Origin of the sequence: Micrococcus sp. CH7, from assembly GCF_001595485.1 — a bacterium.
Lineage (GTDB): Bacteria > Actinomycetota > Actinomycetes > Actinomycetales > Micrococcaceae > Micrococcus > Micrococcus luteus.
In genome coordinates this window covers 168,228-223,502 of the sequence record NZ_LOSQ01000008.1, presented here as the reverse complement: position 1 = coordinate 223,502, position 55,275 = coordinate 168,228, and the positions used below count along the sequence as shown (strand labels likewise).

Here is a 55,275-nt window from a genome sequence, read left to right as displayed (position 1 = left end):
GCGACCAGGTCGCCGGCCCGCGTGCCGCCGTCGAGCGCCTTGACGGCCACGGCCGTGCCGTCCGGCGCGGCCATGACGAGGACGCCGTCCGCGCCCACCTTGGCGAGCAGGCCGAGCTCGCGCATCACCACGGTGTTGGAGCTCGTCTCCCCGTGGACGGCCCACGGGTGCTCGAGCATCGCCGTGGCGACGGCGGCCGCGTGCGGATCCGCGTCGGCGCGGCCGGGCGCCGCGGCGACCCGCCCGATGCCGCGGGCCAGGCCCGCCAGCGTGATGACGGCGGCCGGGGCGCCACAGCCGTCCACACCGGTGTGGGCCACCGGCTCGCCGCAGTACTCGGCGATCACCGCGTCCACCTCGCGCTGCAGCGGGTGCGCCGGGTCGAGGTACGTGGCGACGTCGTGCCCGGACGCCGCGCAGGCCGCGAGGAAGCCGGCGTGCTTGCCGGAGCAGTTGAAGGCCAGCGGGGTGGCGGCGGCGGCCTCGCCGTCGCGGCGGACCTGGGCGACCACCTCGGAGGTGTCCGCGGGCCAGGCCGGCGGGCACTGCAGGGCGGACGCGTCGAGGCCGGCGTCCGCGAGCATGCGCTCGGCCAGCGCCTGGTGCCGGAGCGTGCCCCGGTGCGAGCCGCACGCGATGGACAGGGCCTCGCCCTCCAGCGCCGCCCCGTGGCGCAGCGACGCGATGGCCTGGAACGGCTTCAGCGTGGAGCGCGGGTAGATCAGCGCGTCTGCGGGGCCGAGGGCGGCCAGCACCCGCCCGTCGGGGCCGGTCACGACGGCGGCGCCCGCCGTGCGGGACTCGACGAAGCCGTTGCGGACGGTCTCCACGAGCTCGACGGCGTCGGACAGGGCGAAGGTCTCGCCCGTGGGGGCGACGGTGGCGTGGGTCATGCGGTCCAGGGTAGCGAGGACCCCGGACGCGCCGGGCGTCCGGGGCCGGTGGGCCGGGTCAGGTCCGGCGGCATCACCGGCTCACTCCGCGGAGAGCCGCCCGTCCACCATGGTCAGGGTGCGGTCCGTGGCCGAGAGGAATTCGTGGTCGTGCGTGACCATGAGCGTCGCCACCTGCTCCTCGCGGGTCAGCGTGCCCAGCAGGTCCACGACGGCGGCCGAGCGCTCGCGGTCCAGCGCGGAGGTGGGCTCGTCCACGAGCAGCAGCGTCGGCGAGGCCATCAGCGCGCGCACGATGTTCACGCGCTGCCGCTGACCGCCCGAGAGCTGGTGCGGGCGCTTGCCGGCCTGGTCGGCCAGGTCCACACGCTCGAGCAGCTCCAGGGCCCGCGCCTTGGCGGCCCTGCGGTCGGCGCGGGTGGCGTCACGGTCCAGGTGCACGGTCAGCTCCAGCTGCTCGGCCGCCGTGAGGGACGGGATGAGGTTGGGCTGCTGGAAGATCATGCCGATCTCCTGGCCGCGCAGCGCGGTGCGCTCCTTCCGGGACAGCCCGGCCATCTCGCGGCCGGCCACGGACACGCAGCCGGAGGTGGGCGTCACCAGGCCCGCGGCCACCGCCAGCAGGGAGGACTTGCCCGAGCCGGACGGGCCGACCATCGCGGTGAACGTGCCGGGGAGCAGGTCCAGGCTCACCTCGTCCAGGGCGCGCAGCACGCCGCGCTCGCCGTCCGGGTACTCCAGCACGAGGTCGCGCACGGACAGCGCGGGGGTGGCGTCGGCCGCGGCGGCGGGGCGCTCGCCGGCGACGCGGTGGGCGGCCGCGGCGGCCGGGGTGCGGAGGGCGTCGAGGTCGGCCTGCGGGGCGGTGAGGGTGGTCATGGGGAGGTCCTTTCTCCAGGCGGGGGCGAGGCGGAGCCGAGGGGGACGACGGCGCCGGGCGGCGCCGTCGTCGGAGGCGGTCAGTTGCCGCCGAGGGCGACCAGCGGGTCGATCCGGGTGACGCGGTAGACCGCGACGACGGCGGCGAGCATGCCGAGCACGAGGACCCCGGCGGCGGGCACCGCGGTGGTGGCCCACGAGAGCTCGAACGGGACGGCCCGCCCCGCGAACGCGCCGACCACGGCGGCCAGCCCGGTGCCCACGGCCACGCCCCCGACGAGCACGAACGCGGCCTGCGCGAGCGAGTCCTTCAGCACCCAGCCGTTCGAGCCGCCGAGGGCCTTGAGCACCGCGATGTCGCGGGTGCGCTGCACCGTCCAGATGGACAGGAACGCGATCACCACGAGCGCCGAGATGCCGTACAGGAAGCCCTGCATGGTCATCAGGGAGCCGTTCTCGGACCGGTAGCTGGGCAGGGCGGCGTAGGAGCCCTTCACGGTCTCGGCGACGGTGCCCGCGGCGTCGTCACCGGCGGCGGCCACGGCGTCGACGTCGGCGCCGGCGTCGAAGCGCACCAGGCCGGCGGTGCCGAGCACCGCGTCGTCGGCGGTGTGCGAGATGGCGTTCCAGTCCTCGAGCGCCAGCCACGTCACGGGGGAGTGGGAGTAGTACTCGGTCGGCACGACGTCGGCCACGGTGTAGACGAAGCCGGAGACCGCGACGGCGTCACCCTCCTGCGCGTGGAGGGAGTCGGCCACGTCCTGGCTGAGCACGATCTGCCCGGGCTCGACGCCGGCCGGCGCGTCGGAGCCGCCCGGGGTGAGACCGATGAACGCGGTGGTGGCCACGCCGGTGGTGGGCTCGCCGGACACGTCCGCGCGGCCCTGCGGGTCCGTGTCCACGGGGTGCTCGAGGCCGATGGCCCGGCCCTGGCTCACACCGAGCGGCTCGACGGAGGCCACGCCGTGAGTGGCCGCCCACGCGTCGCGCTGGGCCACGGTGAACTCGGACTGGGTGAACGACGCGGTGGGCTCCTGGCCCGCCGCGCCGCCGAAGACCAGACGCTGCACGCCCTGCTCGCCGAGGCGGTCGATCGCGGCGGTGTTCTGCCCGCCCAGGCCGGCCGTGAGGCCGGAGAGCATGACGAGCAGCAGGCTGATGAGGGCCACCACGGAGCCCATGAGGGCGAACCGTCCGGTGGCGAAGCGGAGGTCGCGGAGTGCGAGGAACACGGGGCGCGTCCTTTCCTGGGAGAGGTCTGTCCTGAGATTGCCTCCACGGTCTCGCGCGGGGAGGGGTCGGCACATCGCCCGCGGCGGCTGGACCCGGTCAACCGAATGGTTGATCCCGGCGGCTCAGCGGCGCAGCCCCGGGGCCGCGGGCCGCTGTCGCGTCCGGGGCGCGCCCTAGGGTGGAGCCATGTCCGTCGCACCCCGCGCCGCCGTGCCCCCCGCGGCCGCCGAGACCGGCACCACCGCCGTGCTCGCCGGCCTGCGCGTGGCCCTGCACGTCACGTTCGCCGCGCTGCTCACCGTGGGGCTGGCGCGCGCGCTCGCGGACCGGTCCCCGGAGGCGTCCTCCGGTCCGTTCCCGGCCACCACCCTGGTGCTGCTGACCGCCGCGCTGGCGGGCGTCTACCTGGCCGGGACCGTGCTGGAGCGGCGCCGGTGGGCCCGGGGCGACGACGTCGGCCGCGGTCCGGCGGTCGCCTGGCTGGCCCTGGTGCTGCTGCTGTGGGGCCTGCTCGTGGCCCACCACGGCGACTTCGCGTGGGTCGCCTTCCCCCTCTTCTTCGTCGTCCTGCACGTGGTCGACCGGGTGGCCCGGCAGGCCTGGGTGCGCCACGTGGTCGGGCCCGCGCTGGTGGTGGCGATGGCCGTCGTCGTGGTGGCCGGGATGGCGGCGGGCGCCGGCGGCGTGCGGGTGCCGGCCGTCATTGGTCCGCTGGTGGGCGCCGCCGTGGCCGTGGTGCTCTCCGGGGCGTACCGCGCCCTGCACGCCGAGTCCGAGCGCCAGCGTGCCGTGGCCGAGCAGCTGCGCGCCGCGCAGGCCGAGCTCGCGCGCACCGAGCACCGGGCGGGGGTGAGCGCCGAGCGGGAGCGGCTCGCCCGCGAGATCCACGACACCCTCACCCAGGGGCTGGCCTCGATCGTGCTGGTCTCGCGCGCGGCCCAGGACGCGCTCGACGCCGCCGACCCCGCCCTCGCCCGGCAGCGCATGGAGACCGTGCGCGCCACGGCCGCCGAGAACCTCGCCGAGTCCCGCCGCTTCGTCCGCGACCTGCGCGGCACCGGGGCACCGTCCCTCATCGAGGCGCTCGAACGAGCGGTCGCCGGGTTCGCCGACCGGCAGGCCGCCGCCGGGACGCCCGTGGCTGCGGACGTCGAGGTCGTGGGGGAGCCGGTCGCGGTCGCCGAGGCCGTGGAGACCGCGGTGCTGCGAGCCGTGCAGGCCTCCCTGGCGAACGTGGGCGCGCACGCGGGCGCTCGGCGCGCCCGGGTCACGCTGGGCTACCTCGGTGATGAGCTGACGGTGGACGTGGCCGACGACGGCGCGGGGTTCGACCCGGCCGTCGTCGCGGCCCGCCCCCGGGCCGGAGCCGCCGGTGCCGACCCGGGGGCGGGGACCGGCGTGGGGCTGGCGAGCGTGCGCGAGCGTCTCGCTGCGGTGGGCGGCGAGGCCACCGTCGAGTCGGCCCCCGGCGAGGGCACCGTGGTGGCGCTGCGGGTGCCGCTGGCCGCCGCCGGGGCCGGCCGGAGCGCTGATCCCGAGCAGACCGAGAGCGAGGAGACCGCATGAGCGTGCGGGTGATGCTGGTGGACGACCACCCCGTGGTCCGGGCGGGGGTGCGGGCCGTCGTCGAGGCGCACCCGGACCTGAGCGTGGTGGCCGAGGCCGCCGACGGGGCGGAGGCGATCGGCGTCCTGGAGGCGGGCGAGCCCGCGGTGGACGTCGTGCTGATGGACCTGCAGATGGGCGCGGGGATGGACGGCGTGACCGCCACCCGCGCGGTGCGGGAGCGGTGGCCGGGGGTGCAGGTGCTGATCCTGACGACCTTCGACACGGAGGCGGACATCCTCGCGGCCGTGAACGCGGGCGCTGCCGGCTACCTGCTCAAGGACGCCCCGAGCGAGGAGATCGCCTCGGCGGTGCGGCAGGCGGCGGCGGGGCGCAAGGCGCTGGCCCCGCAGGTCGCGGCCACGCTGATGGGGCGCATGTCCGGCGGCTCCGAGGTGCTGTCCGAGCGGGAGATCCAGCTGCTCGAGCTGATCGCGCGGGGCGCCACGAACAAGGTGGCCGCGAAGGAGCTGTTCATCTCCGAGGCCACCGTGAAGACGCACCTGGTGCACATCTTCCAGAAGCTCGGGGTGGACAACCGCACGCGCGCCGTCGACGAGGCCCGGCGACGGCGCATCATCCGCTGACGGGCAGGCCGAGGCGGCCGGCCCTGGAGGGCCCGGCCCTGCTCAGCGGCGCCGCACGTACCGGGTGATCACCGCCGCGGCGACGGCGGCCAGCGCCAGCACGCCGAGCGCGGCGGGCAGGCTGAGGTCGCCGCGCTGGACGCCGAACCCCCGCAGCGTCCAGAAGACGATCAGGGCGCACGTGAACATCACGCCGACGAACATCCAGACCGACCGGAGCCCGGGTCCCAGCCCCGCACCGGGCCGGTGGCGGGGGTCACGGGGGTCACCGTCGTCGCCGGGCTGACCGTGGTGGAGGGGAGGCATCGTCATGCGCTCCACCGTAGGGGCCACGGGCCGGGCCGGGCCAGGGCCACCGCGTAGGCTTCAGGCTCGTGAAGACCCTTGTGCTCGGCAACGGCGGCCGCGAACACGCGCTGCTCACCGCCCTCTCCCGTGATCCGCAGGTCAGCGCCCTCCACGCGGCGCCCGGCAACGCCGGCATGGCCGACCTCGCCACCCTCCACGCCGTCGAGGCCACCGACCCGGCCGCCGTCGTGGCGCTCGCGCGCGAGCTGGGGGCCGACCTCGTCGTCGTCGGACCCGAGGCCCCGCTGGCCGCCGGCGTCTCCGACGCCCTGCGCGAGGCCGGGTTCGCCGTGTTCGGCCCCTCGCAGGCCGCCGCGCAGCTCGAGGCGTCCAAGGCCTTCGCCAAGGAGGTCATGGCCGCCGCGGGCGTGCCCACCGCCGGCTCCCGCGTGTGCACCACCGCCGCGGAGGCCGCCGCCGCCCTCGACGAGTTCGGCGCCCCGCACGTCGTCAAGGACGACGGTCTGGCCGCGGGCAAGGGCGTCGTGGTCACCTCCGACCGCGCCGAGGCCCTCGCCCACGCCGAGGCCTGCTTCGCCGCCGGCGGCACCGTGGTGATCGAGGACTTCCTGGACGGCCCCGAGGTCTCCCTCTTCGTGATCTGCGACGGCGAGGCCGCCGTCGCCCTCACCCCCGCCCAGGACTTCAAGCGCATCCACGACGGCGACGCCGGCCCCAACACCGGCGGCATGGGCGCGTACACGCCGCTGCCGTGGCTGCCCGAGGGCTTCACGGACGAGGTCATGGACCGCGTGGCCCGCCCCGTGCTCGCCGAGATGGCCCGCCGCGGCACCCCGTTCACGGGCGTGCTGTTCTGCGGCCTGGCCGTGACCGCCGAGGGCGTGGAGGTCATCGAGTTCAACGTGCGCTTCGGCGACCCCGAGACCCAGGCCGTGCTCGCCCGCCTCGAGACGCCCCTGGGCGGGCTGCTCGCCGACGCCGCGGCCGGCCGGCTCGGCGCGGACCGTCGACTCGAGTGGAGCGACGACGTCGCCGTGGACGTGGTCATGGCCTCGGCCGGCTACCCGGCCTCCTCCTCGAAGGGCGACGTGATCACCGGGCTGGCCGACGCGGCCGGCCTCGAGGGCGTGCACGTGATCCACGCGGGCACCGCGGTGTCCGGTGAGGACGTGGTGACGGCGGGCGGCCGGGTGCTGGCCGTCGTCGGGCGCGGGGCGGACCTGGCCCAAGCGCGCGAGCGCGCCTACGCGGGCGTCGAGCGCATCCGGTTCGACGGCGCCCAGTGGCGCACGGACATCGGACTCAAGGCCGAGCGCGGCGAGATCACCGTGCCGGGGACGGAGGGAGCGAAGTGAGCGGGGAGCGCGTGGGGTTCACGGGGGCCGAGGCCCTCGAGCTGCCGGGCTGGCGGCACGTCTACTCGGGCAAGGTGCGGGACCTGTACGAGCCCGCTGACGCCGAGCCGGGGCGGTCCGCGACGCTGCTCGTGGTGGCCTCCGACCGGATCAGCGCCTACGACCACGTGCTGGAGCCGCCGATCCCGGACAAGGGCGCCATCCTCACCCGGTTGACCCTGTGGTGGTTCGAGAAGCTGGCCGAGGGCTACAACGGGGCCCACGCCGAGCCGGTCGAGCACCACGTGGTGAGCGCGGACGTGCCCGCGGCCGTGGCCGGGCGGGCGATGATCGTCAAGCGCCTGGACATGTTCCCCGTGGAGTGCATCGCCCGCGGCTACCTGACCGGCTCCGGCCTGGCCGAGTACCGCGCGTCGGGCACGGTGGCCGGCCTGCCGCTGCCCGCCGGGCTCGTGGACGGCTCGCGGGTCGACCCGCCGATCTTCACGCCGTCCGCGAAGGCCGAGGTCGGCGAGCACGACGAGAACATCACGTTCGAGCAGATGGTCGAGCGCGTGGGCACCGAGGCCGCCGAGCGCCTGCGGTTCCTCACCCTGGACCTGTACGCCCGCGCCGAGGCGATCGCCCGCGAGGCCGGCATCATCCTGGCGGACACGAAGGTCGAGTTCGGTGTGGACCCGGCCACCGGCCAGGTGGTGCTGGGCGACGAGGTCCTCACCCCGGACTCCTCCCGGTTCTGGGACGCCGAGGACTACGAGCCCGGCCGCCCCCAGGCGAGCTTCGACAAGCAGTTCGTCCGCGACTGGCTCACGGGCCCCGACTCCGGTTGGGACAAGACCAGCGGGGAGGCCCCGCCGGCGCTGCCCGCCGACGTCGTGGCCAAGACCCGCGACCGCTACGTGGAGGCGTACGAGCGCCTGACGGGCCGCCCCTTCGACGCCTGACCCGCACTTTCGAACGTGAGATATGTCCTCTGTCACGTTCGAAAGCGCGTCGGGCGCGCCACCCGTCAGGCGAGCGAGTCCTCCCAGGCCCGGTGCAGCGCCGCGAACCGCCCGTCGGCCGCCACCAGCTCGGCGGGGCTGCCGTCCTCGACGATCCGGCCGTCGTGCATCACGAGCACCCGGTCGGCGGTCTCGACGGTGCTGAGCCGGTGGGCGATGATCAGTGCCGTCCGGTTCCCCAACAGCCGCTCCAGCCCGGCCTGCACGAGTCGCTCGCTCGGCAGGTCCAGCGACGACGTCGCCTCGTCCAGGATCAGCACGGCGGGGTCCGCGAGGAACGCCCGCGCGAACGACACGAGCTGCCGCTGTCCCGCGCTCAGCCGCCCGCCGCGCTTGGCGACGTCGGTCGCGTAGCCCTCGGGCAGCCCCAGGATGAAGTCGTGCGCCCCCACCGCCCGGGCGGCCGCCTGGATCTCGGCCTCGGTGGCGTCGGGCCGGCCGAGGGCGATGTTCTCCGCGATCGACCCGGAGAACAGGAACGCCTCCTGGGTCACCATCACCACGTTGCGCCGCAGATCCGCCTGGCTGAGCTCGCGCAGCTCCACCCCGTCCAGCGTCAGCGAGCCGGTGGAGACGTCGTAGAACCGGGCGATGAGCTTGGCCAGCGTCGACTTGCCCGCACCCGTCTGGCCCACCACGGCCACGGTCTGCCCGGCCGGGATCACGAGGTCGAACTCCGGCAGCACCACCCGGTCCGGCCCGTAGCTGAACACCGCGTCCCGGAACTCCACCCGCCCGGACGCCACGCCCGTCCCCGGAGCGTCGGCCCCGGGCAGCGGCCTGGGCTCGGCGGCCTCCACCACGGTGGGCTCCTCCTCGAGCAGGCCGGAGACCTTCTCGAGTGCCGCCGTCGCGGACTGCAGCGACGAGTAGAACATCGCCACCATCTCCATGGGCTGGAACACGCGCCGCCCGGCCAGCAGGAGCGCCACGAGCACCCCCACCTCGAGGTCGCCGTCGAGCACGCGCAGGCCCCCGGTCACGAGCAGCGCCGCCACCGTCAGGTTGCCCGTCGCCACGAGCACCGGCTGCAGGATGCCGAACAGGTTGAGCGTGGCCACCATGTCGTCCCGGTAGGCCGTGGCCAAGTCGCGGTACCGCGCGTCGTTGTCCCGTTCCCGCCGGAAGGCCTGGACCGCGCGGATGCCGGTCATGGTCTCCACGAAGTGCACGATCGACCGCGCCGAGGACACCCGTGACCGCCGGTACGCCTCCTCGGACCGCACCTGGTACCAGCGCGTCACGATCGCCACCGGCACGGCCGCGCCCAGCAGCACGAGGAACGACGGCGGGTCCAGCAGCAGGATGGACGCCGCGGTGAACGACATGAACATCAGCCCGGACACGAGCGAGGACACGCCCTGGTCCAGCAGCTCCCGCAGCGCCTCCAGGTCCGAGGTCTGCCGCGAGATCACCCGCCCGGACGTGTACCGCTCGTGGAAGCCGAGGCTCAGCCGCTGCGTGTGCCGGAACACGCGCAGCCGCAGGCTCAGCAGCATGGCCTGGCTCGCCCGCGCGGTGAGCCACGTGTACGCCCCCAGCAGGCCGCCGGAGACGAGGGCCGCCGCCACGTACGCCCCGCCCACGGGGACGAGGATGGGCCAGACGGACTCGCCGGCCCGCACGGCCTCGACGACGCGCGGCAGCTCCGCGTCGATCGCCCAGGCGATGATCAGCGGCCCGGCCGCCCGCGCCGCGTTGGACACGAGCACGAAGACCACGGTGAGCAGCAGCGTCCCCCGGACCGGCCGCGCGAGCTCGCCGAGCAGCCGGAAGGACCGGCGCCGGATGTGGCGGCGCTCCGCGCGGGTGTAGTCGAGGTCCTCTTCGGCCCCCACGCCGCGCACGCGGCTCACGTCGGCGGCGCTCATGCCTGCTCCTCCGGTCGGCTCGAGATGATGTGCCGGTACACGGCGCTGCGGGCCAGCAGTTCGGGGTGCGTCCCCACGTCCTCGATCCGCCCGTCCGCCAGCACCGCGACCCGGTCCGCCAGGGCCACGGTGGAGGGACGGTGCGCCACGATCAGGGTGGTCGTCCCGTCGAGGACCTCGCGCAGGCGCGCGGTCACGGCCTCCTCGGTGCGCACGTCGAGGGCGGAGAGGGGGTCGTCCAGCACGAGCACGTCCGGGCGCGCCGCGATCGCGCGGGCGAGGGCGATCCGCTGGCGCTGTCCGCCGGAGAGGCTGAGGCCCTCCTCGCCGATCTCGGTCTCGACGCCGTCCGCCAGGTCCGCCACGAAGCCCGCCTGCGCGGTCTCGAGCGCGAGGTCGAGCAGGGCGTCCGCCGCGGGGGAGTGGAGGCCGTCCGCGAGCACGTCCGCCGGGGCGCCGAGCAGCACGTTCTGCCGGATGGTCGCGGAGAACAGTGTGGCGTCCTCGAACGCCACGGACACCCGCCGGCGCAGCTCCTCGAGCGGCATCCGGCGCACGTCCACCCCGTCCACGCAGACGGAGCCCGCCGTGACGTCGAGCAGCCGGGGGACCAGCTGCAGCAGCGTCGACTTGCCGGCGCCGGTCGCGCCGACCAGGGCCATCGTCTCGCCGGGCACCAGCTCGAGGTCGACGCCGTCGAGCAGGTCGCGCTCCCCGCGCCCCGGGTCCGCGTCCGGCCAGCGGAAGCGCACCCCGCGGAACGCGAGCGCGCCGGTGGCCGGGGGCACGACGGCGGCCTCCCCGGTGGGCGAGGCGATGTCCACGGGCGTGGCGAGGACGTCCACGTGGCGGTCGATCGCCGTGCGGGCCGAGAGCGTCATGCCCATCAGCTGGCCCACCGACTCGACCGGCCCGGCCAGCACGGCCGCGGTGGCGAAGTAGGCGGCGAGCGCGCCCACCGTCAGCTCCCCGGTCGCCACGAGCCACAGGCCCAGGGCGAGGCCCAGGCCCAGCACCGTCTCCGGCAGGGCCACGATGAGCGCGATGAACCGGGCCAGCACCGAGGCCTTGTGCACCTCGGTGCCCTGCAGCGTGCGGGCGCGCCCGCGGAAGCCGTCGAGGGCGTGCGCGCCGCGGCCGAACGCCTTGAGGACGCGGATGCCGTGCACCGACTCCTCGACGGACGTGGCGAGGTCCCCGGCCTGGTCCTGGGAGAGCCGGGACGCGGCGCGGAAGTCGTTGCGGAACCCGAACGACGCCCACATGATCGGCACGGCCGCGGCGAGGTAGAGCAGGGCCAGCTGCCAGGACAGCAGGAACAGCAGGACGAGGCCGACGGCGATGGTCACCACGTCCACCACGAGCATGACCGAGCCGAACGCGATCCACCGCCGCAGCAGCGAGAGGTCGCCCTGGGCCCGGGAGAGCAGCTGCCCCGAGGGCCACGCGTCGTGGAACGCCACCGGCAGGCGCTGGAGCCGTTCGAACAGGGCGATGCGCGCCCGGTTCTCCACCCCGGCGGCCGGCGGGAGGATGAAGTACCGGCGCAGGCCGATGAACGCGGCCTCGGCGAGGCCGAGCACGGTGAGCAGGCCGGCGGCCCGCCACACGTCCGCGCGGGAGTCGGGGGAGGAGGGCCCGGCGAGCACAGTCTGCGTGAACACGGTGTCCACGAGCAGGTGGATGACCTGCGGGATGGCCAGGGCCACGAGGCCCGCCGCCGTGGCCGAGGCGAGCCCGAGCACCCAGCGCGCCCGCACGCCCTCGAGGTACGGTGCGATCCCGCCCAGGGCGTCACGCAGGGACGAGGCGGCGGGAGAGGTGGCGCGGGTCACGGGGCTCCACTGTACCCGCGGCCCCGGACGGGACAGGCGGCTCAGCCCCGCGGGACCAGGTCCAGCACCACGGCCTCGGGCCGGCACGCGAACCGCACGGGCGCGGACGGCGCGGTCCCCAGGCCGGCCGACACCTCGAGGGGGACGGTCCGCCCCGCGGCCATCCACGTCGAGACCCCGGAGGCCTGGCGGCGGGGCAGGTCGCAGTTGGTGACGAGCGCGCCGAGGAACGGCACGCACACCTGCCCGCCGTGGGTGTGGCCCGCGAGCAGCAGGTCGGCGCCGTCGGCGGTCATGGCGTCCAGCACGCGGCGGTACGGGGCGTGGGTGACGCCCAGCCGGAACCGCCCGTCGTCGCCGGGCCGCCCGGCGCCGCCGTCGGGCGCGGAGCCGGGGAAGCCGGCCCAGGCGTCCAGACCGAGGTGCGGGTCGTCGGTGCCGGCGGCGAGGACCTCGAGCGTGGTCCCGGCGCGGGTCGGCACGGCCAGAGCGGCGCCCCGGTTCGTCAGGTCGGCCCAGCCGGCGGCGCGGAACGCGCCGAACAGGACGTCGGAGGGAAGCCGGGGCCGGTCCGCGTCCATGCGCGAGGGGCCCGCGAAGTACCGGAGGGGGTTGGCCGCCTTGGGCGCGTAGTAGTCGTTGGAGCCGGGCACGAACACGCCGGGCCGCGCCAGCAGCGGCCCGAGCGCGTCGAGCACGAGCGGCACCGACGCCGCGGCGGACACGTTGTCACCCGTGTTGACCACGAGGTCCGGCTCGAGTGCATCCAATCCGCGCAGCCACGCCCGCTTGGCCCGGTGCCGGGGCAGCAGGTGGATGTCCGAGAGGTGCAGCACCCGCAGCGGCGCCGACCCGGCCGGCAGCACGGCCAGTCGGTGCGTGCGCACCGTCCGGGCCTCAGCCTCGGCGAGGCCCCAGGCCAGGCCGAGGCCCGCCGTCGCGGCCAGCCCGGCGGCGGCAGGCGCTGCGGCGCAGAACATGCGCCGGGCGGGGGAGGCGGCGGGGCGCATCGCGGTCAGAAGCCCGGGACCGCCTGGGGCTGCGGCCCGCCCCGGTCCAGGTCGTCGATGGTGAACTGGCGTCCGTCCGGGTGCTCGCCGGCCTCGCCCGGGTCCTCCGACTGCGGGCCGTCCCACTCGGGCAGTTCACCCGGCGGGAACTTCTCCTTGGCCAACTGGTTGTACTCGAGCCAGGACGGGCCGTTGATGGAGGTCGAGTAGAACGGGTTGCGGACCTCGCCATTGACGGTCTCGCCCGTCATGGACTTCAGGTTGTTGTAGCGGCCGGTCCACACGGCGGTGGCCAGCTTGCTGGTGAATCCGACGAACCACGTGGAGGACACGTTGTCGTTCGTGCCCGTCTTGCCGCCGAACTCGTAGCCGGCGCCCTCCTCGGCGATGTTGAAGCCGCCGATGTGGCGCAGGACCGGCATCAGCTCCCGGACGTGGTCCGGGTCGATGACCTGGTCGCACTGCGGGTCGGCGACGTCGTACTGGTTGCCGGCGGTGTCCGTGACCTCCAGGATGGCGCGCGGCTCGCAGTACAGGCCGTTCGCGGCGATGGCGGCGTACGCGCCGGCCAGGGAGAGCGGGGCCACCGAGTCCTTGCCGAGCAGGAAGGACGGGTCGTCCGGCTGCAGCGGGGAGCTGTCCAGGGCACGGGTGATGCCCAGCTGGGTGGTGAGGCTCGTGATGTCGCACAGGTCCAGCTGGTACGCGGTGGCGACGGTCGGGGTGTTCACGGACCAGAAGAGGCCCTCGTCCACGCGCACCTGCCGCAGCATGTTCGGGATCACGTTCTTGAACTGCCAGGTGCCGCCGATCGTGGTGTAGCCGCCCGGGCGGCACGAGGCCGCGAAGCGCGTGCCCGTGGGGTAGACGTTCCGGGAGGCGTCCACGGAGTCGACCAGGCGGTTGCCGTTGCGCAGCCACGTCAGGGCCACGAAGGGCTTGAGCGTGGAGCCGGCCTGGAAGCCCTGGCCGCCGCCCCACTGCTTGTCCACATTGAAGTTCAGCGAGGTGTGGCCGAGCTCGTCCTGGATGGCGTACTCGGTGTTCTGGGCCATGGTGCGGATGTTGCCGGTGCCGGCCTCCACCGAGGTGAGCGCGTGGCCGGCGCCCAGCGACTCGTTGTTGGGCACGGAGGCGCGCAGGTTCTTCTCGGTCTCCTTCTGGAGCGTCGAGTCGATCGTCGTGCGGATGGTGAGTCCGCCGCGGTCCAGCAGGGCCTGCCGGGACTGGACGTCCGGGCCGAACGTGGGGTCGGCAAGGATCTGCCGCTCCACGTAGTCGCAGAAGTAGGCGCCGAACTTGGCGTAGAGGCAGCCCGAGGGGCGGGACTCCATCACCACCTCCATCGGCTGGGCGACGGCGTGGTCGTACTCCTCCTGGGAGAGGTAGCCGTTGTCCTTCATCGCGTTCAGCACGAGGTTGCGCCGCTCCGTGGCCTCCTCCGGATTGCGGGCCGGGTTGAACCGGGTGGGGGACTGGACCATGCCGGCCAGCGTGGCGGCCTCCCAGCTCTCCAGGTCGGCGGCGGACTTGCCGAACACGTACTGCGAGGCGGCCTCGACCCCGTAGGCGCGGCCGGAGAACAGCACGATGTTGAGGTAGCCCTCGAGGATCTCGTCCTTCGACATCTGCTCCTCGACGGCGACGGCGAGCTTGATCTCCTTGACCTTGTCCGCGATGTTCTTGGAGCCGGAGAGGGTGAGGCGGGAGTCGCCGCGGATCTGCTGCACGTTCACCAGCATGTTGTTCACGAACTGCTGGGTGAGGGTGGAGGCGCCCTGCGTGGAGTCGGAGGTGGCGTTGTTCACGGCAGCGCGGATGAGGCCGCGCGCGTCCACGCCGTCGTGATCGTAGAAGCGCTCGTCCTCGATGGCCACGATCGCGTGCTGCATGTGCTCCGAGATCTCGTCCAGCGGGACCGGGGTGCGGTTCTCCTCGTAGAAGACGGCGATCTCCTCACCGTCCTCCGAGAGGATGCGCGACGGCACGGAGACCGGCTCCGTGGGCAGCTCGTCCGGCAGCTCGTCCAGCATCTCCCGGCCCGACGCGGCGGCGACACCGGCCAGGCCCGCGACGGGCAGCAGGAGGGCCGCCACGAGCAGGCCGGCCACCGCCGAGAGGCCCACGAAGGCGAGGAGGCGGCCGAGGGCGCTCGAGGGCGCGGGGAAGCGGGTCGTGCGGGAGGCCATGGGCGCGAGTGTAGCGCGGGCACCTGGGACCTCTTCCGGGGTCCGCGCCGGTGGCTAGGGTGGGTCCCATGACTCAGCAGACGCAGTGGGAGTACGCCACGATCCCCCTCCTCATCCACGCGACCAAGCAGATCCTCGACCAGTGGGGCGAGGACGGCTGGGAGCTCGTCACGGTGATCCCGGGCCCCGAGGGGAACAACCCCGTGGCCTACCTCAAGCGTCCGAAGGCGGCGTGAACGTGACGGAGCAGTCCTCGGCCCCCACCTGGGGCGACGGCGCCGTCGCGGCCCGCCTCGCGGAGCTCGGCATCGACCGACCCGCCGTCGCGGCGCCGGTCGGCTCCTACGTCCCGGCGCTGCGGGACGGCGACCTCGTGCTGACCTCCGGCCAGCTCCCCTTCGTGGCCGGCGCCCTGCCCGCCACCGGCAAGGTGGGCGCGGAGGTCACCCCCGAACGCGCCCAGGAGCTCGCGCGGGCATGCGCCGTGAACGCGGTGGCCGCGGTGCACGAGCTGGTGGGCGACCTGGACCGGGTCGCCCAGGTCGTCAAGGTCGTCGGCTTCGTGGCCTCCGACCCCGCGTTCACCGGTCAGCCCGGCGTGGTGAACGGCGCCTCGGACGTGCTGGCCGAGATCTTCGGCGAGGCCGGCCGCCACGCGCGCTCCGCCGTCGGCGTGGCCGTGCTGCCCATGGACGCTCCCGTCGAGGTGGAGATCACCGTCCGTGTCCGCTGACCCGGCCGGCCTGCTGCTGCCGGTCCCGGGGCAGGAGGAAGACCTCACCCGCCAGTGGCTGGACCGGCGCTTCCGCCAGGTCCGCCCGTCCCGGCCCGCGTCGTCCGTCGTGCTCGTGCGCGACGGTGACGACGGCCCGGAGGTCTTCCTCCGTCACCGCGCGGGACGCACCCCGCTCGGCCGCGTGGGCCTGCCCGGCGGCGCGCTCCTCGAGTCCGACGCCGACTCCTGCCCGTGGTACGGGCCCGAGCCCTCCCAGTGGGCCCGCACGTTCGGGACCACGGACCGGCGGCGTGCGCGGCAGCACGTGGTGGCCGCCGTCCGCGAGCTCCACGACGAGGCCGGAGTGCTCCTCGCCGGTCGCTCCGACACGGACGTCGTGTCCACGGCGCGCATCGAGACCTGGGGCGGGGGCCGCAGCTCCCTCGAGGAGGGCTCGGAGAGTCTGCCCCATCTGCTGGCCGCGCGTGGCCTCGGGGTGCGCGCCGACCTGCTGCGCCCCGTCATGCGCTGGCGATCCGCGCCCCACGTCCACCGACGCTTCGACACGGCCGTGTTCGCCACGATGACCCCACCGCTGCAGTCCGCGCCGGCATCCGAGGAACCCGGTCCCGAACTTCAGGCGTGGGTGCCCGCGCGTCGCGCGCTCGCCGGCCCGCTGCGGCTGCCCGGACCCGCCGGGGCGGAGGGCACGGCACCCTTCGACCAGGTGGCGACCCCGCTGACGCAGGTGATCGTGCGTCGGGTCGCGGCGCACCGGACGGCCGCCGCCTTCCTGCTCTCCGTCACGCCCTGTGTCCGGCGTGGTCCCGTGCCGGAATACCATCTGGCCACCGAGGCCGGCGACGACGGCACCCCCCGGATGCGCGTGGAGCGGGCCACCCGGGACTGACCGGGGTGGCCCGCTCCACGGCAGGGCGGGGGGCGTCAGCGCGAACGCTGACGCAGACGCTGCAGGTCCAGGATGACCACGGCGCGGTTCTCCAGGCGGATCCAGCCGCGCTGGACGAACTCGGCCAGGGCCTTGTTCACGGTCTCGCGGGACGCGCCCACCAGCTGGGCGAGCTCCTCCTGCGTGAGGTCGTGCGCCACCAGCAGGCCGTCCGCGGCCGGCCGGCCGAAGCGGTCCGCGAGGTCCAGGAGCGCCTTGGCCACGCGGCCCGGCACGTCCGAGAACACCAGGTCCGCCAGGGACTCGTTGGTCTTGGACAGGCGCTGGGCCAGGGCCTGGAGCAGCTGGACCGACACATCCGGCGACGAGGCGATGGCGCGGCGCAGGTTCTCATGGCGCAGACCGGCCAGGCGCGTGGCGGACACCGCGGTGGCGGTGGCGTTGCGCGGGGCGGGGTTGAACAGGGCCATCTCGCCGAAGATCTCGCCGGGGCCGAGCACGGCCACGAGGTTCTCGCGGCCGTCCGAAGCGGTGCGGCCGAGCTTGATCTTGCCGGACATGATCACGTACAGCTGATCGCCCTGGTCGCCCTCGTGGAACGCGGACGCGCCGCGGGAGAGCTCCACCTCGGTCAGCTCCGAGGTGAGGATGGCGAACACCTCGTCGTCCAGGTTGGTGAACAGCGGAGCCTTCCGCAGAACCTCGAGATCCATGTGTGCGTGTCCTCTCTGTGGGCAGTTCCTCACACCGCGGCGGAGGAGCCGCCCGGTTCACTGGCGTCCATTGTGCCCCATACCCCCGTGCGGGCCGATACCCTGGATCCTCCACCGGGCGCGCGGGCGGTCCCCGTGCGTGGCCGGTGCCGTCGCATCCGAAGGAGGTCGCCCATGCCGCTGGGTCTGACGTGGCTGGACGTCCTGCTCATCGTCGCGCTCGCGATGCTCCTGGTCCAGGGCCACCGTCGCGGCCTGTGGGTGGTGCTGGGCAACCTCGTCGGCCTGGTCGGCGGTGCCGCGATCGCGTTCTACGCCCTGCCGGAGGTGGCGGAGTTCGTCACCGCGCCGCAGTGGCGGTGGGCCGCGCTGATCGCCACCCTCGTCCTGCTCGTGGCGGCGGGCCAGTACGTGGGCGCCGCCATCGGCGAGGCGATCCGGCTGCGCGTGAACCTGCCGGCCCTGCGACTCGTCGACCGCCTGCTCGGCGCGCTCGCCGCCGGTCTCGCGGGCGCCCTCGTCCTCTGGCTCGTGGCGTTCTCCATCGCGGCCTCCGGCTCCACCGCGGTCACCCGTGAGGTGAACCGCTCGCAGGTGATCACGGCGCTGGACACCGTGATGCCCGACTCGCTCCTGGCCTGGGCCGCCCGCTCGCGCTCCGCCGTCGCCGACCTGGACGTGCTGCCGGAGCTCGAGCTGCCCGCCCCCGTCCCGGAGTCCGACGACGGCGTCCGCGCCGCCCCGGCCCCGGCCGCGACGCCGGGTCTGCCCTCGGCCGCCTCCTCCCCGTCCGACACCGCGACGTCCGCCCCGTCCGCCTCGGCGACCCCCGAGGAGCCCGACGACGCCGCCGCGCCGTCGGCCACGACGACCGCCCCCGCCTCGTCGACGTCGACGGCCGCCCCCTCGACTCCCGCCGCCTCCTCGGCGTCGGCCGCCGTCGTCCGGCTGACCGGGACGGCCGCGCAGTGCAGCCAGGTGCAGAGCGGCTCGGGCGTGGCCGTGGCCCCGGACCGCGTGCTCACGAACGCGCACGTGGTCCTCGGCGTGGACGCCCCCACCGTGACGGACCGCGCCCGCGGCGTGCACGCGGCGCGGATCGTCCACCTGGACACGGCGCACGACCTCGCCGTCCTGGCGGTCGACGACGCGAACCTGCCCGTCATGCCGGTCGGCGCCGAGCTGACGGGCGGCGCGTCGGCCTCCGTCCTGGGCTATCCCGACGGCGGCCCGTTCGCCTCCACCCCCGCGACCGTGCAGGCCGTCGGCGAGGTGCCGCTCGGCGACGTCCTGACCGGTGCCGCGAGCATGGTGGACGTCTACACCCTCGCGGCGGACATCCGCCACGGCTACTCGGGCGGCCCGGTGGTGGACACGGCCGGGAACCTGGCCGGTCTGGTGTTCGCCCGGGCCCCGGGCTCGGACGCCGTCGGCTACGCCCTGACGGCGGACACCATCGCCCCCGTCGTCGCCGCGGCCCCGGAAATGACGGCCACGGTCCCTTCGGGGGACTGCGTCCCGGGCGGCTGAGCCGGCGCCGCGCCACGCGCCTGATGCCCGCATTCCGGACCGGACTGTCCGGCAACGGCCCGTGTCGACTATTGTGTCCTCCGTCACACTCGAGTTTTCCCGACCCCCGGAGGTCCTGCATGTCCAGCACCGTCTCCGCGCCCGCGTCGGCGCCGAAGCGCACCCGGGAGGAGTTCACCGGCCGGTGGGCCTTCATCCTGGCGGCCATCGGCTCCGCCGTGGGCCTCGGCAACATCTGGCGCTTCCCCTACGTCGCCTATGAGAACGGCGGCGGCGCGTTCGTCATCCCCTACCTGATCGCGCTGCTCACCGCGGGCATCCCGCTGCTGTTCTTCGACTACGCGATCGGCCACCGCTTCCGCGGCTCCGCGCCGCTGGCGTTCCGGCGCCTGTCCCGGTGGACCGAGACCGTCGGCTGGTGGCAGGTGCTCATCTGCGTCGTCATCGGGATCTACTACGCCGCGATCATCGGCTGGGCGATCATGTACACCTGGTTCTCCGTGGACCAGCGGTGGGGCGACGACCCGGAGACCTTCCTCATGGGCGACTACCTGCAGGTCGCCGACGACCCGTCCCCGTCCTTCGACGTCGTCTCGGGCGTCTTCTGGCCCATGCTCGCCGTCTGGGTGATCACGCTGCTCATCATGGGCTTCGGCGTGCGCCGGGGCGTGGCCCTGGCCTCGATGGTCGGCATCCCGCTGCTCGTCGTGATGTTCCTGATCCTCGTCGGCATCGCCCTCACCCTGCCGGGCGCCGCCCAGGGCCTGGACGCGCTGTTCACGCCGAACTGGGCCGCGCTGGCGGACCCGGGCGTCTGGATCGCCGCCTACGGTCAGATCTTCTTCTCGCTGTCCGTCGGCTTCGGCATCATGATCACCTACGCTTCCTACCTCAACCGCCGCACGAACCTCACCGGCTCCGGCCTCGTGGTCGGCTTCTCCAACTCGGGCTTCGAGATCCTGGCCGGCATCGGCGTGTTCTCCGCCCTGGGCTTCATGGCGCAGGCCTCCGGCGTGTCCGTGGCCGAGGTGGCCGGCAGCGGCATCGGCCTGGCGTTCATCGCCTTCCCCACCCTGATCTCGCAGGCCCCGCTCGGCGCCCTGATCGGCGTGCTGTTCTTCGGCTCGCTCGTGGTCGCCGGCTTCACCTCGCTGATCTCGATCCTCGAGGTCGTCATCTCCGCCGTGAAGGACAAGCTCGGCTGGGGCCGCTGGACGGCCACGATCGTGGTGATCGGCCTGTCCGGGGTGGTCTCCCTCGCCCTGTTCTCCACCACCACGGGCCTGCAGATGCTGGACACCATGGACGCGTTCGCCAACAACTTCGGCATCGTGGGCGCGGCGCTCCTGTCGGTGCTCCTGGTCACCGGTGCGCTGGGCTCGGCCCGTCGCATCACGGCGCACCTCAACGCCGTCTCCTCCTTCAAGGTCGGCCGCGGGTACGTGCTGCTGATCGGCGTGCTCATGCCGATCGTGCTCGCCTACATCTGGCTCTCCTGGATCATGAAGGTGATCGCGGAGGGCTATGAGGGCTACCCGGGCGACTTCCTCGGCGTCTTCGGCTGGGGCATCGCGCTCGGCTCCGTCGCCCTGGCGATCCTGCTCTCCCTGATCCCGTGGTCCCGCAAGTCCAACCTCTACGCCGAGGACCTGGACAGCGAGATCCACGGCGACCTCATCCCGCACAACGCCGTGCCCGAGGGCACCGTCCCCACCGGCGCCCTGCCGGTGGTGCCCGCGGCCGCCACCCGGAAGGAGCTCTGACCGATGAGCACCGCAGCGATCGTCATGATGTCCCTGGCCATCCTCCTGGTGTGGGGCGGCCTCGCGGTCTCCGCCGTCCACCTGCTCCGCCACCCGGACGACTCCTCGGGCGACCTCGCCATCGAGGACGAACTGGCCCCCGCCGTGTGGGAGCGCGAGGATGGCCGTCTCGACGCGCAGCACCGGTGAGTCGATGAGGGCCCCCGGTCCGTCCGCAGCGGCCCCGTCCGCGGCCTCGGTCGCCGACGGGGCCGCGGGCGTGGTCTCCGCCTCCCTGCCGGTCGTGGCGGTGGACGGGAGCCTGCCGGCCCCGCCCTACCGGCAGATCGTGGACGCGGTCCTGGCCGGCGTCGCCTCCGGATCCCTCGCCCGCGGGGACCGACTGCCGCCCGTGCGTGCGCTCGCGGCCGAGCTCGGCGTGGCACCGGGCACCGTGGCCCGGGCCTACAAGGAGCTCGAGGCGCACGGCACCATCCGCACCCGGGGGCGCGCGGGCACGTTCGTGGCCGCCTCGGCGGACGCCCGCGCGGACGCCGCGCACCAGGCCGTGCGCCGCTGTCTCGACACCCTGCTCGAACGCCTCGGCTACACGCCCGACGAGGCCGTGGAGCTGGTCCGGCGGGACGCGGCCGCCCGCGCCTGAGCCGGGCCCGCCCACCGACGACGCCGCCCCGGACCGCACACAGCGTGCGGACCGGGGCGGCGTCGTCGTGCCGGCTCAGGCCTTCGGTGCGAGCGTCTCCACGATGCGCTGCATGACCGTGGGGTCGGCCAGCGTGGTGGAGTCGCCCGGGTCGCGGCCCTCGGCCACGTCCTTGAGCAGGCGGCGCATGATCTTGCCGGAGCGCGTCTTGGGCAGCTCGGGGACCACGAGCACGCGCTTGGGCTTGGCGATGGGGCCGATGTTCTTGCCCACGTGCTGCCGCAGCTCCTCCTCGACCTCGGCGACGTCGCGATCGGCCGCGGCGGCGTCCTCGGTGAGCAGGACGAACGCGACGACCGCCTCGCCCGTGGTCTCATCCTTCGCGCCGACCACCGCGGACTCGGCCACGGACGGGTGCGCCACGAGGGAGGACTCGATCTCGGTGGTGGACAGGCGGTGGCCGGAGACGTTCATGACGTCGTCCACGCGGCCCAGCAGCCAGATGTCGCCGTCCTCGTCGTAGCGGGCGCCGTCGCCGGCGAAGTACATGCCGGGGAAGCGGGACCAGTAGGTCTCCTTGAAGCGCTCCCGGTCGCCCCAGATGCCGCGCAGCATGGACGGCCACGGCTCGCGCACCACGAGGAAGCCCGCGCTCGTGTCCGTCATGGGCTCGCCGAGCTCGTCCACGACCTCCAGCACGACGCCGGGCACTGGCCTCTGGGCGGAACCGGGCTTGAGGGTGGTCACGCCGGGCAGCGGGGTGAGCATGTGGGCGCCTGTCTCGGTCTGCCACCAGGTGTCCACGATGGGGCAGCGGCCGGCGCCGATGACCTCGTGGTACCAGCGCCAGGCCTCCGGGTTGATGGCCTCGCCCACGGAGCCGAGCACGCGCAGGCTGGAGAGGTCGTACTCGTCCGGGATGTGCCGGCCCCACTTCATGAACGTGCGGATCGCCGTCGGCGCCGTGTAGAGGATGCTCACGCCGTACTTCTGCACGATCTCCCACCAGCGGCCCTGGTGCGGGGAGTCCGGGGTGCCCTCGTAGATCACCTGGGTGGCGCCGTTGACCAGCGGCGCATAGGCGACGTAGGAGTGCCCGGTGACCCAGCCGACGTCGGCGGTGCACCAGAAGACGTCCGACTCCGGGTGCAGGTCGAAGGTGTCGTGGTGGGTGGCCGCGGCCTGCACGAGGTAGCCGCCGGTGGTGTGCAGGATGCCCTTCGGCTTCCCGGTGGTACCGGAGGTGTAGAGGATGTAGAGCGGGTGCTCGGCGTCGTGCCACACGAGCTCGTGCTCGTCGGACTGGGCGTCCACGACGTCGTGCCACCACAGGTCGCGGCCCTCGGTCATCTCGACCTCGGCCTCGTTGCGGCGGACCACGAGCACGTGCTCGGCGGTGTGGCCGGGCGCGGAGAGGGCCTGGTCCACGGCGGGCTTGAGCATGGAGGGCTTGCCGCGGCGGAAGGAGCCGTCGGCCGTGACGACGAGCTTGGCCTCGGCGTCGTCCACGCGGGAGCGCAGGGCGTCGGAGGAGAAGCCGCCGAAGACCACGGAGTGGACCGCGCCGATGCGCGCGCACGCGAGCATCGTGATGACGGCCTCCGGGATCATCGGCAGGTAGACGGCCACGCGGTCTCCCTTGGTCACGCCGAGGGACTCGAACGCGTTGGCGGCGCGCCGGACCTCGGCGGCCAGGTCGGCGTAGGTGTAAGTCCGGGTGTCGCCGGGCTCGCCCTCGAAGTGGATGGCCACGCGGTCGCCGTGGCCGGCCTCGACGTGGCGGTCCAGGGCGTTGTACGCGGCGTTGGTGGTGCCGCCGACGAACCACTTCGCGAAGGGCGCGTCGGACCAGTCCAGGACGTCGGTGAAGTCCTGCTCCCAGTGCAGGATCTCGCGGGCGCGGCGGGCCCAGTAGGCCAGGCGGTCCTCGGCGGCCTCCTCGTAGAGGTCGGCTCCGGCCACCGCCTGGGCGGCGAACTCGGTCGGGGGCGGGAACGTGGGGATCTGCTCGTCCATCGACGGGGTCCTTTCGGGGTGGTGCGGTCGGTGCGCGGCACGGATGTGACGCGTCCCACACTAGTCTCCCGCCTCAGCATGCCGCGCGCGGCGTCGTCGCCACAAATCCTCAGGTCCTGTGTGTCGCATCGCACCCAGAAGCGGGGGCCGGACGCGGTGCGGACGTCGGCATGTGCCCCGCTCCCTAGGATGGTCGGACCTGAGCGGATCGCACGAGGGCGGGAGGACGCGCGGATGGAGACGGAGTCGACGGGCACGCCGACCGGGGAGACCCGGCTGGCCCTGGTGCGCCGGGCGCGGCGGATCGACCGGATCCTGGCCGAGACGTACCCGTACGCCGTCGCCGAGCTGGACTTCGAGACGCCGTTCGAGCTGCTCGTGGCCACGGTGCTGTCCGCCCAGACCACCGACGTGCGCGTCAACGCGGCCACGCCGGCGCTGTTCGCCCGCTTCCCGGATGCCCACGCGATGGCGGCGGCCACCGAGCCCGAGCTGCAGGAGCTCGTGCGCTCCACGGGGTTCTACCGGAACAAGGCCTCGGCGATCCTGCGGCTGTCCCAGGAGCTCGTGGCCCGGCACGACGGCGAGGTCCCCGCCCGTCTCGAGGACCTCGTGGCGCTGCCCGGGGTGGGGCGCAAGACCGCGTTCGTGGTGCTCGGCAACGCCTTCGGCCAGCCCGGGATCACGGTGGACACGCACGTCGGCCGGCTGGCCCGACGCCTGGGGTTCACGGACGAGACCGACCCGGTGAAGGTGGAGCACGCCGTGGGCGCCCTGTTCCCGCGCCGTGACTGGACGATGCTCTCCCACCGGCTGATCTTCCACGGCCGCCGCGTGTGCCACGCGCGCCGCCCGGCGTGCGGGGCGTGCCCGATCGCCCGCTGGTGCCCGTCCTACGGCGAGGGGGAGACCGACCCCGAGCGGGCGCGCGCCCTGCTCGCCTACGAGCTCAAGCCCGGCCGGGAGGAGCTGCTCGAGCTCCTGCGCGCGGGGCGGACGCGCCGCGAGCTGCGCGCGCTCGGCCACGGACTGGAGGCCTGACCGCCCGGCTGGTCCACCCGCTCAGCCCGCGGTGAGGCCCGCGAGGATCGCGTCGACGGCCCGGCGCGCGTGCACCCCCACGCCCGCGAGCGTGGCCGAGGCGGCCCCGCACCAGTCGTCGTAGCCGAGCAGGTGCAGCCCCGGCACGTCCACCGAGGCGGTCGGCAGCGCACGCTCCGTCGCCGGCGCCCCGGAGGGGCGGCGGGTCAGCTCGAGGCTCCGCAGGTGGCGCAGGTCCGCCCGGAAGCCCGTGCACCAGACGACGTCGTCCACCGGGTGCTCGGTGCCGCGCACCCGGGCCGCGGCGCGGCTGGCGGCGGGCCAGCCGTGGCTCGCGCCGGCGTCGTGGTCCCAGCGGACGCCGTCCGGCGTGAGCGCGGTGGGCGCGGGGACCGCGTGGAGCCCGGCCTCGTCGCGGGCGCGGATCACCGAGGGCACCATGACGATGTCCCCGAGGTCGCCCACGCGCGCCTCGGAGCGGCCCAGCACGCGCGCCGAGGCCCGGTCGAAGAGCACCCGCCCGTCCACGTCGTCCGGCATGAACCGGGGCGGACGCCGGGTGGCCCACGTGGTGGCGACACCCGCCAGCAGCAGGTCAGCCGCGATCTGGGCGCCCGAGTTGCCGCCGCCCACCACGAGGACGCGCCGCCCGGCGAACGCGTCGGGGGAGCGGTACGCGGCGGAGTGCCGCTGCGTGCCGCCGAAGCGGTCGGCGCCCGGGAGAGCCGGCACGAACGGGCGGGTGAACGAGCCGGTCGCGGAGACCACCGCGCGGGCGCTCAGGGCCGTGCCGTCCTCGAGCCGCAGGGTGAACGGCGGGGACGCGGCGGCGTCGTGCGTCACCGCCGCGACACGCACGCCCCGGCGCACCGGCAGCCCGTAGCGGTCCTCGTAGTCGGCCAGGTAGGCGACGACGTGCCCGGCGTCCGGGGTGCCGGGACCGGGCGACGGCGGCATGGGTCGGCCCGGCAGGGAGGAGTGCTCGGCGGGGGAGAACAGGCGCAGGGAGTCCCAGTGGTGCGGCCACGCGCCGCCGGGCTGGGCGGACGCGTCGAGCAGGACGAACGACGGCGGCGGGCCCGGCCGGCGCCCGCGGTCGACGTCCCGCGCGGCCCGGGCCAGGAAGTAGCCGACCGCCAGTCCGGCCTGTCCGGCGCCGATCACCGCGACGTCCACCGGATCCGGGGACGCGGCGTCCGCCGGGGGCGAGGTCAGGGGAGCCGTCATGCCCCGAGGCTACGACCGGCGGCTAGCGTGGGGGCTATGCCTGAGACCCCCGCGAGCCCCCGCCCGACCTCCCGCGACGCCGCCGGGACGTCCGAGGCGTCGCTGACGGGTGCGCGGGACCAGCTGGCGGACCTCGTGGCCCGGTGGGGCACGGCCCCTGCGGACGCGCCCGGTCACCACGACCCGGCCTCGCTCACCACCATCCCGCCCGAGGCCGTGCCGATGTGGGGCTTCGAGTGGCCCCGGTCCGGCGATCCGCGCCCCTCCGCCGTGCTGATCCTGTTCGGCGCCCTCGACGACGTCCCCGCCCGTCACGACGCCGAGCGCGTGCACCCGCACGTGGACGTGCTGCTGACCCAGCGCGCCGCCACCCTGCGCCAGCACGCCGGGCAGATCGCGTTCCCCGGCGGTCGCGTCGACCCCGAGGACGCCGACGTCGTGGCCACGGCCCTGCGCGAGGCGCAGGAGGAGACCGGCTTGGACCCGGCCGGCGTGGAGGTCCTGGGCGTGCTGCCGGCGGTGCCGGTGGTGGTCTCCGGGCACGTGGTGCACCCGGTGCTCGGGTGGTGGCGGGACCCCAGTCGCGTGGCGGTGGTCGACCAGGCCGAGGCCGCGGCCGTGTTCCGGATGCCGGTCGCGGACCTGGTGGACCCCGCGAACCGGTGCCGCGTGGCCCGGCCCGGCGGCCGCCGCGGCGAGACGCCGGGCTTCCTCGTGGGCGAGCGCCTGGTGTGGGGGTTCACGGCGGCGCTGCTGGACCGTGTGCTGGCGCTGCTGGGCTGGGACGTGCCGTGGGACGACTCCCGCGTGCGCGACGCGCGGACCCACGAGATCCTGCGCGGTTGACGGCTGCGCGGCGCCGTCCGCTCCTGCACAGGCGCCGGGGGGTGGGCACGTGTCCCCAGCCGGACGACCGGGGCAGGCGGGCGCGCGGGCGAGGCGGTGGACTGGACGGGCCGGCGGCCGCGGACCGCGGCGGCCGCCCCCCATCCCGCAGGAGGTCCGCCATGCGCCCGTTCGTCCCCGCCGCCCCGGCCCGCCCGCCCCGGGGCCGACGGTCCCGCCTCGCCCCGCCCGAGGGCGGCCGACGGTTCCCGTGGCCCCGCACCGGTGCGGCCGAGCCGGAACGCACGCAGGTCGCCGCGCCGCCGCTCGCCGCACCCGCAGCGGGCCCCTGCGGGCTGGACGTCGCCGCCGTGCGCCGACGCGTGGCCGAGGCCCGCGCGTCGGCCGCGGACGGTGCGGAGCCGCCGCTGGCCCCGCTGATCGCCGAGGCCCTCGACGCGCCGATCGACGACCCGCGCGTGGCGGCGCTGGTCGATGAGCTCGACGGCTTCGGCCCGCTCGCACCCTGGGTGCGCACCCCGGGCGTGACTGACGTGCTCGTGGACGGCGTGGGCGCGGTGTGGACCGACGGGGACGAGGGCCTCGTCCGCCGCCCCGGTCGGCTCGACCCCGAGACCGCCGGGGCGCTCGCGGTGCGGCTGCTGCACCGGGCCGGCCGCCGCCTCGATGCGGCGGTGCCGCTGGCCGACGCCCGCGTGGGCGGCGTGCGCGTCCACGCGGTCCTGCCCCCGGTCAGTGGCGGCGGCACCCTGCTGAGCCTGCGGATCCCGGCCGCGACGACGCCGTCGCTGGCCGCGCTGGCCGACGGCTGGCCGGACGGCGCCCTCTGGGCCGACGCCCTCGAGGCGCTCGTGCGCGACCGCGCCACCGTCCTGGTCAGCGGCGCGACCGGGGCGGGCAAGACCACCCTGCTCTCCGCGGCCCTCGGCCGGGTGCCGGGGGACGAACGGATCGTCGTCGTGGAGGACACGGCCGAGGCCGCGCCCGATCACCCGCACGTGGTCGCCCTGCAGTGCCGCGCCGCCAACGCGGAGGGCGCCGGCGAGGTCGGACTGGCCGAGCTCGTCCGCCACGCGCTGCGGATGCGGCCGGACCGGCTCGTGGTCGGCGAGTGCCGCGGCGCCGAGGTGGCCGATGTCCTCACCGCCCTGAACACGGGCCACCAGGGCGCGTGGGGCACCCTGCACGCCAACGCCGCCGCCGAGGTGCCCGCCCGGCTGACGGCCATGGCCTCCCTGGCCGGCTGGCGGCCCGAGACGGTGGCCGCGCAGGCCCGCGCCGGCGTGGACGCCGTGCTGCACCTCGCCCGCGACGGCCACGGGCGGCACCCCGTCGAGCTCGCCGTCCCGGACCCGCGCGCCGACGGGTTCGCCCTGCTGCCCGCCCTCACGTGGCGACCCGGGACGGAGGCGGCGGGCGGGCGGACCATCGAGGGACCCGGCGTGCCCGCGCTCGCGGCCCGGCTCGCGGGGCGGAGCGGCCGGTGAGCACGACGACGGCGGCCGGGCAGGCACGACGGTCGCGCGCTGGGCGTGCCGCGGCGCTGCTGTCCTGGCGGGCGGGGCGGCCGACGCCGGAGGAGGAGACGGAGGTGCTCGTCGGCGTGCTGCGCCGCTGGGCCGCCCTCGTCTCGGCCGGCCTGACCGAGGAGCAGGCCTGGCGGGAGACCGCGTGCACCCTGCCCGCCTGCGGGCCGGGCCCGAGCGAGGCGGGCACCGCGTGCTGTGCCCATCACCGCGCCCGACGCCGGGCCGAGGCACTGGCCTGGGATGTGCCGGCGTCGCATGCGCCGACCGGGGAGGCGGCGCGCGGCGGCGGGACCCTGCCCTGGCGGACCCCCGCACGGGACCCGGGCTGGGCGCTGGTCGACGCGGCGCTCGCGGCCGGGGCCCGGGCGGGTGCCGCTCCCGCTGCCGTGGCCCGGCGGCTGGCCCACAGTCTCGAGGCGGACGTGGACGCGGCCCGGGCCCGCCGCTCGGCCGCGGCGGGGCCGGGCGCGACGTCCCGACTGCTGCAGTGGCTGCCCCTGGGCGGCCTCGGCCTCGCGTGGCTGCTCGGCACCTCCCCGTGGGACCTGGCCCGCTCGCCCTTCGGTGCCGTGGTCGCCGCGGTGGGGCTGCTGTTCTGGCTGGCCGGGCGGTCCTGGACGCGCCTGCTGCTGCGTGCGGCCGCGCGCGAACCGGCGGCGGTGGGCGCCGCCGTCGTGCTGGACGTGTTGGCGGCGCTGCTCAGCGCCGGCCGATCCCTGCCCGCCGCGCTGGACGACCTCGGCCGAACCCTGCCGGGCGCCCGCGGCCTGCGCACCACCGCGACGCTGCTGCTCTGGGGCCGGGACTGGGACGAGGCGTGGGCGGGGCTCGACACGGACCCGGTGTGGATCGAGACCGCCGCCCGGCTGCGGCCGCTGCACCGGTCCGGGATGGCCGGCGCCCGCACGCTGGCCGAGACCGCCGCCGCCGTCCGTCAGCAGACCCGGCGGGCCGATGAACGGGCGGCCGAGGAGCTCGCCGTGCGCCTGGTGATGCCGCTGGGGCTGTGCCTGCTGCCGGCCTTCGTGTGCTGGGGCGTGGTGCCCGTCGTCATGGCCCTGCTCGGGGCGGGACCGGGCTGAGGCCGTGGCGACGCCGGGGCGTCCGGTCCTGCACAGGGCCCCGATCGCCCCGGCCCATCCCCGGATCCGCATCGCCCCCGGCGCGCGGGCCCCGGAGCGGGCCAGCCTGGGACCAGCGGCCCGGCCGGGCCGTCATCACCGCCCCGCACCGCGGGGCCCACTCCAGGAGGACCACCATGACCCACCGCTCCCACTCCGCCCAGCCCGCCGTCACCCGCCCCAGCGACCGCGACCGCCTCGCCCGCGTCGTCGACGCTGCGGGCGAGGAGACCGGCGCGATCACGGCCGAGTACGGCATCCTCACGCTCGCCGCCGTGGGCTTCGCGGGCGTGCTGGCCGTCGTGCTCACCAGCCCGGACGTGCAGTCGCTGCTCGTGGACCTCGTCTCCGGGGCGCTCCAGCGTGACTGAGCACCCGACCTCCGCCTCGCCGTCCGGGCGCCGCACGGGCGCCCGGACGGCGGGGTGGCCCCGGGCGCTCCGGGGCGGCGAGACCGGGGCCGTCACGGCCGAGTACGCGGTGCTGCTGCCCGTGATCGCGTTCGTGCTCGTGTCCGTCCTGCTGGCCGGGGCCGCCGCGGTGCAGCAGGTGCGGGGTCAGGACGCGGCGGCGTCGGCCGCCCGCATCCTCGCCCGGGGCGATGACGAGGCGGCGGCCCGGGACGCCGTGGCACGCATGGCCGGCGACGATGCCTCGCTCTCGCACACCATCAAGGGCGGCTGGGTGACCGTCGAGGTCGTCCAGCCCGGTCCCGGGCCGCTCGCCTGGGCCGAGGCCCTCACCCTCACCGCGCACGCCGCCGCCCCCGACCAGCGGCCCGGAACGCCCGCCGCTTCGCCGGAGGACCGGTCATGACCCGCGGGAGGGCGCCCGCGCGGGGCGAACGCGGCTCGGGCACCGTGTCCGTCCTGGGCACCGCCGCCCTGGGGGCGGGGCTGCTGCTGGCGGTCGCGGCGCTGGGGCAGGCCTCGGTCACCGGCGCCCGGGCGGCCGGGGCCGCCGATCTGGCGGCGCTCGCCGCCTCCGACGCCCGGCGCGGGCTCTCCGACCACGAGCCGTGCGCGCTGGCCGGGCGGACCGCCGAACGCAACGGGGCCGCCGTCGTGGCGTGCGAGGTGCGCGAGGACGGGACCGTGCGCGTCGCGGTCGAGCTCACCCGCGCCCCGCTGCCGGCGGCCACGGCCGACGCCGTCGCGGGCCCGCCGCGGTCTCAGGCCCCGGGCGCCGCGTCCGTGGCCCCGCCGGAGGAGGCGCCGCCCGAGCCGTCGGTCGAGGCGTCCGCCGGGACGAGGTGATCGGCGTGGTCCATCAGGAACCGCAGGACGGTCAGCGCGCCGGCCTTGTCCAGTGGGCTGTTGCGATTGCCGCACTTGGGGGACTGCACACAGGACGGGCAGCCCTCCGCGCACTCGCACGCCGCGATGGCCCCCGCCGTCGCCTCGACCCAGCGCCGCGCCTGCTCGAAGCCGCGCTCGGTGAAGCCCGCCCCGCCGGGCCGGCCGTCGTAGACGAACACGGCGGGGGAGCCGGTGTCCGGATGCAGGACCATCGAGACGCCGCCGATGTCCCAGCGGTCGTTCGAGGCGACGAGCGGCATCATGCCGATCATCGCGTGCTCGGCCGCGTGCAGGGCGCCGGGCAGGCGATCCGTGGTCAGTCCCGCGGCGATGAGCTCGTCCGAGGCTGCCTGGAACCACACCGCGGAGGTGAACAGGTCCCGTGCCGGCAGGTCGAGGGGCTCCTCGCCGAGCACCTCCCCGGAGACCAGGGCCTTGCGCTGGAAGGACACCACCTGGGTGCGGACCTGCACGTCCCCGAGGCACCAGCGCAGGGTGCCCGCGCGCGCGTCCAGGCGGCGGTGCACCGCCACGATCTCGATCTCCGTGACGTCCCGGGCCTGCGTGGTGAAGTCCGGCCAGGCGCGCGTGACGACCACCGCGTGCGCGTCCTCGTCCAGCTCCTCCACGAGGTACGTGCGGTCCTGGTGCACGTACACCGCGCCGGGATGCGCCTGGTAGTGGGTCTGGGGCGAGTCCATCGTGCCCAGCAGGGCACCGGACTCGGCGTCGATGATGTCCATGGGCCCGCCGCCGTCGTCCCGCAGGGAGACCATGCCGGCGGCGTGCTCGGGGTGCGTCCAGAACCAGCCGGCCGGCCGACGGCGCAGCAGCCCCTGCTCGACCAGCACGTCCAGCAGGGCGCGCACCCGCTCCGGCTCCCCGAACCAGCCGAACGCCTCGGGCGTGATCGGCAGCTCGGCGGCGGCCGCGCACAGCTGCGGGCCGAGCAGGTGCGGGTTCTCCGGGTCCACCACGGTGTCCTCCACGCCCAGGTCGAACACGGCCTCCGGGTGGTCCACCACGAACGTGTCCAGGGGGTCGTCCGAGGCCACGAAGAACGCGAGCGCGTCCTGGCCGCCGCGCCCGGCGCGGCCGATCTGCTGGAAGAACGACGCGCGGGTGCCCGGCCAGCCGGCCACCACCACCGCGTCCAGCCCCGCGACGTCGATGCCCATCTCCAGCGCCGGCGTCGAGGCCATGCCCAGCAGCCGACCCGAGCGCAGGTCCGCCTCCAGCTCCCGCCGCTCCTCGGGCAGATAGCCCGAGCGGTAGGCCGCGATCCGCGTGCCGAGCCCCGGCTCGACCTCCTCGAGCTGCCGCTTGGCCGCGCTGGCGATGGCCTCGGCCCCGCGCCGCGAGCGGATGAACGCCAGCGTGCGCACCTGCTGCAGGGCCAGGTCCGTGACCAGGTCGGCGGCGGCGGCCATCGCCGAGCGGCGGACGGGCGCGCCGTTCTCGCCCCGACGGTCCGTCAGCTCCGGCTCCCAGAACGCCACCGTGACCGCCCCGTGCGGGGACGCGTCCTCGGTGACGGCCCTGGCCGGCGCCCCGATCAGTCGGGCGAAGTGCCCGGCCGGATCCGCCGACGTCGCCGACGCCCCGATGAACACGGTCTCCGGCCGGTCCCCGCGGTAGTGGGCGGCGATGCGCCGCAGCCGGCGCAGCAGGATGCCCACCTGCGAGCCGAAGACGCCCCGGTAGGTGTGCGACTCGTCCACCACCACGAACGCCAGGTTCCGGAAGAACGCGGCCCACCGCTCGTGGTGCGGCAGGATCCCGACGTGGAGCATGTCCGGGTTGGTCATGAGCACGCTGGCGTGCTCGCGGGCCCAGATCCGGTCCTGCGGTGCGGTGTCGCCGTCGTAGGGGGCCGCGCGCAGCCCCGGGGCGCCGTCCCGCTCGAGGGCGCGCCAGGAGGTCAGCTGGTCCGCCGCGAGGGCCTTGGTGGGGGCGAGGTAGAGCGCGGTGGCCCGGGGGTCGGCGGCCAGCCGGGTGCCGACCGCCAGTTGGTAGCCCAGCGACTTGCCCGACGCCGTGCCCGTGGCGAGCACGGTGTGCGTCCCCGCGCCGGCCAGGGCCGCGGCGCGCACCTGGTGCAGCCACGGCCGCTCGACGCCGCGCGCCGCGAACGCCCCGACCAGGCCCTCCGGAGCGTCCGCGGGCCAGTCCGTGTGCCGGGCCTGCCGTGCGGGCAGCTCGGTGACGTGGCGGATCTGCTCGGGCAGCCCGGTCCGGCCCAGCGCCGCACGGAGTCCGGCCCCCGCCGGGGTGTCCGGGCGCAGGTCGCCGGGTGCCGTGACGGACAGCCCGGCCACGACGTCGGCCACCACCTCACCGACGGGCTGCGGCTCCGGTCCGGAGAAGTCCGGGTCAGCGTCGTCGACGGGCGGCGCGGCGTCCGCCGCGCCGGGCGTCCCCCAGCCGCCCGCGGGATCCGCCCAGGGATCGTGCTCCGGGAGGTGGCCGGTCACGCCCCCATGGTGCCGGTGTGCTCGGCGGTGGGGTTGTCCTCGGCCAGGCCGCGACCCCAGATGGACACGGGGCCGAGGTCGGTCCAGGCCAGGTGGCGGTACAGCTTCTGCCCGTCCGGCGAGGCGACGAGCAGGCCGCGGCTGATCTCACCCTCGCTCATGACCTCGGAGGTGAGATAGCGCATCACGAGGGAGCCGAGGCCGCGGCGACGGTGGTTCGGGGACGTCCAGATCCGGTCGTAGACGGCGGTGCCGTCCGCCTCGGTGACCCAGCCGAGGGCGGCGAGCTCCTCCTCGCCCTCGGGCGCGGTCGAGGCGCCGACGGCCAGGATGCGCAGGCGACGGCTGCCCTCCATCGGCTGGTCCACGCGGGCCTCATAGCCCTCGGGCAGCAGCGGGGGCTCCACGTCCTGCAGCTCGGGGTCCATGTCCATGGTCATGAAGCGCTCCGGCTCGGCCTGGGACTTCAGGCCCATGGCCTTCGGGTCCTCACCGGCGTCGCCGAACACGGTGAGCAGGATCTGCTCCTGGTCCCGCAGCGCCTCGCGCAGGTCCTCCAGCTCCGCGCGGGAGGGGTTCACCACCACGTGCTCCCACGTGGCCGGCACGTCCACCGTGGCGCGACCGGAGCCGCCGGGGATCATGCGGGCGGGGCGAGGGGTGCGCAGGGCCGCGCGTCGCCCCGCCTCCTGGCTCGTGCGGTAGCCGCGCGATCGCGACCAGGCCGCGAACCAGATGTCGACCAGTGCCGGATCCAGATGCTCAGTCATGTCTGAAGGGTAAGGCGTGTGGCCGGTGCGGGCCAGGCCCCGCCCGTCCCGCACGGCCGTCACATCCGGGGCCGCGCACTAGCCTGGACCTCGATGAGCACCGCCGCCCTCTCCCGCATCGCGCTGTACTACCGGTTCACCCCGCTCGCCGACCCCGAGGCGGTGCGGCTGTGGCAGCGCGCGCTCGCGGCGTCCCTCGGCCTGACCGGCCGGATCATCGTGTCGCCGCAGGGGATCAACGGGACCGTCGGCGGACCGGTCGACGCGGTCAAGCGCTACGTGCGCGGCACGCGGGAGCATCCGGCGTTCCGGGACCTCGAGGTGAAGTGGTCGGGCGGCTCGGCGGCGGACTTCCCCCGCCTCTCCGTCAAGGTCAAGCCCGAGCTCGTCGCGTTCGGGGCCCCCGAGCGCATCACCGTGGACGCGGACGGCGTCGTCGGCACGGGGGAGCGGCTCACCCCCGCCCAGGTGGACGCGCTCGTCGCCGAGCGGGCCGGCACCGCGAACCCCGTGCGCTTCCTCGACGGCCGCAACACGGTGGAGGCGGCCATCGGCCGCTTCGACGGGGCCGTGGTCCCGGACGCGCACACCACCCGCGACCTGCTCGCCGCCGTCGACTCCGGGGCCCTGGACCACGTCAAGGACGCGCCGCTGATCACCTACTGCACGGGCGGCGTGCGCTGCGAGGTCCTCTCGGCCCTGCTCAAGGACCGCGGCTTCGCCGAGGTCTACCAGCTCGACGGCGGCATCGTCCGCTACGGCGAGGCCCGTGGCGACGCCGGACTGTGGCGGGGCGAGCTGGCCGTGTTCGACCGGCGCCTGTCCACCCGCTTCACCGCCGACGCCGAGACCATCGGCCGGTGCGTCGCGTGCGAGGCACCGACCTCGGCGCTGCGCAACTGCGCCGACCCGGCCTGCACCACGCTCGAGGTCCGCTGTGCGGCCTGCGCCGCCGACGACCCCGAGCACCGCTGTCCTGTCTGCGCCCACCGCCCCCACCCCGCTGAGAGGACCGAGGCATGAGTCCCGTCCCGACACCCCCGTCGCCCCCCGCCCCGCGGCTGACCCCGGCCACGGCCGTGGCCCTCGCCGCGGATCTGGCGGCCCTGCCGTTCACCACCGCCGCCGTCGAGGGGCTGCTCGGACCCGTGGCCACGCTCGCCCTGGACCGCGAGCACGCCGAGGCCGCCCGCCGCGTCGTCGCCGGTCACCTGGCGGGCCCCGGCCGGCCCGACGACGCAGCCGGCCCCGGCGACCGGTATGGCACGCGGGGCCTCGCCGCCGCCGTCGGGGCCTGGCTGCTCGGCGACCCCGTCCCCGCCGCCGACCTCGACGCCGCGCTGCCCCGCCTCGGCCTGGCCGGGGCCGTGGCGGCCGGGCTCGTCGTCGAGGGGCCGGACGGGCGCGTGCGCGGCGCGGTGGACCTCTCGCCGTACGAGGCGGACGAGCCGGGCCGGATGTGGATCGCCTCGGACCTGACGGCCCTGCAGCGGCGCGGCCCGCTGCCTCCCGAGCACGTGCTCGGCGTCGGCCGGGCCTCCCTCACGCTCGCCGGCGCCACGCAGCGCCGTCCCGTGGCCCGCGCCCTCGACGTGGGGGTGGGCTGCGGGATCCAGACCCTGCACCTGCTCGCCCACGCCGACCATGTCACCGCCACGGACCTGTCCGAGCGGGCCCTGGCATTCACCCGGTTCAACCTGCTGCTCAACGCGGACGTGCTCGGCCTCGACCGGGACCGGCTCGAGGACCGGGTCCGGCTGGCGGCCGGCGATCTGCTGGCGCCGGTGACGGGGGAGCGGTTCGACCTCGTGGTCTCGAACCCGCCGTTCGTGATCACCCCGCGCACGGACCCGGACGCGCCCATGCTGACCTACCGCGACGGCGGCCGCGAAGGCGACCGGATCGTCGCGGAGCTGATCGCGGCCCTGCCGGACGTGCTCGCCGAGGGCGGCACCGCGCAGCTGCTCGCCAACTGGGAGATCCCGGCGGGGGACACCGCCGACGCCGACACCGCACCGTGGGACGCGCGCCCGCGCTCGTGGGTGGCGCCGGGGATGCAGGCCTGGTTCCTCCAGCGCGACCGGCAGGACCCCGCGGGCTACGCGGAGACATGGCTGCAGGACTCCTCGCTCGAGCTCGACCCGCCCGCCTATGAGGCCGCCTACCGCGGCTACCTGGACGACTTCGCCGCGCGCGGGGTCGCGGGCGTGGGCTTCGGCCACGTGTGGCTGCGTCGGCCCGCCGCGGACGGCTCCCAGGGCCGGGGGTGGGTGGTCGCCGAGGAGCTGACCCAGCCCGTGGACGAGGCCCTCGGCACCGCGTGGGCCGCCGCCGTCGCCCGCCGGGACCGGCTCACCGCCGGCGCCGGGGCGGGGGACGCCGTCGGGGACCCGGCCCTGGCCGCGCTGCGCGGCCTGCACCTGCGCGTGGCCGCGGACGTCACGGAGGAGCGCCACCAGCGGTTCGGGGCGGAGCACCCCGAGGTGATCCTGGCCCGGCAGGGCTCCGGGTTCCGGCGCGTGGCGCGCCTGGACACCGCGACGGCGGGCGTGCTGTCCGCCTCCGACGGCGAGCTGTCCGTGGGGCAGCTGGTGGGCGCGGTCGCCGCGCTGCTGGAGCTGGACGACGTCGGGCGGGCCGGCCTGCTGGCCGCGCTGCGGGAGCTGTACGAGGACGGGTTCCTGGTGGAGGGCTGACGATCGGGCGGTGGCGGGCGCGGGGACGCCGGGCGTTATCGTGGGCACCGCGCCCCCTACGATGTGGGGACGTCCGCCCGACGCCGGCGTGCACCGCGCACCGGCCCGGAACCACCGCCTTCCCCGTCCGAGGAGGACCCCCTTGTCCACGTCATCCGCTTCCGTGACCGCTCCCGTGCCCGAGGGCAAGAAGCTGGTCATCGTGGAGTCCCCGGCCAAGAGCAAGTCCATCGCGAAGTACCTCAACGCGGTGGGCTCCGGCTGGGTGGTGGACTCCTCCGTGGGGCACATCCGCGACCTGCCCAAGCCCTCGGACCTGCCGGCGGACATGAAGAAGGGCCCGTTCGGGAAGTTCGCCGTGGACACGGAGCACGGCTTCACCCCGTACTACGTGGTGCACCCGGACAAGAAGAAGAAGGTCGCGGAGCTCAAGCGCGAGCTCAAGGACGCCGAGGCCCTCTACCTCGCCACGGATGCGGACCGGGAGGGCGAGGCCATCGCCTGGCACCTGCTGGACACCCTCAAGCCCACGGTGCCGGTGTACCGGATGACCTTCGGGGAGATCACCCAGGAGGGCGTGCGCCGAGGCCTGGAGAACATCCGCGAGCTGGACACGGCCCTCGTGGACGCCCAGGAGACGCGCCGCATCCTCGACCGCCTGTTCGGCTACGAGCTCTCGCCGGTGCTGTGGCGCAAGGTCTCCCGCGGGCTCTCGGCGGGCCGCGTGCAGTCGGTGGCCACCCGCCTCGTCGTCGAGCGCGAGCGGGAGCGCATGGCCTTCGTCTCCGCCCACTACTGGGGCGTGGAGGGCACCTTCACGGTGGCCGAGGGCGCGCAGGCCGCGGACGCCGTGGGCAGCTCGTTCACGGCCCGCCTCAGCACGGTGGACGGCGAGCGCGTGGCCACGGGCCGCGACTTCGACGACGCCGGGCGGCTCAAGGCCTCCGCCGGCAAGAAGGTGACCCACCTGGACGAGGCCGGCGCCCGCTCGCTGGCCGAGGGTCTGCGCGGGGCGGACTTCACGGTCGACTCGGTGGAGGACAAGCCGTACACCCGCCGCCCGGCCGCCCCCTTCACCACCTCCACGCTGCAACAGGAGGCCGCCCGCAAGCTCCGCATGAGCTCCCGCGTCTCCATGCAGGTGGCCCAGCGCCTGTACGAGAACGGCTACATCACGTACATGCGCACGGACTCGGTGAACCTCTCGCAGGAAGCCGTGCAGGCCGCCCGGCGCCAGGCCACCGAGCTCTACGGGGCGGACGCCGTGCCGGCCCAGCCGCGCGTCTACGCCAAGCGCAACGAGACCGCGCAGGAGGCCCACGAGGCCATCCGGCCCGCGGGGGACTCCTTCCGGACCCCGGCCCAGGTCAAGGCCGAGCTGCGCCCGGACGAGTTCCGCCTGTACGAGCTGATCTGGAAGCGCACCGTGGCCTCGCAGATGGCCGATGCCAAGGGCTACACCGCCACGCTGCGGCTCTCGGCCACCGCGCAGGACGGCCGCCTCGCGCAGTTCAGCGCCTCGGGCACCGTCATCACGTTCAAGGGCTTCCTCGACGCGTACGAGGAGGGCCGGGACGCCGAGGTCGACGGCGAGAACGCGGAGGCCAAGGACCGCCGCCTGCCGCAGGTGGCCCAGGGCGAGCGCCTCACCGGTGACCCGATCGAGGCCACCGGGCACGAGACCTCCCCGCCGGCCCGCTACACCGAGGCGTCGATCGTCGCCGAGCTGGAGCGCCGCGAGATCGGGCGGCCCTCCACGTACGCCCCGACGATCTCCACGATCATGGACCGCGGTTACGTGTCCAAGCGCGGCACCGCGCTCGTCCCGTCGTGGACCGCGTTCGCGGTGATCGGACTGCTCGAGGACTACTTCGCGAAGTACGTGGACTACGACTTCACGGCCCGCATGGAGGACGACCTCGACCGGATCGCCGCGGGCGAGCTCGGCCGCGAGGCCTGGCTGCAGACCTTCTACTTCGGGGCCCCCGCCGCGGAGACGGAGAAGGGCGTCGAGGGCCTCAAGCACGTGGTGGACAACCTCGGCGAGATCGACGCGCGAGCCGTGAACTCGCTGCCGATCACCGAGGACATCACCCTGCGGGTGGGCCAGTACGGCCCGTACCTGGAGCGGTCGCTGCCGGCCGACGCGGAGGCGGGCGCCACCCCGCCGCGCGCCAACGTCCCCGAGGACCTGGCCCCGGACGAGCTCACCCCGGCCAAGGCCGAGGAGCTGTTCGCCACCGCCCAGCCCTCCGAGCGCGAGCTCGGCACGGACCCGGAGACGGGCCGGACCGTCGTCGCCAGGGACGGGCGCTACGGGCCCTACGTCACCGAGGTCATCCCGGAGATGACCGAGGAGGAGCTGCAGGCCTGGCTCGACGCCCAGCCCACCGAGTACTACAAGAACGGCAAGCCCAAGCCGAAGAAGAAGCCGGCCAAGGAGAAGCCCCGCACCGGCTCCCTCTTCACGAGCATGTCCGTGGACACCGTGACCCTCGAGCAGGCGCTGCAGCTGATGTCCCTGCCGCGCGTCGTGGGCGCGGACGCCGAGGGCGAGGTCATCACCGCCCAGAACGGCCGCTTCGGGCCCTACCTGAAGAAGGGCTCGGACTCGCGCTCGCTCGAGTCCGAGGACCAGATCTTCAGCATCACGCAGGAGCAGGCCCTCGAGATCTACGCCCAGCCGAAGCAGCGTGGCCGCGGGGCCGCCAAGCCGCCGCTGGCCGAGTTCGGCGAGGACCCGGTCTCCGGCAAGAAGGTCACCGTGAAGGAGGGCCGCTTCGGCCCGTACGTCACGGACGGGGTCACCAACATCACCGTCCCGCGCGGCCGTCAGCCCGAGGAGCTCACGGCGGAGGAGGCCTACCAGCTGCTCGCGGACAAGCGTGCCAAGGGCCCGGCCACCCGCGGCGGTGCCAAGAAGCCGGCGGCCCGCAAGGCCCCGGCCAAGAAGACCACCGCGCGGAAGAAGGCCTGAGCGCCATGCGCCTCGGCGTCCTGGACATCGGGTCCAACACCGTCCACCTGCTGCTCGTGGACGCCCACCCGGGGGCCCGCCCCGTCGCCTACGCGGAGCACAAGCGCTCCCTTCCGCTGATCCGCTACCAGGACGCCGACGGGGCGATCACGGAGGAGGGACAGCGGGAGCTCGTGGACTTCGTCCGTGAGGCCGCCGCGTTCGCGGAGGAGCATCGGGCGGAGGACATGATCTCGTTCTGCACCTCGGCGATCCGCGAGTCCGCGAACGGCGCCGCCGTGCTGGCCCGCGTGCAGGCCGAGACCGGTGTGCACCTCTCCGAGCTCACGGGGGACCAGGAGTCGGCCATGACGTACTTCGCCGTGCGCCGCTGGCAGGGCTGGGGCGCCGGCTCCATCCTGAACTTCGACATCGGCGGCGGCTCCTTCGAGATCGCCTACGGCCAGGACGAGCTGCCCTCGCACGCCCTGTCCCTGCCGCTGGGCGCCGGCCGCCTCACCCGCGACTGGGTGCTCGAGGACCCGCCCAGCCCCAAGGCGGTGAAGAAGCTCCGCAAGCACGTGGAGAAGCGACTCGAGGAGGCGTATACGGCCTTCCCGCGCATCGAGTCGCCCGTGGTGGTCACCGCCACCTCGAAGACGTTCCGCTCCCTCGCCCGGATCACCGGGGCGGCGCCGTCGGCGGCGGGCCCCTTCGTGAAGCGGCACCTGCGCGCGGACGACCTGCACCTGTGGGTGAACCGCCTCGCGGCGATGACCGTCGCGGAGCGGGCGGAGCTGCCCGGCGTCTCGGACGTGCGCGCGCACCAGGTGTTCGCGGGGGCGATCGTCGCGCTGACGGCCATGCGCACGTTCGGCATCGCCCAGCTCGAGATCTGCCCGTGGGCGCTGCGCGAGGGCCTGATCCTCAACCGCCTCGACGCGCTCATGCTCGAGGGCCACCTCACCCGGGACGGCCGGCCCGGCGTCGGCCACGTGAACCTCAACCCGGACACCCTCCTGCCGGGACTGAGCCTGGGGGTGCGCTGACCATGGCGGACTCCACCGCGCACCTGGCCCCCGCGGCGCGCTTCGGAGCGGACATCCCCGTGACCCTGTCCTCCTCGTCCGTGTTCCCCCTGGGCACCCAGGACGTGTTCGCCACCGCCGAGGACCTCGGCTACGACGGCGTGGAGGTCATGGTCACGCACAACGCGTGGAGCCAGGACGCGCGGCGGCTGACGCGGCTGTCCGAGCGGCACGGGATGCCCATCGACTCCATCCACGCGCCCACCCTGCTGTTCACGCAGCAGGTCTGGGGCTCCGCGTGGTCCAAGATCCGCCGCTCCGTGGAGCTGGCGCAGGCCGTGGGCGCGGCCACCGTGGTGGCCCATCCGCCGTTCCGCTGGCAGGGCACGTACGCGGTGCGCTTCGCCGAGGGCATCCACGAGCTCATGGCGGAGACCGGCGTCGTGATCGCCGTGGAGAACATGTACCCGTGGCGGGCCTACGGCCGCGAGGCCAAGATGTACCTGCCGCACTGGAACCCGCTGCCCGAGCCGTACGAGCACATCTGCTGGGACTTCTCCCACGCGGCCATCGCGCGGGCGGACTCCCTGGCGGCCGTCCGCGAGCTCGGCCCGCGGCTGCGGCACGTCCACCTCACCGACGGCAACGACTCCGGCAAGGACGACCACCTGGCCCCCGGCGAGGGCACGCAGCGCGTGGCCGAGACCCTGCGCCACCTGGCGACCGCGGGCCTGGCCGGCACGGTGTGCGTGGAGGTGGGCACGCGCGGCGTGGAGTACGCGGGCCAGCGGGAGGAGATGCTCGCCGCCTCGCTCGCCTTCGCGCGCGATCACCTGGCCGCCGGCGGGACCGACCACCACCACGACGACGCCCCGCGCCCGACCACGAAGGAGACGGACCGACCATGAAGCTGACCATCCTGGGCCTGGGCACCATGACCGGCGCGATCCTCGCCGGAGCCCTCGACGCCGGCGCCGTGCGCGCCGAGGACGTCACCGCCACCACCCGCTCCGCCGCGTCCGCCGAGAAGGCCGCCGCGCAGCACGGCGTCACCGTGACCTCCCAGGAGCGGGACGAACGCGCCAACCATGCCGCGGTCGCCGAGGCGGACATCGTCCTGGTGGGCGTGAAGCCGAAGGACATGGTCGCCACCCTCACGGACCTGGCGCCGTCGCTGCGCCCCGAGACCGTGGTGGTGTCCGTGGCAGCCGGCGTCACCTCCGCCACCATGGCCGCCGTGCTGCCGGCGGGGCAGCCGATCGTGCGGACCATGCCGAACACGCCCCTGACGGTGGGCTCCGGCGTCGTCGGCATGGCCCCCGGGCCGGGCGTCACCGAGGAGCAGACCACCGCCGTGCGCGCTCTCTTCGAGGGCTCCGGCCTGGTGGTCCCGGTGGCCGAGGAGCAGCTCTCCGCCGTGGTGGCCACCGCCGGCTCCGCCCCGGCCTACGTGTTCCTGCTGGCCGAGCTGATCGCCGCCCACGGTGCGGAGATGGGACTGGACGCCGCCGCCGCCGAGGCCATGGCCGCGGCCACCGTCAAGGGCGCGGGCATCATGCTCCAGCAGGAGGGGGCCAGGGCCGAGGCTCTGCGCAAGGCCGTGATGAGCCCGAACGGCACCACCGAGAAGGCCGTGGAGGCGTTCCTGGACGGCGGCATGGGCGACCTCGTGAACCGTGCCATGGACGCGGCCGCGCAGCGCGACAAGGAAATGGCCGAGGAGTTCGGGGCCTGACGGCTCCGGCGTGCCTCAGGGCCGGGCCGCGAACCGGTCGATGAGGTCCGTGTGCCCGGAGACGATGAGGGTGTCGCGCGGGCCCACCCGGGTGTCCGGCTGGGCGTAGGTGAAGTCCTCGCCCGGGGTCTTCACACCCACCACGGTCACGCCGTACTTGGATCGCACGTGGGACTCGGCGAGCGTGAAGCCCACGCACTCGGCCGGCGGGTACATCTTCACGATCGCGAAGTCGTCGTCGAACTCGATGAAGTCGAGCATGCGCCCGTTCACGAGGTGGGCGGCGCGCACACCGGCGTCGTGCTCCGGGAAGATCACGTGGTTCGCCCCGATCCGCTTGAGGATCGTGCCGTGCGCCTCGCTGATCGCCTTCACCCAGATGTGGGGGATCTCCAGGTCCACGAGGTTCACGGTGATGAGCACCGATGCCTCGATGGAGGTGCCTACGCCGACCACCGCCGTCGCGAAGTCCTGCGCGCCGAGCTGGCGCAGGGCCTCGGAGTCGGTGGCGTCCGCCTCCACCACGTGGGTGAGCGAGGGGGCGAAGCGCTGCACGAGGACGGGGTCCCGCTCGACGGCGAGCACCTCGCGGCCCTGCGCGACGAGCTCCTCCGCCGTGGCGGCGCCGAAGCGGCCCAGCCCCACGACGAGCACGGGGGCGTTGGGATCGGTGCGCTGCGGGGCGTCAGCCAATGATCGGCCTCTCGACGGGGTAGCGGTAGAGCACGCGCCGCTGGCGCAGGGCCAGGGCGGCGGCGAACGTGATCGTACCAACGCGGCCCGCGAACATCATGGCCGTCAGGACGTACTTGCCGGCCGGTGGGCTCTCCGCGGAGACGCCCACGGAGAGCCCGCACGTGCCGAACGCGGAGATCACCTCGAACAGGGGCCGCTGGAGGGACTCGTCGGTGATGTGCACCAGCGCCAGAGTGGCCACGAGCACGAGGGTGGCACCGAGGGCGAGCACCGCGATGGCCACGCGCAGGGACTCGGGGGCGATCGTGCGGCCGTGCGCCGTCACCTCGCGGTCGCCGCGCGCCTCCGCCACGATCGCGAGGAACATGATCGCCAGCGTGGTCACCTTGATGCCGCCCGCGGTGGAGGCGGACCCACCGCCCACGAACATCAGCGCGTCCATGAGCAGCAGGGACTCGGGCCGGTGCGCGTTCGTGTCGTCGATCGCGAAGCCGCCGGAGCGGGTCATCACGGAACCGAAGAGCGAGTGTCCGACCCGCTGCCAGAAGCCCATGCCGGCCTGGGTCGCCGGGTTGCCCGCCTCGAAGAAGAAGAGGGCGACGGCGCCGAGCACCAGCAGGGCCAGCGTCACCTCGACCGTGAGCTTGGTGTGCAGGTTCCACTCCCGGAATCGCCACCCCTTCTCCAGCAGCACCATGACCACGGGGAAGCCGAGCGCACCCAGGAACACGCCGACGCCGAGCACCGTGATGATCACCGGGTCGTGCATGATCTCCGGCAGGCCGTCCACGTGGAGGGTGAACCCGGCGTTGTTGAAGGCGCTGACCGAGTAGAAGACCCCGTGCCACAGGCCGGTGAGCCACGAGCCGGAGATGGCCGCGAACCGCGGCACGAGGAAGAACGCCAGCGCGGCCTCGGCGGTCAGCACCGTCACGACGACGACGCGCAGCAGCCGGCCGACCTCGCCGAGATTCCCGGAGGTCATGCCCGCCTGCTGCGTCGCCAGCTTCGACCTCAGACCCAGATGCCGGGAGACGGCCAGCGTGAGCAGCGAGGCCATCGAGAGGATGCCCAGGCCGCCGATCTGGATGGCCACGAGGATGATCACCTGGCCCGCGGGGGACCAGTGCACGGCCGTGTTGACGGTGGTCAGACCGGTCACGGAGAAGGCGGAGACCGCGGTGAACATGGCGTCGTGCAGGGGGGTGGCGTGGCCGTCCGCCGCGGCCCACGGCAGGGCGAGGAGCCCGGTGAACACCAGGGCCATGAGGGCGAAGGCGGAGAGGGCGGCGCGGGCCGGGGAGCCGCCCACCACCGAGCTGACGGCGCGGCCCGAGCGCCGCAGCACCGTGCGCGGGCCGGTCGAGGACTCCAGCGTGGAGGCCTGGCCGGGCCGGGGGAGGCCGCCGGGCCGACGCAGCCCGCCGTGGCGGCGGGCGTGCGGGGTCGGACGGGGACCTGCCACGGGGCACCTCCTGCACGCGGGACGGGGAACGGACCGGCTCCCAGTATCGCGCGCCCCCGTGGCCCGCGCGTCACGCGCGCGAGACATCCGAGGCGATCGTCGCCACGGTGCCGCCCGGAGCCCTAGGCTGGACCGTGATGAGCACCACGTCCACCCCTCCCGCTCCCACCCCCGCCGCTGTGGTGTGGGACTCCAGCCTGCTCCGCTACCGGTTCAGCGCGGAGCACCCGATGGCGCCCCTGCGGCTGGACCTGACGCACCGGCTCGTGGAGGCGTTCGGCCTGCTGGACGCTCCCCACGTGCGGATCGTGGAGCCGCCCGTGGCCACGGACGAGCAGCTCGCCCTCGTCCACGACCCCGAGTACGTCGCCGCCGTGCGCCGGGCCGCGGAGACGTCGTCGGCCGAGGACGGCCGCTTCGGCCTGGGCACCGAGGACTGTCCGGTGTTCCCGGACCTGCACGAGTCCGCCGCCCGGATCGCGGGCGGCTCCCTCGCGGCGGCCGAGGCCATCTGGTCCGGCGAGGTGGACCGCGCCGTGAACTTCGCCGGCGGCATGCACCACGCCGCCCGGTCCTCGGCGTCCGGGTTCTGCATCTACAACGACTGCGCCGTGGCCATCCAGCGCCTGCTGGACCTCGGCGCGGAGCGCGTGGCCTACGTCGACGTGGACGCGCACCACGGCGACGGCACGCAGTCGATCTTCTACGACGACCCCCGCGTGCTCACCATCTCCCTGCACGAGACGGGCATCAGCCTGTTCCCGGGCACGGGCTTCGCCAACGAGATCGGCGGCTCGGCCGCGCAGGGCACCGCGGTGAACGTCGCGCTGCCCCCGCGCACCGGTGACGCCGGCTTCCTGCGCACCGCCCACGCCGTGGTCCCGCCCCTGCTGCAGGCGTTCGCCCCGGACGTGCTGGTCAGCCAGCACGGCTGCGACGGCCACCTCACGGATCCGCTCGCCGACCTGCGGCTGAGCGTGGACGGCCAGCGCCAGCTCGCGTTCGACGTCGGCGACTGGGCCGACCGGTTCGCGCACGGCCGGTGGCTGGCCACCGGGGGCGGCGGCTACAACCCGCTGCGGGTGGTGCCGCGCGCGTGGACCCACCTGACCGCCGCCGTCCTGCAGACCCCGATCCCCGTGAGGAGCGAGATCCCCGCCGCCTGGATCGAGCACGTCCGGGCCCTCACCGCGGACGAGCTGACCGGGGACATGACCGTGCACGAGGGGGACGACGCCGAGCGGATCCCCACCGTGATGGGCGAGGACGCGGACGTGTGGTGGCGCTCGTGGGAGGTGGGCTACGACCCGGCCGACCCGGTGGATCAGTCGATCATGGCCACGCGCCGCGAGGTGTTCCCGCTGCACGGGCTGGACCCCTGGTTCGACTGAGCCGGTCCCCGTCCCGGTTCGACCGGGGCCCGTGCGGCCGGTATTGTGGCCGAGAACGTTTCCAGGCGTTCCACATCCGGTGGAATGCGGGTCGGCGTGTCCGGCGCCCCGGATGCCTGCGGTCCCACGACCGCCGACCCTCGCCCCGATTCAAGGAGTCCCCATGGGATCTGTGATCAAGAAGCGCCGCAAGCGCATGTCGAAGAAGAAGCACCGCAAGCTGCTTCGCAAGACCCGTCACCAGCGTCGCAACAAGAAGTGACGCCCGCGCCCTCCGGGCGCTGACGAGACGAAGCCGCCGTCCCCTTCCGGGGGGACGGCGGCTTCGTCGTGGACGGCGATCCGTAGAGTGGGGCCATGACCGCCGATCTGCCCGCCACCACCGCCCGCGTCCAGCTGCTCGTGAAGCCCGGCTGTCACCTGTGCGCCGAGGCCGAGGCCACGGTGGCGCAGGTGTGCGACGCGCGGGGCGAGGCCTGGGAGGCCGTCGACGGCGCCGCGCACCCGGCCCTGCTCGAGCGGTTCGCGGACGAGGTGCCCGTGCTGTTCGTCGACGGCGTCCAGCGCGACTTCTGGCGCGTGGACCCGGCCCGTCTGGGCCGGCTCCTGGACGCCCCGCGGGCCTGAGCGGGCTCAGCGGCGCGCGAAGCGCTGCCAGGCCTTCAGCCGCATGTACTCCGTGGCGTCCGGGCGGTAGGCGAGCACGATGCCGGCGACGCCGAGGCCCACCCACACGAGGTCCAGCGGGCTGAACGCCCCCATCACGGCGTTGGAGACCAGCACCAGCACGGACAGGGACGCCAGCACCGTTCCGACGATGCGCGCGGCGCGCGAGCCGCCGCGGATCGCGAACGCCACCCACAGGTAGACGAGGAACGCGAGGACGCCGAACACGGCCGCCGTCGTGGCGAGGGTCGGGAGCATCCCGTCCATCATGGCGCGCATCTGCTCCGCCTGGTCGGCGGGCAGATCCATCCGCTCGACGGACCGGTCCAGCTCCTGCTGGATCGCGGCCTGGCCCTCCGGCTGGGTGATGGCGAAGGCCGCCAGCAGGGTCGTCGCCAGCAGCAGGAGGCCGCCCGAGACGATCAGCCAGAACGCGGCCGTCAGGGAGCGCGGCCGCGGGGGCAGCTCAACCGGGCCGGGAGACTGCCAGCCGGCCGGGCCGTGGGGGGAGGGGGCCTGGGGCATCCCCGCCTGGCCCGGGGCGCCGTACGGAGCCGCCGGCGGTGCGCCGTAGGGGTCCTGGCCGTACGGGCTCGCGCCCGCCGGGTCGGAGGAGCCCGGGGTCGGCCCCTGCGGGGCGGCGCCGTAGGGGTCGGTGCCGTACGGGTTCTGGCTGCCGTGGGGATCGGTGGGCGAGGTGCCGGACATGGGGCCTCCTAGCGACGCCGACGCTCGCGGCGTCTCGGTGCGGACGGGGGTGGCGGCGCGGTCGCGCCGAGCTGTGCCCCACGCTACCGCCGGGGCCACCGGTCCGCCTCTGCCAGACTGGCCCCATGCAGACGCTCGCCACCGTCCACCTGGTCCGCCACGGAGAAGTCCACAACCCCGATCGTGTCCTCTACGGCCGCCTGCCGGAGTTCGGGCTCTCGGAGCTCGGCCACGAGATGGCCCGGGGCGTGGCCGCGTGGTTCGCGGAGCGCGCCGCGCAGACCGGCCGGGCGCCCGCCGTCGTCGCCGCCTCCCCGCTGACCCGCGCGCAGCAGACCGCCGCGCCCCTCGCGGCCGCGTTCGACCTGCCGCTGGTCACCGAGCCCGACCTGATCGAGGCGGAGAACGCCTTCGAGGGCATGTCCCAGGTGGCGGCGTCGCTGAAGCGGAACCCGCGGCTGTGGCCCCGGCTGCGCAATCCCCTGCGCCCGTCCTGGGGCGAGCCGTACCGCGCGCAGGCCGCCCGGATGCTGGCCGTCGTCGACCGGCTCCGCGGCGAGGCCGTGGCCGCCGACGGGCCCGGCGCCGAGTCCGTGCTCGTCTCGCACCAGCTGCCGATCTGGGTGACGCGCCTGGCCGTCGAGGGCCGTCCGCTGTGGCACGACCCGCGCCGCCGCGAGTGCTCGCTGACCTCCGTGACCTCGCTCGTGTACGAGGAGGGGCGCGGGGTGCCGCGCGTCGAGTACCACGAGCCGAACCAGGCCCTGCTCAAGGACGCCTCCTCCCTGCCGGGCGCCTGAGACGGCCGGCGTCGACGACGCCGGCCGCAGCCTCCCACGGGGTGGGGGTGTGACGTCCAGGGTTCAGTCAGAATGCGGGGCGGACAGTAGACTCCCCAGGTACCCGGAATCCAGCCCCGCGCGTCCCCTGGAGGGCAGCCCGCCATGCAGACCCCCCGTCCGTCCCGTCGCACCGTGCTGACCGGCCTCTCGCTGCTCGGCCTCGCGCCCGTCCTCGCGGCGTGCTCGGGGGACGACTCGCTGACGCGGCAGGCCGGCAACGCGGACGGCAAGAACTACATCGCCGGCGACGGCTCCGTCCTGGAGATCGCCCCCGCCGAGCGCGGCGCCCCCGTGGAGTTCGCCGCCGAGCTCTTCGACGGCACCCCCGTGACCGGCGCGAGCCTGCGCGGCACCCCCGCCCTGCTGAACTTCTGGTACGCCGCCTGCGCGCCGTGCCGCGTCGAGGCCCCCCACCTCGTCTCCCTGCACGAGCAGTTCGCCCCGCAGGGGGTGCGGTTCCTCGGCGTGAACGTCCGGGACACCGTCACCACCGCGCAGGCCTTCGAGCGCACCTTCGAGATCCCCTACCCGTCCATCGAGGACGCCCGCGGGGACGTGCTCCTGAACATGACCGACTACGTGCCCCCGCAGGCCGTGCCCTCCACCCTCGTCCTGGACGTCGAGGGCCGCGTGGCCGCCCGCGTGCTCGGCGCCGTGGAGGAGTCCACCCTGCGCGCCCTGCTCACCACCGTGGTGGACGAGGCCGCGGCCTGACCCGGCCGCCGTGTCCATGCAGAGCAACCCCTTCGCCGAGATCGCCCTCGACGGCTCCCTGCTGCTGGCCGCGCCGATCGCCGTGCTGGCCGGCCTGATCTCCTTCCTCTCCCCGTGCGTGCTGCCGCTCGTGCCCGGCTACCTCGGGTACGTCACCGGCCTCGGCGGGGACGTGCTCACCAGCCGCCGCCGCGGGCGCCTCGTGCTCGGCTCCGTGCTGTTCGTGCTCGGGTTCGCCGTGGTGTTCGTGGGCATCACCGTGGTGTTCACCCAGGCCATGGTCTGGCTGGGGCGCGACGGCGCCTGGGTCACCCCCGTGCTCGGCGTGCTCGTGATGCTCATGGGCCTCGTGTTCCTCGGCGGCGGCGGCCGGCTTCAGCAGGAGCGCCGCGTCCACTTCAAGCCCGCCGCCGGCCTGGTCGGCGCGCCCCTGCTGGGCATGACCTTCGGCCTGGGCTGGGCGCCGTGCATCGGCCCCACCATGGCCGCCGTCCTGGCCATGTCCACGGCCAGCTCCGGCTCCGTGGGCCGCGGCGCCCTGCTCGCCTTCCTCTACTGCCTCGGCCTGGGCCTGCCGTTCGTGCTCATGGCCCTCGGCATGGAGCGCGGCATGCGGGCCCTCGGGTTCTTCCGCCGGCACCGCGTGCTGATCATGCGCCTCGGCGGCGCCCTGCTGATCGCGCTGGGCCTGCTCATGGTCACCGGCGTCTGGACCGCCTGGACCACGCAGCTGCAGCTGTGGTTCGCCAACGAATGGGAGATGCCCCTGTGAGCTCCAAGGCCGCCCGGACGCGCTCCGAGCCCGTCACCCTGCCGCGCCTCGGCCTGGCGGGCACCCTGCGCTGGATCTGGACCCAGCTGACCAGCATGAGCACCGCGCTCATGCTGCTGCTCCTGCTCGCCGTCGCCGCCGTGCCCGGCTCCCTCGTGCCCCAGCGCCGTGCCGGCCCCGAGATCGTGGACCAGTGGATCGAGGACAACCCCGTGTGGGGCCCCGTCCTGGACGCCCTGCAGTTCTTCGACGTCTACAACTCCGTCTGGTTCTCGGCCATCTACCTGCTGCTGTTCGTCTCCCTCGTGGGCTGCGTGTGGCCGCGCGCCATCCAGCACGCCAAGGCCCTGCGCCAGCCCCCGGCCCGCACCCCCCGCAACCTGACGCGCCTGCCGGCCTCCGGCGTCGTCGTCCTCGAGGAGGGCGGCCCGAGCCCCGAGGAGGCCGTGGCCAGAGCCCAGGCGTGGCTGCGCAAGCGCCGCTACCGCGTGGAGCACCGCCCCGAGGCCGGCGGCGCGTCCGTGGGCGCCGAGCGCGGATACCTGCGCGAGATCGGCAACATCCTGTTCCACGTCTCGCTGATCGGCGTGCTCGTGTTCATGGCCTACGGCGGCATGACCAAGTACGGCGGGCAGAAGATCATCGTGGAGGGCGAGGGCTTCGCCAACAACCTCGTGGCCTACGACTCCTTCACCCCCGGCACCTACTTCAGCGCGGACGACCTCCAGCCGTTCTCCCTCACCCTCGACTCCTTCGACGCCGTGTTCGACCGCGAGTCCGAGACCCACTACGGCCAGCCGCTGGACTACACCGCCGTGATGGAGGTCCGAGAGGGCTCCGGCGGCGAGCTCCAGCGCCAGATCCTCAAGGTCAACCAGCCGCTGGACATCGACGGCGTGCGCGTCTACCTCGTGGGCAACGGCTACGCGCCCGTGGTGACCATCCGCGACGGCGCCGGGGACGTGGCCTTCCAGGGCCCCGTGGTCACCCGCGTGTTCGACCAGAACTACGGCTCGCAGGCCACCATCAAGGTCCCCGACGCGCGGCCGGACCAGCTGGGCTTCGTCGGCTTCTTCCTGCCCTCGGCGGTGGAGGACGAGGAAGGCGCCGCGTTCTCCGCGGACCCCGAGCTGCTCAACCCGGAGCTGCAGCTGAACTCGTACTACGGGGACCTCGGCCTGGACACCGGCCGCCCGCAGAACGTGTACGTGCTGGACACCGCATCCCTCACCGAGCTCAACAGCCGCACCAACGAGAACGGCGGCATCGTGCTCAGCCCGGGCCAGACGTACGAGCTGCCCGAGGGCAAGGGCTCCATCAGCTTCGACGGCGTCCGCCGCTACGTCGGCCTGGACATCCACTACGACCCGGGCAAGTGGGGCGTCGGCGTGTTCGCCGGCACCGCCCTGCTCGGCCTGGCGATCAGTCTGTTCGTCCGCCGCCGCCGCGTGTGGGTGCGTGCCCGCACCGACGACGACGGCCGCACCCGCGTGGAGTACGCGCTGCTCGCCCGCGGCGAGGAGTTCGGTCTCCACGAGGAGCACGTGGCCCTGCGCGCCGCCATGGAGAAGTGGTGGCCCATCGTCGCCGCCACCGAGACGGCCGACGACGCCGCGGCCGGTGCCGCCCCCCAGTCCACCCCCACCGCCCCCGAGACCCCCGCCGGCCCCGCCGACGCCCGATCAGGAGACTGACAGTGTTCAACCCCACGGCCCCCGTGAACGAGCAGCTGGCGCTGTACAGCGACCTCTTCATGCTCATCGCCGCGCTCGTGTACGCGGCGGCGTTCATCCTGTTCACCATCGACATGGCCACCGCCTCGGCCACCATCCGCCGCCTCGAGGCCGACCTCGCGGCCCAGCGCGGGCAGGTGCGCACCGCTCCGGCCCGCGGGACCGTGGGGGCCGCCGTCGGCGGGTCCACGGCGGTCGGCGCGAGCGCCTCCGACGCGGCCCGTCCGACCGGCGCCGCCGAGCGCGGCGTCGACGCGGACGGCGCCCTCGTGGACGAGGACATGGACTACACGGGCGGCGGCCGCCGCCCGGTCGCCAACGTGGCGGTGGCCGTGCTGGCCGTCGGCTGGGCGCTGCACGCGTTCGCCGTCGTCGCCCGCGGCCTCGCCGCCTCCCGCGTGCCGTGGGGCAACCTGTACGAGTTCATGACCACGGGCGCGCTCGTGATCACGACCGTCTACTTGCTGTTCCTCTTCCGCAAGGACCTGCGCTTCGTGGGCACGTTCGTCACCGGCATCGTCGTGGCGATGATGTGCGCGGCCACCATGGGCTTCCCGACGCCGGTGGGCCACCTCCAGCCGCCGCTGCAGACGCCGTGGCTCGTCATCCACGTGTCCATCGCCGTGCTGGCCAGCTCGCTGTTTGCGCTGACCGCCGCGATGTCCGTGCTGCAGCTGCTGCAGGACCGCGCGGAGAAGCGCGTTGCGGCGGGCGAGCGCTCGTGGGCGTTCCTGCGCCTCGTGCCGGCCGCGCAGGGGCTGGAGAACTGGTCCTACCGCCTCAACGCCGTCGGCTTCGTCATGTGGACCTTCACGCTGATCGCCGGCGCCATCTGGGCCGAGGCCGCGTGGGGCCGCTACTGGAACTGGGACACCAAGGAGGTCTGGACCTTCGTGATCTGGGTGGTGTACGCGGCGTACCTGCACGCTCGCGCCACCCGCGGCTGGACCGGTGCCCGCGCCGCGTGGCTGAGCATCGTGGGCTTCCTGTGCATCGTGTTCAACTACACGATCGTCAACACGTACTTCCCGGGCCTGCACTCGTACGCGGGTCTGCCCGGCTGAGTCCGGCGGGGCCCCTCAGGCGCGCGGGCCGTCGCCGTCCGGGTCGGCGTCGTCGTCGCCCTGCTCCCGACGACGGCGCAGCTCCTCCTCGCGGGCGCGCAGCTCGGCCTCGCGGCGGTCCAGGTCCTGCTCACGGGCGTCCTGGCGGCGCTGCACGCGCAGGCTGCGCAGGAACGCCTCGTCGTCGTCCGGGGCTCCGGAGGGCCGGGGTGCGGCCCGTCCGCCCGCGCCGGCCGGGCGGGCGCGCCCGAGCAGCAGCCACAGCAGCGGCCCCACGAGCGGCACGAGCACGATGACCGCCACCCACGCCGTCTTCGGCAGGCTGCGCACCTCGCGGGCGGGGGTCAGCAGCGCCTCGAACAGCGCGTAGAGGGTCAGTCCGGCGAGGATGATCGCGGCGGGGATGATGAAACGGCCCATCCTTCCAGTCTAGGCGCGGGCTGTGGGATCGGCGGGCGGGCGGGCGGGGCGTCCGTCCTCGTAGGATGGACCGGTGCGCATCTTCTTCTACGGTCTGGTCCGCGTGGTCCTCTTCGTCGCCCTGTGGGCGCTGTTCTACTACGTGATGAACCTCTGGATGATCTTCGCGGTGATCGCCGCCACGATCCTGGCGTTCGCCGTCAGCTACCTCTTCCTCGACCGCCTGCGCACGGGGGCCACCGAGGACCTGTCCGCCGCGTGGGAGGGCCGCCCGGGCCGCCGGGGCCGCACCGAGACCGCCGACGCGGACGCCGAGGACGCCTACACCGAGGGCCGGTTCCGCGAGTGAGCCCCGCGGGACGACGGGGCGGATGACGCCGCCGTCATCCCGTGCGGCTCAGAGCAGCGCGCCGAGGGTGAACGTGATCGCGTAGACGATCCCGATCACGCCCGTCGCGCGCAGCACCGGGATCAGCGCCCGGCGGTCGTCGGCGCGCAGCACCGTGCGGATCGGCCGGATCGCGAGCAGGCCGCCGATCGGCACGAGCAGCAGCCCCGGGTGCACCGCCACCCAGAACAGCGGCAGCAGCAGGGCGACGGCCAGCATGACGCCGTAGGACGCCCGCGCGGGTCCGTCGCCCAGGCGGGCGGCCAGCGTCATCTTCCCGACCTCGCGGTCCGTGGGGATGTCCCGGATGTTGTTGGCCATGAGCAGGGCCGTGGAGATCAGCCCGCAGCCGATCGCGCCGGCCCAGGCCAGGCCGCTGACGGCGTCGGCCTGGGTGTACGTGGTGCCGAGGACGGCCACCAGCCCGAAGAACACGAACACGAACACCTCGCCGAGGCCGAGGTACCCGTACGGCCGCTTCCCGCCGGTGTAGAACCACGCGGCCAGCACGCAGGCGACGCCGACCAGCAGGAACCACCAGTGCCCCGAGAGCAGGATGAGCCCCAGGCCGGCCAGCCCGGCGAGGCCGAAGAACGCGAAGGCCGCCTGCTTCACCCGGGCCGCGGGCACGAGCCCGGAGACGGTGAGCCGGAAGGGGCCGACGCGCTCGTCGTCGGTGCCGCGGATGCCGTCCGAGTAGTCGTTGGCGTAGTTCACGCCGATCTGCAGCGCGAGCGACACCACGAGGGCCAGCAGCGCCGCGCCGAGGTGGAAGGAGCCGAGCTCCGCGGCGGCGGCCGAGCCGACGATCACGGGGGAGATCGCCATGGGCAGCGTGCGCGGGCGCGCGGCGGCGACCCACTGGGAGAGCGTGGCGGCCATGGGCGGGGGTTCCTCCTGGGGAGCGGGGTGGGCGGCGGCGCGCGGCGGGCCGGGTCGACGGCGGCGCGCGGCCGGGGCCCGACGTCGGCCGGGCCCGGGTCATTCTCCCACGCGGGCGGGGCGGCGCTCAGCCGGCGGTGAACCGGGCGGCCAGGGCCTGCCGGTCCGTCTTGCCGGTCGAGAGCAGGGGCAGGGCGTCGAGGACGAGCCACGTCTTGGGCACCGCGGCCGCACCCAGCGCCGCGCGCACGTGGGCGCGCAGGACGGCCTCGTCGGGGGCCGCGGCCGGGTCGGCGGGCACGACGGCGGCGCACAGCCGGGCGCCCCACTCGGGATCCGGCACGCCGGCCACGTGGGCCGCCGCGACGCCCGGGTGCGCCTCGAGCACCGCGGTCACCGCCGCCGCGGACACCTTCACCCCGCCCGTGATGACGACGTCGTCCAGGCGACCGGTCACGGCCAGCCGCACGCCGCCGTCGTCGGTGGGGGAGAGCACGCCCGTGTCCTCGGTCAGGAAGGCGCGGGCGCCGTCCGCGGTGGGGACGAAGTGGGCGGCGGTGCGGGCGGGGTCGTCGAGGTAGCCGGCCGCCACCATGGGCCCGGCCAGGCGCACGCGCGGCGTGGCGTCGGGGTCGTCCGGGGCCACCGCGACGGCGACGCCGGGCAGCGGCACGCCGTCGTAGACGCAGCCGCCGCACGTCTCGGCCATGCCGTAGGTGGCGGTGAGGCGCACCCCCGCCGCCTCGGCCGCGGCCCGCAGCGCGGGATCGAGCCGGGCGCCGCCCACGAGCACGCGGTCGAAGGAGCGCAGGGCCGCCCGCCCGGCCGGGTCGGCGTCGGCCGCGAGGAGGCGGGCGAGCTGGGTGGGGACGAGCGAGACGAGCCGGGGGCCGGCGTCGTCGGGCAGGGCGGCCGCCCCGGTGGCGAACGCCGCGGGCGTGAACGGGCCCGGTGGCAGGGCCACGGGTGCGGTCCCGGCCGCGATCGAGCGGGAGAGCACGGCGAGCCCGGCCACGTAGTGCACGCCGAGGGCCAGCAGCCACGCCCCCTCGCCGCCGAGCCGCCGGGCCGTGGCCGCGGCCGAGGCGCCAAGGGCCGCGCCGGTCAGGACGATCTGCTTCGGCGTGCCCGTGGACCCGGAGGTGCGCACCACGGCGACGGCGTCCGGGGCACCGCAGCGGCGCGGGTCGCGGGCCTCGGGCCGGGGGAGCGCGGCGCCGTCCTCGGTCAGCTCGACGGGGGCGCCGCCGTCGAAGGCCGCGGCGAGGGCGTCCGTGGCGCGGGCGAGGGCATCGGCGGTGGCGGGCATGGCCCCGAGTGTAGGAGGCCCGACGACCGGACGGACCCGCCCGGTGGACCGGATCCGCCCGGCCGGTCAGAGCATGAACGGCACCGTGGCGATCTTCACCACCATGATCAGCGCGAACAGCTGGGCGTACCCCTCGGTCACGCGGGCGTCGGTGGACCGGGAGAGCGCGTAGTCCAGGATCGCCGGCTGGCCCGTGATGCCCGCCAGCGCCCCGTAGGTGCGATCCACGGACTGCCCCAGCAGCCGTGCCGCGGCGATGAGCAGGGCCGCGGTCAGCGCGGTGAGCACGGCGGACATCAGGATGGCCAGCCCGCCGACCCGGGTGAACACCGTCTCGATGAACGCCGGGCCGGCGGCCAGGCCCACCACGCCCAGGAAGAGCATGAGGCCGAACTGCCGCAGCGTCAGCGCGATCTCCGTGGACGGCTCCCACACCGTGGGTCC

At 74.8% G+C, this 55,275-nt stretch carries 53 protein-coding genes (2 of these 53 running past the window's edge); 33 read left to right on the top strand and 20 right to left on the bottom strand.

Annotated features, from left to right (window positions below):
• The 3 genes from AUV08_RS04450 to AUV08_RS04440 all read right to left on the bottom strand — a co-directional run.
• Positions 1 to 893, bottom strand: the 5' portion of a protein-coding gene (locus tag AUV08_RS04450) for an asparaginase (protein ID WP_061867650.1). 181 nt of this gene lie to the left of the window's left edge; only the first 893 of its 1,074 coding nucleotides appear in the window; its start codon is at positions 891 to 893; the stop codon falls past the left edge of the window.
• An 81-nt stretch (positions 894 to 974) separates the two neighbouring features.
• Positions 975 to 1,772 carry an ABC transporter ATP-binding protein gene (locus AUV08_RS04445; protein ID WP_041103971.1) on the bottom strand — a complete coding sequence of 266 codons (798 nt, stop codon included), beginning with the start codon at positions 1,770 to 1,772 and terminating at the stop codon, positions 975 to 977.
• Positions 1,773 to 1,852: 80 nt separating this feature from the next.
• On the bottom strand, positions 1,853 to 3,004 hold the full coding sequence (locus AUV08_RS04440) for an ABC transporter permease (RefSeq protein WP_041103973.1): 1,152 nt from the start codon (positions 3,002 to 3,004) through the stop codon (positions 1,853 to 1,855).
• A 187-nt stretch (positions 3,005 to 3,191) separates the two neighbouring features.
• Between AUV08_RS04440 and AUV08_RS04435 the strand changes: the two genes are divergently transcribed.
• Together AUV08_RS04435 and AUV08_RS04430 are read left to right on the top strand one after the other, a co-directional pair.
• Entirely contained in the window at positions 3,192 to 4,571 is a 1,380-nt protein-coding gene (locus tag AUV08_RS04435; RefSeq protein WP_052520068.1) for a sensor histidine kinase, read from the top strand.
• Complete coding sequence (locus AUV08_RS04430) at positions 4,568 to 5,197, top strand: response regulator transcription factor (protein WP_020624423.1); 630 nt, start codon at positions 4,568 to 4,570, stop codon at positions 5,195 to 5,197. Before AUV08_RS04435 ends, AUV08_RS04430 begins: the two co-directional genes overlap by 4 nt.
• Positions 5,198 to 5,239: 42 nt before the next feature.
• Here AUV08_RS04430 and AUV08_RS04425 read toward each other — a convergent pair whose 3' ends face one another.
• Positions 5,240 to 5,509 (bottom strand): hypothetical protein, encoded by a 270-nt coding sequence (locus AUV08_RS04425; protein ID WP_036314260.1) that lies wholly within the window; start codon positions 5,507 to 5,509, stop codon positions 5,240 to 5,242.
• A 62-nt stretch (positions 5,510 to 5,571) separates the two neighbouring features.
• Between AUV08_RS04425 and purD the strand changes: the two genes are divergently transcribed.
• Positions 5,572 to 6,861, top strand: coding sequence for a phosphoribosylamine--glycine ligase (gene purD, locus AUV08_RS04420; protein ID WP_036314263.1), 1,290 nt, complete (start codon positions 5,572 to 5,574; stop codon positions 6,859 to 6,861).
• Positions 6,858 to 7,805: a phosphoribosylaminoimidazolesuccinocarboxamide synthase gene (locus tag AUV08_RS04415; RefSeq protein WP_049146822.1), complete on the top strand. Its 948-nt coding sequence runs from the start codon at positions 6,858 to 6,860 to the stop codon at positions 7,803 to 7,805. Before purD ends, AUV08_RS04415 begins: the two co-directional genes overlap by 4 nt.
• Positions 7,806 to 7,870: 65 nt before the next feature.
• Here the strand turns inward: AUV08_RS04415 and AUV08_RS04410 are convergent, their stop codons facing one another.
• The 4 genes from AUV08_RS04410 to AUV08_RS04395 are packed head-to-tail and all read right to left on the bottom strand — an operon-like array spanning position 7,871 to position 14,770.
• Entirely contained in the window at positions 7,871 to 9,736 is a 1,866-nt protein-coding gene (locus AUV08_RS04410; RefSeq protein WP_061873113.1) for an ABC transporter ATP-binding protein, read from the bottom strand.
• The gene (locus AUV08_RS04405; RefSeq protein ID WP_036314269.1) at positions 9,733 to 11,571 is read right to left on the bottom strand and encodes an ABC transporter ATP-binding protein; all 1,839 of its coding nucleotides are present in this window, start codon (positions 11,569 to 11,571) and stop codon (positions 9,733 to 9,735) included. The genes AUV08_RS04410 and AUV08_RS04405 overlap by 4 nt, the downstream gene beginning before the upstream one ends.
• Positions 11,572 to 11,612: 41 nt before the next feature.
• Complete coding sequence (locus AUV08_RS04400) at positions 11,613 to 12,581, bottom strand: metallophosphoesterase (RefSeq protein WP_044658869.1); 969 nt, start codon at positions 12,579 to 12,581, stop codon at positions 11,613 to 11,615.
• A gap of 5 nt (positions 12,582 to 12,586) precedes the next feature.
• On the bottom strand, positions 12,587 to 14,770 hold the full coding sequence (locus AUV08_RS04395) for a transglycosylase domain-containing protein (protein ID WP_061867652.1): 2,184 nt from the start codon (positions 14,768 to 14,770) through the stop codon (positions 12,587 to 12,589).
• A 68-nt stretch (positions 14,771 to 14,838) separates the two neighbouring features.
• On the opposite strand from AUV08_RS04395, the gene AUV08_RS11925 reads away from it, so the two are divergent.
• Genes AUV08_RS11925 through AUV08_RS04385 form a run of 3 tightly spaced genes read left to right on the top strand, consistent with a single transcriptional unit; the run spans position 14,839 to position 16,395 of the window.
• On the top strand, positions 14,839 to 15,006 hold the full coding sequence (locus AUV08_RS11925) for a DUF4177 domain-containing protein (protein ID WP_010080276.1): 168 nt from the start codon (positions 14,839 to 14,841) through the stop codon (positions 15,004 to 15,006).
• Positions 15,003 to 15,503 carry a RidA family protein gene (locus AUV08_RS04390; protein ID WP_020628330.1) on the top strand — a complete coding sequence of 167 codons (501 nt, stop codon included), beginning with the start codon at positions 15,003 to 15,005 and terminating at the stop codon, positions 15,501 to 15,503. The genes AUV08_RS11925 and AUV08_RS04390 overlap by 4 nt, the downstream gene beginning before the upstream one ends.
• Positions 15,493 to 16,395: a hypothetical protein gene (locus tag AUV08_RS04385; RefSeq protein WP_061867653.1), complete on the top strand. Its 903-nt coding sequence runs from the start codon at positions 15,493 to 15,495 to the stop codon at positions 16,393 to 16,395. Before AUV08_RS04390 ends, AUV08_RS04385 begins: the two co-directional genes overlap by 11 nt.
• A 35-nt stretch (positions 16,396 to 16,430) precedes the next feature.
• Here AUV08_RS04385 and AUV08_RS04380 read toward each other — a convergent pair whose 3' ends face one another.
• Positions 16,431 to 17,108, bottom strand: a complete 678-nt coding sequence (locus AUV08_RS04380) for a Crp/Fnr family transcriptional regulator (protein ID WP_002854021.1) — start codon at positions 17,106 to 17,108, stop codon at positions 16,431 to 16,433.
• Between the two features lie 174 nt (positions 17,109 to 17,282).
• On the opposite strand from AUV08_RS04380, the gene AUV08_RS04375 reads away from it, so the two are divergent.
• From AUV08_RS04375 to AUV08_RS04360, 4 genes are all read left to right on the top strand, one after another.
• Complete coding sequence (locus tag AUV08_RS04375; protein WP_041103985.1) at positions 17,283 to 18,638, top strand: MarP family serine protease; 1,356 nt, start codon at positions 17,283 to 17,285, stop codon at positions 18,636 to 18,638.
• Between the two features lie 119 nt (positions 18,639 to 18,757).
• Positions 18,758 to 20,401: a sodium-dependent transporter gene (locus AUV08_RS04370; protein ID WP_041103987.1), complete on the top strand. Its 1,644-nt coding sequence runs from the start codon at positions 18,758 to 18,760 to the stop codon at positions 20,399 to 20,401.
• 3 nt (positions 20,402 to 20,404) lie between these two features.
• A complete protein-coding gene (locus tag AUV08_RS04365; RefSeq protein WP_049144840.1) occupies positions 20,405 to 20,590 on the top strand; it encodes a methionine/alanine import family NSS transporter small subunit in 186 nt (61 codons plus the stop codon).
• Positions 20,562 to 21,044: a GntR family transcriptional regulator gene (locus AUV08_RS04360; RefSeq protein ID WP_049144842.1), complete on the top strand. Its 483-nt coding sequence runs from the start codon at positions 20,562 to 20,564 to the stop codon at positions 21,042 to 21,044. Before AUV08_RS04365 ends, AUV08_RS04360 begins: the two co-directional genes overlap by 29 nt.
• A 75-nt stretch (positions 21,045 to 21,119) precedes the next feature.
• On the opposite strand, the gene acs is transcribed toward AUV08_RS04360, so the two are convergent.
• The gene (gene acs / locus AUV08_RS04355; protein WP_061867654.1) at positions 21,120 to 23,060 is read right to left on the bottom strand and encodes an acetate--CoA ligase; all 1,941 of its coding nucleotides are present in this window, start codon (positions 23,058 to 23,060) and stop codon (positions 21,120 to 21,122) included.
• Positions 23,061 to 23,294: 234 nt separating this feature from the next.
• Here acs and nth point away from each other — a divergent pair, with 234 nt between their 5' ends.
• Complete coding sequence (gene nth / locus AUV08_RS04350; RefSeq protein WP_061867655.1) at positions 23,295 to 24,101, top strand: endonuclease III; 807 nt, start codon at positions 23,295 to 23,297, stop codon at positions 24,099 to 24,101.
• Between the two features lie 21 nt (positions 24,102 to 24,122).
• Here nth and AUV08_RS04345 read toward each other — a convergent pair whose 3' ends face one another.
• Positions 24,123 to 25,328 (bottom strand): NAD(P)-binding domain-containing protein, encoded by a 1,206-nt coding sequence (locus tag AUV08_RS04345; RefSeq protein WP_061867656.1) that lies wholly within the window; start codon positions 25,326 to 25,328, stop codon positions 24,123 to 24,125.
• Positions 25,329 to 25,364: 36 nt separating this feature from the next.
• Between AUV08_RS04345 and AUV08_RS04340 the strand changes: the two genes are divergently transcribed.
• The 6 genes from AUV08_RS04340 to AUV08_RS04315 all read left to right on the top strand — a co-directional run bounded on the left by AUV08_RS04340 (position 25,365) and on the right by AUV08_RS04315 (position 30,080).
• Positions 25,365 to 26,174, top strand: coding sequence for a CoA pyrophosphatase (locus AUV08_RS04340; protein ID WP_041103998.1), 810 nt, complete (start codon positions 25,365 to 25,367; stop codon positions 26,172 to 26,174).
• A 161-nt stretch (positions 26,175 to 26,335) separates the two neighbouring features.
• Complete coding sequence (locus tag AUV08_RS04335) at positions 26,336 to 27,661, top strand: CpaF family protein (RefSeq protein ID WP_061867170.1); 1,326 nt, start codon at positions 26,336 to 26,338, stop codon at positions 27,659 to 27,661.
• Positions 27,658 to 28,785, top strand: coding sequence for a type II secretion system F family protein (locus AUV08_RS04330; RefSeq protein ID WP_061867169.1), 1,128 nt, complete (start codon positions 27,658 to 27,660; stop codon positions 28,783 to 28,785). Before AUV08_RS04335 ends, AUV08_RS04330 begins: the two co-directional genes overlap by 4 nt.
• Positions 28,786 to 28,961: 176 nt before the next feature.
• The gene (locus AUV08_RS04325) at positions 28,962 to 29,195 is read left to right on the top strand and encodes a DUF4244 domain-containing protein (RefSeq protein ID WP_041104002.1); all 234 of its coding nucleotides are present in this window, start codon (positions 28,962 to 28,964) and stop codon (positions 29,193 to 29,195) included.
• On the top strand, positions 29,188 to 29,640 hold the full coding sequence (locus AUV08_RS04320) for a TadE family type IV pilus minor pilin (protein WP_041104004.1): 453 nt from the start codon (positions 29,188 to 29,190) through the stop codon (positions 29,638 to 29,640). Before AUV08_RS04325 ends, AUV08_RS04320 begins: the two co-directional genes overlap by 8 nt.
• The gene (locus tag AUV08_RS04315; RefSeq protein ID WP_041104006.1) at positions 29,637 to 30,080 is read left to right on the top strand and encodes an Rv3654c family TadE-like protein; all 444 of its coding nucleotides are present in this window, start codon (positions 29,637 to 29,639) and stop codon (positions 30,078 to 30,080) included. The genes AUV08_RS04320 and AUV08_RS04315 overlap by 4 nt, the downstream gene beginning before the upstream one ends.
• Here the strand turns inward: AUV08_RS04315 and AUV08_RS04310 are convergent.
• Positions 29,996 to 32,596: a DEAD/DEAH box helicase gene (locus AUV08_RS04310; RefSeq protein WP_061873112.1), complete on the bottom strand. Its 2,601-nt coding sequence runs from the start codon at positions 32,594 to 32,596 to the stop codon at positions 29,996 to 29,998. The genes AUV08_RS04315 and AUV08_RS04310 overlap by 85 nt on opposite strands.
• Positions 32,593 to 33,366 (bottom strand): GNAT family N-acetyltransferase, encoded by a 774-nt coding sequence (locus tag AUV08_RS04305; protein WP_061867167.1) that lies wholly within the window; start codon positions 33,364 to 33,366, stop codon positions 32,593 to 32,595. Before AUV08_RS04305 ends, AUV08_RS04310 begins: the two co-directional genes overlap by 4 nt.
• A 93-nt stretch (positions 33,367 to 33,459) precedes the next feature.
• Here AUV08_RS04305 and AUV08_RS04300 point away from each other — a divergent pair, with 93 nt between their 5' ends.
• The 6 genes from AUV08_RS04300 to proC all read left to right on the top strand — a co-directional run bounded on the left by AUV08_RS04300 (position 33,460) and on the right by proC (position 41,781).
• On the top strand, positions 33,460 to 34,389 hold the full coding sequence (locus AUV08_RS04300) for a rhodanese-related sulfurtransferase (protein ID WP_061867166.1): 930 nt from the start codon (positions 33,460 to 33,462) through the stop codon (positions 34,387 to 34,389).
• Complete coding sequence (locus AUV08_RS04295; RefSeq protein ID WP_061867165.1) at positions 34,386 to 36,062, top strand: methyltransferase; 1,677 nt, start codon at positions 34,386 to 34,388, stop codon at positions 36,060 to 36,062. Before AUV08_RS04300 ends, AUV08_RS04295 begins: the two co-directional genes overlap by 4 nt.
• A 142-nt stretch (positions 36,063 to 36,204) precedes the next feature.
• A complete protein-coding gene (gene topA, locus AUV08_RS04290; protein WP_061867164.1) occupies positions 36,205 to 39,039 on the top strand; it encodes a type I DNA topoisomerase in 2,835 nt (944 codons plus the stop codon).
• 5 nt (positions 39,040 to 39,044) lie between these two features.
• A complete protein-coding gene (locus AUV08_RS04285) occupies positions 39,045 to 40,067 on the top strand; it encodes an exopolyphosphatase (RefSeq protein WP_036341216.1) in 1,023 nt (340 codons plus the stop codon).
• 2 nt (positions 40,068 to 40,069) lie between these two features.
• Positions 40,070 to 40,954, top strand: coding sequence for a sugar phosphate isomerase/epimerase (locus tag AUV08_RS04280; protein ID WP_061867163.1), 885 nt, complete (start codon positions 40,070 to 40,072; stop codon positions 40,952 to 40,954).
• Entirely contained in the window at positions 40,951 to 41,781 is an 831-nt protein-coding gene (gene proC / locus AUV08_RS04275; RefSeq protein ID WP_041104022.1) for a pyrroline-5-carboxylate reductase, read from the top strand. Before AUV08_RS04280 ends, proC begins: the two co-directional genes overlap by 4 nt.
• 15 nt (positions 41,782 to 41,796) lie before the next feature.
• Here proC and AUV08_RS04270 read toward each other — a convergent pair whose 3' ends face one another.
• Together AUV08_RS04270 and AUV08_RS04265 are read right to left on the bottom strand one after the other, a co-directional pair.
• The gene (locus AUV08_RS04270) at positions 41,797 to 42,474 is read right to left on the bottom strand and encodes a TrkA family potassium uptake protein (RefSeq protein WP_049147925.1); all 678 of its coding nucleotides are present in this window, start codon (positions 42,472 to 42,474) and stop codon (positions 41,797 to 41,799) included.
• The gene (locus AUV08_RS04265) at positions 42,467 to 43,942 is read right to left on the bottom strand and encodes a TrkH family potassium uptake protein (protein WP_061867162.1); all 1,476 of its coding nucleotides are present in this window, start codon (positions 43,940 to 43,942) and stop codon (positions 42,467 to 42,469) included. Before AUV08_RS04265 ends, AUV08_RS04270 begins: the two co-directional genes overlap by 8 nt.
• 137 nt (positions 43,943 to 44,079) lie before the next feature.
• Between AUV08_RS04265 and AUV08_RS04260 the strand changes: the two genes are divergently transcribed.
• The 3 genes from AUV08_RS04260 (at position 44,080) to AUV08_RS04255 (ending at position 45,960) form a co-directional block, all read left to right on the top strand.
• A complete protein-coding gene (locus AUV08_RS04260; protein WP_061867161.1) occupies positions 44,080 to 45,333 on the top strand; it encodes an acetoin utilization protein AcuC in 1,254 nt (417 codons plus the stop codon).
• A 163-nt stretch (positions 45,334 to 45,496) separates the two neighbouring features.
• Positions 45,497 to 45,595: a 30S ribosomal protein bS22 gene (locus AUV08_RS11745; protein WP_005504750.1), complete on the top strand. Its 99-nt coding sequence runs from the start codon at positions 45,497 to 45,499 to the stop codon at positions 45,593 to 45,595.
• A 95-nt stretch (positions 45,596 to 45,690) separates the two neighbouring features.
• A complete protein-coding gene (locus tag AUV08_RS04255) occupies positions 45,691 to 45,960 on the top strand; it encodes a glutaredoxin family protein (RefSeq protein ID WP_061867160.1) in 270 nt (89 codons plus the stop codon).
• Positions 45,961 to 45,966: 6 nt separating this feature from the next.
• On the opposite strand, the gene AUV08_RS04250 is transcribed toward AUV08_RS04255, so the two are convergent.
• Positions 45,967 to 46,707 (bottom strand): hypothetical protein, encoded by a 741-nt coding sequence (locus AUV08_RS04250; RefSeq protein WP_061867159.1) that lies wholly within the window; start codon positions 46,705 to 46,707, stop codon positions 45,967 to 45,969.
• Between the two features lie 125 nt (positions 46,708 to 46,832).
• On the opposite strand from AUV08_RS04250, the gene AUV08_RS04245 reads away from it, so the two are divergent.
• The 5 genes from AUV08_RS04245 (at position 46,833) to ccsB (ending at position 51,832) form a co-directional block, all read left to right on the top strand.
• Positions 46,833 to 47,507 (top strand): histidine phosphatase family protein, encoded by a 675-nt coding sequence (locus AUV08_RS04245; RefSeq protein ID WP_036336891.1) that lies wholly within the window; start codon positions 46,833 to 46,835, stop codon positions 47,505 to 47,507.
• Between the two features lie 144 nt (positions 47,508 to 47,651).
• Positions 47,652 to 48,263 carry a TlpA disulfide reductase family protein gene (locus AUV08_RS04240; protein ID WP_061867158.1) on the top strand — a complete coding sequence of 204 codons (612 nt, stop codon included), beginning with the start codon at positions 47,652 to 47,654 and terminating at the stop codon, positions 48,261 to 48,263.
• Positions 48,264 to 48,279: 16 nt separating this feature from the next.
• Positions 48,280 to 49,035 (top strand): cytochrome c biogenesis CcdA family protein, encoded by a 756-nt coding sequence (locus AUV08_RS04235; protein WP_061867183.1) that lies wholly within the window; start codon positions 48,280 to 48,282, stop codon positions 49,033 to 49,035.
• A complete protein-coding gene (locus tag AUV08_RS04230; protein WP_061873111.1) occupies positions 49,032 to 50,729 on the top strand; it encodes a cytochrome c biogenesis protein ResB in 1,698 nt (565 codons plus the stop codon). The genes AUV08_RS04235 and AUV08_RS04230 overlap by 4 nt, the downstream gene beginning before the upstream one ends.
• A 2-nt stretch (positions 50,730 to 50,731) precedes the next feature.
• Positions 50,732 to 51,832, top strand: coding sequence for a c-type cytochrome biogenesis protein CcsB (gene ccsB / locus AUV08_RS04225; RefSeq protein ID WP_061867156.1), 1,101 nt, complete (start codon positions 50,732 to 50,734; stop codon positions 51,830 to 51,832).
• 15 nt (positions 51,833 to 51,847) lie between these two features.
• On the opposite strand, the gene AUV08_RS04220 is transcribed toward ccsB, so the two are convergent.
• Positions 51,848 to 52,252: a PLDc N-terminal domain-containing protein gene (locus AUV08_RS04220; RefSeq protein WP_036381004.1), complete on the bottom strand. Its 405-nt coding sequence runs from the start codon at positions 52,250 to 52,252 to the stop codon at positions 51,848 to 51,850.
• Positions 52,253 to 52,325: 73 nt separating this feature from the next.
• On the opposite strand from AUV08_RS04220, the gene AUV08_RS04215 reads away from it, so the two are divergent.
• Positions 52,326 to 52,601: a DUF4229 domain-containing protein gene (locus AUV08_RS04215; RefSeq protein WP_041104037.1), complete on the top strand. Its 276-nt coding sequence runs from the start codon at positions 52,326 to 52,328 to the stop codon at positions 52,599 to 52,601.
• 48 nt (positions 52,602 to 52,649) lie between these two features.
• Here AUV08_RS04215 and AUV08_RS04210 read toward each other — a convergent pair whose 3' ends face one another.
• The 3 genes from AUV08_RS04210 to AUV08_RS04200 all read right to left on the bottom strand — a co-directional run.
• Positions 52,650 to 53,522 (bottom strand): 1,4-dihydroxy-2-naphthoate polyprenyltransferase, encoded by an 873-nt coding sequence (locus tag AUV08_RS04210; RefSeq protein ID WP_061867155.1) that lies wholly within the window; start codon positions 53,520 to 53,522, stop codon positions 52,650 to 52,652.
• A 127-nt stretch (positions 53,523 to 53,649) separates the two neighbouring features.
• Positions 53,650 to 54,831: an AMP-binding protein gene (locus tag AUV08_RS04205; protein ID WP_061867154.1), complete on the bottom strand. Its 1,182-nt coding sequence runs from the start codon at positions 54,829 to 54,831 to the stop codon at positions 53,650 to 53,652.
• A 66-nt stretch (positions 54,832 to 54,897) separates the two neighbouring features.
• On the bottom strand, positions 54,898 to 55,275 hold the 3' end of the coding sequence (locus AUV08_RS04200; RefSeq protein WP_061873110.1) for a TrkA C-terminal domain-containing protein. It continues 1,188 nt past the right edge of the window; only the last 378 of its 1,566 coding nucleotides appear in the window; its start codon lies beyond the right edge, outside the window; its stop codon occupies positions 54,898 to 54,900.

Bases quoted from the DNA above. Each gene is read 5' to 3' on its own strand.
- AUV08_RS04445 (WP_041103971.1), bottom strand. From the start codon at position 1,772: ATGACCACCCTCACCGCCCCGCAGGCCGACCTCGACGCCCTCCGCACC.
- AUV08_RS04435 (WP_052520068.1), top strand. From the start codon at position 3,192: ATGTCCGTCGCACCCCGCGCCGCCGTGCCCCCCGCGGCCGCCGAGACC.
- AUV08_RS04430 (WP_020624423.1), top strand. From the start codon at position 4,568: ATGAGCGTGCGGGTGATGCTGGTGGACGACCACCCCGTGGTCCGGGCG.
- AUV08_RS04425 (WP_036314260.1), bottom strand. From the start codon at position 5,509: ATGACGATGCCTCCCCTCCACCACGGTCAGCCCGGCGACGACGGTGAC.
- AUV08_RS04410 (WP_061873113.1), bottom strand. From the start codon at position 9,736: ATGAGCGCCGCCGACGTGAGCCGCGTGCGCGGCGTGGGGGCCGAAGAG.
- AUV08_RS04400 (WP_044658869.1), bottom strand. From the start codon at position 12,581: ATGCGCCCCGCCGCCTCCCCCGCCCGGCGCATGTTCTGCGCCGCAGCG.
- AUV08_RS04395 (WP_061867652.1), bottom strand. From the start codon at position 14,770: ATGGCCTCCCGCACGACCCGCTTCCCCGCGCCCTCGAGCGCCCTCGGC.
- AUV08_RS11925 (WP_010080276.1), top strand. From the start codon at position 14,839: ATGACTCAGCAGACGCAGTGGGAGTACGCCACGATCCCCCTCCTCATC.
- AUV08_RS04380 (WP_002854021.1), bottom strand. From the start codon at position 17,108: ATGGATCTCGAGGTTCTGCGGAAGGCTCCGCTGTTCACCAACCTGGAC.
- AUV08_RS04375 (WP_041103985.1), top strand. From the start codon at position 17,283: ATGCCGCTGGGTCTGACGTGGCTGGACGTCCTGCTCATCGTCGCGCTC.
- AUV08_RS04370 (WP_041103987.1), top strand. From the start codon at position 18,758: ATGTCCAGCACCGTCTCCGCGCCCGCGTCGGCGCCGAAGCGCACCCGG.
- AUV08_RS04365 (WP_049144840.1), top strand. From the start codon at position 20,405: ATGAGCACCGCAGCGATCGTCATGATGTCCCTGGCCATCCTCCTGGTG.
- AUV08_RS04360 (WP_049144842.1), top strand. From the start codon at position 20,562: ATGGCCGTCTCGACGCGCAGCACCGGTGAGTCGATGAGGGCCCCCGGT.
- acs (WP_061867654.1), bottom strand. From the start codon at position 23,060: ATGGACGAGCAGATCCCCACGTTCCCGCCCCCGACCGAGTTCGCCGCC.
- nth (WP_061867655.1), top strand. From the start codon at position 23,295: ATGGAGACGGAGTCGACGGGCACGCCGACCGGGGAGACCCGGCTGGCC.
- AUV08_RS04345 (WP_061867656.1), bottom strand. From the start codon at position 25,328: ATGACGGCTCCCCTGACCTCGCCCCCGGCGGACGCCGCGTCCCCGGAT.
- AUV08_RS04340 (WP_041103998.1), top strand. From the start codon at position 25,365: ATGCCTGAGACCCCCGCGAGCCCCCGCCCGACCTCCCGCGACGCCGCC.
- AUV08_RS04335 (WP_061867170.1), top strand. From the start codon at position 26,336: ATGCGCCCGTTCGTCCCCGCCGCCCCGGCCCGCCCGCCCCGGGGCCGA.
- AUV08_RS04325 (WP_041104002.1), top strand. From the start codon at position 28,962: ATGACCCACCGCTCCCACTCCGCCCAGCCCGCCGTCACCCGCCCCAGC.
- AUV08_RS04315 (WP_041104006.1), top strand. From the start codon at position 29,637: ATGACCCGCGGGAGGGCGCCCGCGCGGGGCGAACGCGGCTCGGGCACC.
- AUV08_RS04305 (WP_061867167.1), bottom strand. From the start codon at position 33,366: ATGACTGAGCATCTGGATCCGGCACTGGTCGACATCTGGTTCGCGGCC.
- AUV08_RS04300 (WP_061867166.1), top strand. From the start codon at position 33,460: ATGAGCACCGCCGCCCTCTCCCGCATCGCGCTGTACTACCGGTTCACC.
- AUV08_RS04295 (WP_061867165.1), top strand. From the start codon at position 34,386: ATGAGTCCCGTCCCGACACCCCCGTCGCCCCCCGCCCCGCGGCTGACC.
- AUV08_RS04285 (WP_036341216.1), top strand. From the start codon at position 39,045: ATGCGCCTCGGCGTCCTGGACATCGGGTCCAACACCGTCCACCTGCTG.
- AUV08_RS04280 (WP_061867163.1), top strand. From the start codon at position 40,070: ATGGCGGACTCCACCGCGCACCTGGCCCCCGCGGCGCGCTTCGGAGCG.
- proC (WP_041104022.1), top strand. From the start codon at position 40,951: ATGAAGCTGACCATCCTGGGCCTGGGCACCATGACCGGCGCGATCCTC.
- AUV08_RS04260 (WP_061867161.1), top strand. From the start codon at position 44,080: ATGAGCACCACGTCCACCCCTCCCGCTCCCACCCCCGCCGCTGTGGTG.
- AUV08_RS11745 (WP_005504750.1), top strand. From the start codon at position 45,497: ATGGGATCTGTGATCAAGAAGCGCCGCAAGCGCATGTCGAAGAAGAAG.
- AUV08_RS04255 (WP_061867160.1), top strand. From the start codon at position 45,691: ATGACCGCCGATCTGCCCGCCACCACCGCCCGCGTCCAGCTGCTCGTG.
- AUV08_RS04250 (WP_061867159.1), bottom strand. From the start codon at position 46,707: ATGTCCGGCACCTCGCCCACCGATCCCCACGGCAGCCAGAACCCGTAC.
- AUV08_RS04245 (WP_036336891.1), top strand. From the start codon at position 46,833: ATGCAGACGCTCGCCACCGTCCACCTGGTCCGCCACGGAGAAGTCCAC.
- AUV08_RS04240 (WP_061867158.1), top strand. From the start codon at position 47,652: ATGCAGACCCCCCGTCCGTCCCGTCGCACCGTGCTGACCGGCCTCTCG.
- AUV08_RS04235 (WP_061867183.1), top strand. From the start codon at position 48,280: ATGCAGAGCAACCCCTTCGCCGAGATCGCCCTCGACGGCTCCCTGCTG.
- AUV08_RS04220 (WP_036381004.1), bottom strand. From the start codon at position 52,252: ATGGGCCGTTTCATCATCCCCGCCGCGATCATCCTCGCCGGACTGACC.
- AUV08_RS04210 (WP_061867155.1), bottom strand. From the start codon at position 53,522: ATGGCCGCCACGCTCTCCCAGTGGGTCGCCGCCGCGCGCCCGCGCACG.
- AUV08_RS04205 (WP_061867154.1), bottom strand. From the start codon at position 54,831: ATGCCCGCCACCGCCGATGCCCTCGCCCGCGCCACGGACGCCCTCGCC.